The following is a 43,950-nucleotide window of genomic DNA, read 5'->3' as shown; positions in this document are numbered from 1 at the left end:
TCGCCATCGCCAGCAAGCCGGCTCCTACAGGTGTGGCGTGAACCTACAATCCCCAACACGCTCGAATCCGTAGGAGCCAGGCTTGCCGGCGATGGCGTCCGTGAAATCGCCATCGCCAGCAAGCCGGCTCCTACAGGTTTTGGGTGAACCCGTCATCCCGAACACCCCGCGACCGTAGGCGCCAGGTTTGCCGTGGAGGGCGGACTGATACTAATTGGCCATCATTTTCGGTAGAGTGTGCGCCGCCCGAGAGACGGATCCCGGGCGTTTACCCAAGGAGTCATTCAGTGAATCACCTCAGCAAAGTTGTTGCCGTTACCCTGTTCGGCCTGGTTCTGGCGGGTTGCACCGGCGCCCCGATGAAGACTCAGCAATACGATGCAAGCCAATACACGGTGGTTGGCCACAGTGAAGCGAGCGCCACGGGGCTGATGCTGTTCGGCGTCATCCCGATTCGCCAGAACAGCCGTTTTGTTCGCGCGCAAGACGCGGCGATCAAGGCCAAGGGCGGCGATGCACTGATCAACACCCAAGTGCAGGAAAACTGGTTCTGGGCCTGGGTCCTGAGCGGTTACACCACCAAGGTTTCCGGTGATGTGATCAAGCTGAAAAACGTTCAGTAAGCGATCGCCAGTGCAGCCTGCCGCAATGGCAGGCCGCGCTTGTCGTCCCGGTCAGATCAGGTTGATCACGACATCGATGTTGCCACGGGTCGCCTTCGAATACGGGCAGGTCTGGTGCGCGGCATCCACCACCGACCGTGCAACTGCCGGGTCCAGGCCGGGAAGGCTGACGTTGAGGCGCGCCTGCAGGAAAAAGGCGTTTTCGGTCTTGCCCAGGTCTATTTCGGTATCGACAGACACGTCAGTCGGCAAGGTCACTTTCAACGCGATGGCTGCCTTGCCAATGGCGCCGATGAAGCAGGCCGACCAACCAGCGCCCAGCAGTTGTTCAGGGTTGGTACCGCTGCCGGAAGAGCCAGGGGCGCTAAGCTTGACGTCCAGACGGCCATCGTCGCTGCGCGACTCGCCATTGCGGCCTCCGGTTGTGTGGGTCTTGCCGGTGTAAAGCACGGTGTCGATTTGATTGATCATGGCGGTTCCTGCTGAGGTTGGTGGGCGCTTCTAAATCGCTGTTCATCGGAAAACATCTGAATTTCCGATGTGGCCCACTTTTCCACTTCCATGTAATGCGGATGTGTCTTGAACCGGCGCTTGTGTATCGCCGTGTAAGATCACCCCGCAAAAATACACACTGATACAAATCGAACACCAGGAACCCCTTTAGGAGCGAGACCGGCTCGCTCCTGCAGGTAAAGCCTTCACGCCTGCTTGTTCAGCGCCGCCTCCGCCGCCGCGATTTCCGCCTGGCGCTTGATGATCAAATCACCCATCGGCGGCCCCTGAAAGCGCCGCGCTTCAAAACCGAACCAGACGATGGCCGTCAGCACCAGGAAGCCGATGGTGATGTACAGCGCCCAATCGTTCGGTGGCTGGATGCCGATGATGAAGATCACCACCATCGAGAGCACCGAGAGCACGGCGAACAAGGAGTAAAAAGCGTGCCCCATGTTCCACGGCCCCATGGTTGGCCACTTCGAGGTTCCGTAGGCGAACAGGCCCAGCACGATGGGAATGATGAAAGAGAAAAACAGGAAGATCACCGTGCAGGAGACCACGATGGTGTAGACCGGCGTTGCCCCGATCGAGATCACCGACGAGCCCCAGTCGAACAAGACCGCCAGGGTCGCGCCGGTCCAGATGGCTGCCACCGGGCTGCGATATTTCGGCGAGACCGAGGCCAGTGCTTTCGAGCAGGGCAGGCCACCGTCGCGGGAGAACGCGAAGATCATGCGCGACACCGAGGTCACGGTCGCCAGCCCGCAGAGAAACTGCGAGATGAAAATCGCCACGTACAGCGCGAATTTCACGTTAGGGCTCACCTGGGCGTTCATGCCCCAGAAGAACACGTTCCAGCCTTGTTTCGCCGCTTCGTCCATGTTCGGCAGCATCAGCACGAACGAACAGAGCATCACCCAACCGAACAGCAACGACCAGATCACGGACATGACCATGCCGCGTGGCACCGACATCGCGGCATTGCGGGTCTCTTCGGAGGTGTGCGCCGAGGCGTCATAACCGGTGATGGTGTAGATCGGCAACAGCAGGCCGAGCATGAACACCCAGCTGTTCGACACCTGTGGCCAGACACTGCCGCCGGCTTCACCGGAATAGTTGCCGAAAGTCCACAACCGGGCGAACTCATAGCTGGGTGCGGAGATCAGGCAGACGATGGTCAGCGCGAGCGCCGTGGCGAAAATCAGGTAGCCCGAGAAGTCGGTGAGTTTCGCGGTCAGGCCGATGCCAAGATGGTTGCACAAGGCCTGGATGCCGGTCAGGATCGCCAGGAAAATCACCCTCACGGTGGTGGTGTCTTCCATTCCCAGCGCCGGTCCGAAGGCCCCGAAAAAGAAGTAATAGGTGCCGACGTTGATCGCGCCGAGCACCGTGACCAGTCCCAGCAGATTGAACCAGGCCGTCAGCCAGCCAGTGAAGCGGTTGCCGAGTATCGAGCCCCAGTGATAGAGACCGCCAGCGGTGGGGTAGGCCGAAGAAATCTGCGCCATGGCCAGCGCAAACACCCCGGAGATCAGGCAACCGATGGGCCAGCCGATGCCAATCGCCGCACCCCCTGCGCCCGAGGTGCCCTGGGCCAGTGAGTTGATGCCGCCTGAAAGGATGCAGATGATCGAAAAGGAAATCGCGAAGTTGGAGAAAACGCCCATTCGTCGCGAGAGTTGCTGGGCGTAGCCCATGCTGTGCAGCACCTTGACGTCCTCGTCGTGCGCGTCGGTGCCGGGCTGGCTTGCTGGGTTCATGCTGTGTACCCCATCAGGTTTTGATTCAATCCATTGGCGTGTGCGCAATGGGCTGGCCTTCAACACCTTGTCGTACTGCTCCTTTTTCCAACCGATACTGCTCTGGATCTAAACGCGGCCGTGATAAGCCGCGTCGAAAATGCTGGCCACACCGATCTTGGTCAATGGCAGGGGATTGCCGCTGGCCGAGGGATCGACAATCGCCATGTCCGCGATCAGGTCGGCCTGCCGGTCATCCACGCCCAACTCAACCAGCGTATGCGGCACGCCGATGTCTTTGCGCAGCTTGAGCACGAAGGCCAGAAAACTGTCGAAGCCGGGGGAGGGCAGGCGCAGATAAGCCGCGAGGCGGATGATGCGTTCCTCGATGGCCGGACGATTGAACTGCAACACATACGGCATGAACGTGGCATTGGTCATGCCGTGATGGGTGTCGTACAGCGCGCCCACCGGATGCGAGAGCGCGTGCATTCCACCGAGGCCTTTCTGGAACGCGGTGGCGCCCATCGCGGCGGCGGCGAGCATGTGTGCGCGCGCTTCAAGGTCCGAAGGTGTATGGACGGCGCGCACCAGCGCGTTGGCCACCAGGCGCATGCCTTCCACCGCAATGCCGTCGGCCAGCGGGTGAAATCCGGGAGCGCAGTACGCCTCCAGGCAATGGGCGAACGCATCCATGCCGGTGCCGGCGGTGACTTTTGCCGGCATGCCCACGGTGAGTGCCGGATCGCTGATGACCACGCGCGGCATCATTTTCGGGTGGAAGATGATGCGTTTGGTGTGCGTGCGCTCGTCGATGATCACTGCCGCACGGCCAACTTCAGAGCCAGTGCCTGCGGTAGTTGGCACGGCAATCACCGGGGCGATGTGGCTGTCGTCGGCTCGGGTCCAATAGTCGCCGATGTCTTCAAAATCCCACACCGGTCGGGTCTGGCCGCTCATGAACGCGATGAGCTTGCCCATGTCCAGGCCGCTGCCACCGCCGAAGGCGACCACGCCATCGTGCTGGCCGGTGCGCCAGGCTTCGAGCCCTCCGGCCAGGTTGGCCTCGACCGGATTGGGCTTGAGGTCACAAAACAGCGCGACGCCAAGGCCGGCGGCGCGCAACGCATCCACCGCCGCCGTGGTGATCGCCGCACGCCCCAGGCCGCTGTCGGTGACCAGCAACGGGCGTTGGATACCCTGGCTGCGGCAGATCTCGGCCAGCTCGGCGATGCGCCCGACACCGAAGCGAATGCTGGTGGGGTAGTTCCAGTTTCCAGTCAGGTTCATGGCCTACACCTCGTGGCGCAGATGAAAGGATTTGGCGCGGGTCAGGTGCTCGTAGCCCAGGCGCGACAGGGTGACGCCGCGTCCGCTGTTCTTGACTCCGGTCCAGGCCAGCGCCGGGTCGAGGTAATCGCAGCGGTTCATGAATACGGTGCCGGTGGCGATCTCGTTGCCGAGGCGTTCGGCGGCGGCGAGGTCCTCGGTCCAGATCGACGCGCTGAGTCCGAACTCACTGTCGTTCATCAAGGCGATGGCTTCTTCGTCGCCAGTCACCGGCATGATGCCGACCACAGGGCCGAAGCTTTCGTCGCGCATCACCGACATTTCATGAGTGACGTCCACCAGTACCTGCGGCGCCATATAGGCGCTGCCTGGTGCGTCGGCGGGAAACGCCTTCGGATCGATCAGTGCCTTGGCGCCCTCGGCCAGCGCGTCGGCAATCTGTCCGCGAACAAAGTCTGCGGCGGCCGGCGAGACCATCGGACCCAGCGTGGTGGCTTCGTCCAGCGGGTTGCCCAACACGTACTGGCGAGTCAGATCGGCGAAGCGCTCGACGAAGGCGGGATAGATTTTCTGGTCCACATAGATGCGCTCGACCGCGCAGCAGCTTTGCCCGGAGTTGAAGAAGCTGCCGTCCACCAGGTTTTCCACGGCGTATTCGAGATTGGCGTCGGCGCGAACGTAGGCCGGGTCTTTGCCGCCGAGCTCCAGGCCCATGCCGATGAAATCCGTGATGGCTGCTTGTTGGACTTGCAGGCCAGCGTCCACCGAACCCGTGAAGTTCACCTGTTGTACGTCGCCGGTGACGATGGCTACTGCGGTACTGGCATGACTGAGCAGCAGGTTCTGGAACAACCCTTCAGGCAGATTGGCCCGGCGAAAAGCTTCAGCGAAACGCTCGCCGACCAGCAGGGTTTGCGAGGCGTGTTTGAGGATCACGCTGTTGCCCGCCATCAACGCCGGAATAATCGTGTTGACGGCGGTCAGATAGGGGTAATTCCACGGGGCGATCACGAGCACCGTACCTAGCGGCTCGCGTTTGATGTAACGCCGAAAACCCGCGACTGGTGCGGGCTCAACGGCTGCAAGCGCTTCGGGCGCAATAGCGATCATGTGCCGGGCCCGCTCTTCGAAACCGCGCAGCTCGCCAGCGCCATAACGCACCGGTCGACCCATTTGCCAGGCCAGCTCCGGCACGATTTCATCTTTCATGGCGAGCATCGCGTCCACAGCGGCACTGCAAAAAGTTGCGCGCTCGCTCAGTGGTCGGCGCTTCCATTGCGCCTGGGCAGTTGCAGCCGCCTCAAGCGCCTGAAGGAGCCGGGCCGTATCTATTTGTTGGCGCTCGACGTACACCCGGCCATCGACCGGAGAAATAAGCTGAATCTTCGCAGTCATGGTGTGCTCAATAGCGCTCGAAGCCGCGCTGCAGTTCCCAGTCGGTGATCCGCCGGTCGTACTCTTTCTGCTCCCACTCGGCGGTGTGCACGTAGTGATCGACCACCTCATCGCCGAACGCCTCGCGCAACATGCTCGACCCCTTGAGGGCGGAGCAGGCATCGCGCAGGGTTTTCGAGACTTCCGGCAAATGCTCATCGAGGTAGGCATCGCCCTCGAACGGCGCGGCGAGTTCGAGCTTCTCGTCGATCCCGGCCAGGCCCGCCGCGATCAGCGCGGCGAAGGCCAGATAAGGGTTGAGGTCGGCGCCGCCGATGCGGCATTCGATGCGGATGGATTTGCTGCCTTCGGCACACAAGCGAAAGCCGGCGGTGCGATTGTCGCGGCTCCACACCGCCCGTGTCGGCGCGAAAGTGCCGGCCTGGAAGCGCTTGTACGAGTTGATGTAGGGCGCCAGAAAGCAGGTGATGTCGTTGGCGTATTTGAGCTGCCCGGCTACCCACTGACGCATCAGTTTCGACATGCCGAATTCTGCCTTGGCGTCGAAGAACATCGGTTTTTTAGCGTTCTTGTCCCACAGCGAATTATGGATATGGCTGCTGGACCCGGCGGCGTCATAACGCCACTTGGCCATGAACGTGATCGCCTTGCCTTGCAGCTGCGCGATCTCTTTGCAGGCGTGCTTGATGATGACGTGGTGGTCGGCCATGGTCAGGGCATCGGCGTAACGAATGTTGATTTCTTCCTGGCCGGGGCCCCATTCACCCTTGGAGTTCTCCACGGGAATGCCCGACGCTTGCAGATGCTTGCGAATCGCCCGCAGCACCGGTTCCTCGCGGGTGGTCTGGAGGATGTTGTAATCCTCGATGTAATGCCCGGCGGTTTTCGGTTGGTGATAGTTGCGCTGGTGGATCGCCTCGTAGCTCTCATCGAACAGGTAGAACTCCAGTTCCGAAGCGAACATGCCGGTGTAGCCCCGTTCACGCAGGCGTTCGACCTGTTTTTTCAGAATTGCCCGCGGGCTGTGGGGCAAGTCCTTGCGATGGTGATGATCGAGCACATCGCAGAGCACCAGCGCCGTGCATTCCAGCCAGGGCACGCGCCGCAGCGTGGACATGTCCGGTTTCAGGACGAAGTCGCCATAGCCTTTGCTCCAACTGGCTGCGGCGTAACCCGGCACCGGTTCCATGTCGATGTCGTCGGCCAGCAGGTAATTGCAGCAGTGGGTTTCTTCGTGGCCGCTGTCGATAAAAAACTCGACCTGGAAGCGCTTGCCGACCAGGCGTCCCTGCATGTCGACCATGCAGACCAATACGGTATCGATTTCGCCAGCGGCAGCCGCGCGCTTGAGTGCATCAAAGCTGAGGAGGGGCTCGGTCATCACGTCAATCCTGCGTGAAAGGGTTGGGCCTGTCTGAGATAGCTGTTGCAGACGCTCTCCAGAACAACCAAAACCCTGCAGAATCGAGCATCGTGAGCAATAAGCTGATCCAAGCTTAGCCTACTGTTGAAAACTGCAAGTCCTTATGAGCCGCTAAATTCACAGCTTGTAGCCAATCTGCCGCAACAGGTTTTTGCGCCACAGAATGTCTTCGTCACCTTCAATTTCCTTGGCGCAGAAGCCATCGACTACACCCAGAATCGCGCGTCCCTGTGCTGTCTCGGCGAGCACCACTTCAGTGGGGTTGGCGGTTGCGCAAAAGATCCGGCACACCTCTGGAACCGTCTTGACCGTGTTCAATATGTTCAGCGGGTAGAAGCCGTCACCCAGGAAGATGATGAAGCTGTGCCCGGCGCCGATGGCTTGGGCATTGCTCTGGGCCAGTTCGATCATGGCGGGATCGGTGCCGGACCAGCGCACCAGGCATTTGCCCGAGGCTTCGCAAAAAGCCACGCCGAAACGGATGCCCGGCACTGCGTTGATCAACGCTTCGTGAATGTCCTCGACGGATTTGATGAAGTGGGTCTGGCCCAGAATGAAATTCGTGTCTTGCGGCTTGTCGATTTTCTGCGTGATGAGTTGCATCTCGAACACCTCCTTTCACGACGGTGTTGCCAGGGGCTGGCAACCGTTCAAGTCTCACGATTCATTTTAGGAGATTCGCGCCCAGGCCGACGCTTGAGCGACCGGCGCACGTCGGGTGGCGGTAATCGGGTAAGGTAGGCGCGAAAATGCACCGGGTGCGCCGATGGACTTCACTGGAACCGAACATGATGAAAGCTGTAACCCTCACCTTCGTCCTTTCACTGACCGCAGGGGCATTTTGCACGCCGGCGGCAGCGGCGGGGGATGCTGAGGCCGGGGCGAAACTGTTCACGCGGATCTGCGGCGGCTGCCATCAAGTGGGCGAGTCGGCGCGGGGCGGCTTCGGCCCGCAACTCAACGGCATTTTCGGCCGTCCCTCGGGAAGCGTGACGGACTACCAGTACTCCGACGCGATGAAATCCGCCGGCATTGTCTGGACGCGCGAGACACTGACGGCTTACCTCGAAGCGCCGAAGAAAGTGGTGCCCGGCACCCGGATGATTTTCTGGGGGCTCAGCGATCCGCAGAAGATCGAGGATGTGCTGGCGTACTTGCAGACGTTTCAGCCGAAGTAATCGAATGCGTCGTTGAAATGTACGTCGATGTACATTTTGTGTACGCACGAGGGCGTGCAGCGTAGAGTGGAGCGACATTTTCAGAACACGGTGGTACCCGAGGATGTCGCAGACAGGAAAGACACGGACCAAGGCACAGGACGCCGGCTGGCGCGGCTCGGTCAATGGCTGGCTGGACGCCGCCTACGATGCCCTCAAGGAATCCGGCGTGGACGCGGTGCGCGTGATGCCGCTGGCCAAGCGGCTGAACTTGTCGCGCACCAGTTTCTATTGGTTCTATGAGGATCGCGAGCAACTGCTGGCGGCGCTCCTGACCCGCTGGCGCGACAAGAACACCGGCGGGCTGATCAGCCAGTGCGAGAGTTACGCCGAAAGCATTTCCGAAGCCATCCTCAACGTTTTCGAATGCTGGGTGAACCCCGAGCTGTTCGACTCGCAGTTCGAGTTTGCCGTGCGCAGTTGGGCGTTGCAGTCCGCCGAGGTGGCCGACGAAATCGCCGCGGCTGACGAGGCGCGGATCAATGCCCTGGCCGGCATGTTTCGCCGATTCGGCTACGAGACCGACGCCGCCGATGCGCGGGCCAGGACGATCTACCTGACGCAGATCGGCTACATCTCGATGAAAACCACTGAGGACATCGTCGTGCGTTTCCGGCGCATTCCGCAGTACGTCACGGTGTTTACCGGCAAGGCACCGAAGCGTCGCGAGCTCGACCGTTTTTTTGGCAAGTTCGGCTACGCGGAAAAAGAGCCGGGTGTTTTCGTGTCGCTGGTCGACACCTTCGAGGAGGCGACGCCCGATGCCGAATAGAACCCTGGGCATCATCGGCGGCACCGGCTGGTTGGGCCGTGCAATCGCTGATGCGGTGCTGGAAAGCGGCTTCATCGCTGCCGATTGCCTGCTGATTTCGAACCGTTCCGGCAGCAGCACGTTCGGGCCAGACGTGCGGGTACTGGCGGATAACCAGGCGTTGGTTGAGCTTAGCGACGTCGTGGTGTTGTCGATCCGCCCGGAGCAATTTCGTGAACTGCAGATCGACGCCCGGGGCAAACGGGTGATTTCACTGATGGCCGGTGTTCCGGCGGCGACCATCAGCGCCGCCACCGGTGCGCAGGTCGTGGTGCGGGCCATGCCGAATGCGGCCGTGGAAATCCGTCAGTCATTCACCCCTTGGTACAACGCCGGTGAGTTGAGCGAACAGGACCGCGAGTGGGTGCAACGATTTTTTGAATGCGTCGGTTCGGCGGACGAAGTGCCCAATGAGGATTGCATCGATTACCTCAGTGCACTGTCCGGCACCGGACCCGCTTTCCCGGCCATGCTTTACAGGGCGCTGGTTGAATCGGCGGTGGTCGCGGGGATTCCCGAGGCGATCGCACAACGTGCCGCGCACGGCGTGGTGGTGGGTGGCGGTCAGCTACTGGCCAGCCGCGATCCCCTGCAAATGATCGACGCCCTCATGGCTTATCGCGGTGTGACGGCAGCGGCGTTGCAGTCGATGGCTGATCAACATATCGACGCCATCGTGGGCCAGGCTGTACAGGCCGGTGCGGCTGTCGCCCGACGCGGGATGTAAAAAAAGAGGGAGCAAAAGCTCCCTCGATTGATGTTTGGCGGGGCTCAGATTTCCTTCACCAACCGCAAGGCATCGTAGATCGCCGCATGCGTGTTGCGGGCCGCCACGGCGTCACCGATCCTGAACAGCTGGAAACGCCCTTGAGGGTTGGTGACGATGTGCTGCGCGTGACCGGCAATCAGGTCGTGCTGTTCCACCGCGCCGCCATTGCTGGAGTGAGGGCGAAGATCGAAATACAGGTCGTCCAGCGGCAGCGTGCCGTGGTTGACCACGACCTGATCGACGACACGTTGCTTGTTGACCTTGCCGTAGTCGCTGCCGAAGGTCGCGACCAGCTTGCCATCGCGCTTTTCCACCGACTCGACGCGGTACGTGACGGTAAAAGTGACGTCGAGGTCTTGCAGGCTGCGCATGTAGGGCACCAGGTTCATCGCCATCACTTCCGGCGCAAATGCACGGTCGGGCGTGACGATCTCCACGGTCGCGCCGCTTTGTGCGATGACTTCGGCAGCCTGCAAGGCGGCATGGTCGCCTGCATCATCGAAAATCAGCACGTTGCGGCCAGGTTTGATGTCGCCGGAAATAATGTCCCAGGTCGACACCACCAGTTCGTTGCCTCGGGCAAGCACCTCGGTGTCGGGCAGGCCTCCGGTCGCGACGATGACCACGTCCGGCTCGTGGGCCAACACGGTGTCGGCTTCCGCCCAGGTGTTGAAGTGAAACTTCACGCCAAGGCGCTCGCACTGCGCCATTCGCCAGTCGATGATGCCGATCATTTCGCGGCGGCGTTCGTTCAGGGACGTCAGCCGGATCTGCCCGCCGGGCCGGTCCGCCGCCTCCAGCACGGTGACGTCATGGCCACGTTCGCCCGCGACACGCGCCGCTTCCAGCCCGGCGGGGCCGGTGCCGATGATCAGCACTTTGCGTTGGTGCGCCGCCTTGGGAATCTCGTGGGGCATGGTGGTTTCGCGACCGGTCGCCGCGTTGTGAATGCAGTAGGCGGCGCCGCCCTGGTAGATCCGGTCCAGGCAATAGTTCGCGCCCACGCAAGGGCGGATGTCTTCTTCGCGCTTCTCGATGATCTTGCGCACGATATGCGGATCGGTCATGTGCGCACGGGTCATGCCCACCATGTCGACCTTGCCCGAGGCAATCGCGTAGCGCGCCGTGGCGACGTCGGGAATCTTCGCCGCGTGGAAGGTCGGGAAACCCGTCGAGGCGCGGATCTCACCGGCGAAATCAAGGTGCGGTGAGTTGCGCATGCCCTGGATCGGGATGACATCAGTCAGGCCCGCGTCGGTGTCGATATGGCCGCGCACCACGTTGAGGAAATCGACCAGCCCGCTGTCCTTGAGCATGTGGGACACCTGCATCCCTTCACTGGCGTTGAAGCCGCCCGGCAGCGTTTCGTCGCCGGTGTAGCGCACACCCAGCAGGAAATCTTCGCCGACGCGCTGGCGAATCCCGCGCAGGATGTCGAAGGTAAAGCGCATGCGGTTTTCCAGCGAGCCGCCATAAGGGCCGTCGAGATCGTTGGTCAGCGGCGACCAGAACTGATCCATCAAATGCCCGTAGGCCTGCAATTCGAGGCCGTCCATGCCGGCGGCCTGCATGCGTTCGGCCGCGTCCACGTAGTCCTTGATGATCCGCTCGATGTCCCAGTCTTCCATCTTCTTGGGGAACGAGCGGTGCGACGCTTCGCGACGGTGCGAAGGCGAGACCACGGGCAGCCAGTCGGCCTTGTCCCAGCGAGTGCGCCGGCCCAGGTGGGTCAACTGGATCATGACGGCGGCGCCATGTTCGTGGCATTCATCGGTCAGGTCCTTGAGCCAACCGACCACTTCGTCCTTGTAGGCCAGCACGTTGTTGAACACTGGCGGGCTGTCCCGGGAGACCGCCGCCGAGCCCGCCGTCATGGTCAGGGCAACCCCGGCCTTGGCGCGCTCGACGTGGTAGGCGCGATAGAGCGCCTGGGGCATGCCGTCGATAGGGTAGGCCGGCTCGTGCGCCGTGGTCATGATCCGGTTTCTGAGGGTCAGGTGCTTGATCTTGTAGGGTTGCAGCAAGGGATCGCTGGACATCGTGGTGCGCTCCAAAGTGGGCTTCATCAGGCTCGGCGACTTGAAATTAGGATAAATGTACATAGGTGTCAATTGTTCATGACACACGTGTACATTTTTCTTGCGCAACATAAAAGTCACCGATAAGATCAGGCTCGAAAGGGTGCAGCGGAGCGACAGTCGTGCCCGGCACGATGTGAAAAGGGATTGCGAGGGATTCGGTGGAGAAGGGCTGTGCTGCCCGAATTCGAAGCAGCGAAGACTGCACTGTTCACGACCGTAAGGCCGTTCAAATGAAGACAACCTGCCTATCACCGTAAAATAGGAAGACGCCTGATGAACGCTCATTCGTATCGAAAAACAGCCTGTGCCTGCCTGTTCGGACTGGCGCTTGGAACCCACGCGGCACTGACTCAGGCGGCGGAACAGCAACCCGTGCGCATTGGCTGGGTCAACTGGTCCGACACCGAAATCACCGTCAAGCTCGCCACCACCGCGTTGCAGGAACATTTAAAACAACCGGTGAAACTGGTGATGGCCGACATCGGCATTCAGTTCCAGGCCTTGGCCAACGGCAATATCGACCTCATCCCGATGGTCTGGCTGCCGAGTACCCACAAGGCGTTCTACGACAAATACAAGGATCGGCTCGAAGACCTCGGCGTGCTCTATGAAGGACGTATCGGCATGACGGTGCCGACCTCGGTGCCGATCAGCGAAGTGGCGAGCGTAGAGGACCTGAACAAACCGCAGGTCAGGGAAAAGCTCGACGGCAAGATCCTCACGTCCGAGGTCGGCAACGGCCAGTACAAGCTCACGGTCAAGGCCATCGAGGAGTACAAGCTCGACGGTTACAAACTGGTGGCCTCATCGGAGTCCGGCATGCTCAACGAGTTGGACCGTAACCTCAAACGCGGCAAATGGTCCTTGGTGAATGCCTGGAGTCCACACTGGATGTTCTCCAAATATCCGCTGCGCTATCTGGATGATCCCAAGAAGATCTTTGGCGGCGCCGAGCAGATTCACGCCATGGCGCGCAAGGGCTTCAGCCAGGAGTATCCGGAAGTGGCGTACTTCTTCGCCCACTATTCGATCCCTCAGGCTGATCTCGAAGCGTTGATGATGCAGGCGCGCCAAAGCTCTTCCGACCAGGCCGTCGCCGCTTATTACGCCGCCAACAAGCCTCGTTTCGAAGCGATGTTCGAGAAGGGCGCGCAGAGTGTCAGCAGTCGCCAGCCTTGAGTGCACTGGCAGACGGCAGGTGACTCATTGACCGATGATGCACAAATCCCCGGTGGCGCGGATCAATGCCTGGCCATGCAGGCCATCCTTGATCAGCGCCGACCGCTCTTTGGCCAGCCACTGGGCGCAGTTCGGGTCTTTGCGATAGGGCGCGAAATCGGCGTAGTGCTGCAACAGGCGGTTTTGCAGCTCATCCAGCTGTGGCCGGATTTGATTGGCAAGGTCCGGCCGCGGCACATCAGGCGCGTTGCCTGCCGCTTGCCATTGCGCGAGCAGTCCGTATTGCACCAGCTTGTTGGCTTCGATCTGTGCGGCGATCAACTCGGCGATTTCGTCCGGGTTGAGTTTGCGGGTAACCGCTTGATTCCTGGCGTTGGCGATGACTTGTGCTTCCCGGGCGCTGTCCTGGATCGGTTTGTTGCTGTCCCATTTGGTCAGCGCCACCTGATCAGCAATGTTCAGGCGTTCGTTTATCGTCACCAGCAGCGGTTGCAAACTGGCGGGCACCGGAGAGGGCGTGCCGGCTTGTGCGCCGCAAGCGAGTAAACCGGACAGGGCGCAGGTCAGCAGCAGGCGTGGGGAGCAAAACATGGGCAACCTCATTGGATACGGGACTCGCAATCAGGAGCTATGTATCACAGGTGTGCCAGTGGCATTAAGGGGGAGCTGATTTTATTTGTGCACGAAAAAGCCCGGCGGGTCAGGCCGGGCTTCTTTTTGAGTACCGCGGTAGGGTTATTCATTCATACGGCGCGGCTTTCGATCAGACGGTCGGAACCACCTTCGGCAACGCGGTTTTCGATCAGACGGTCGGAACCACCTTCGGCAACGCGGTTTTCGATCAGACGGTCGGAACCACCTTCGGCAACGCGGTTTTCGATCAGACGGTCGGAGCCACCTTCGGCAACGCGATTCTCGATCAGACGGTCGGAACCACCTTCGGCGACGCGGTTTTCGATCAGACGGTCGGAGCCACCTTCGGCCACACGATTCTCGATCAGACGATCCGAGCCGCCTTCAGCGACAACCGGGTGAGCAGAAGAAGCGGCGAAAGCGTTAACTGCAAAAACCGAGAAAGCGATGCTGAGGAAGAGTTGGCGTTTCATGGTGGTGTGCTCCGGGGTGTAGTTGTTTGGTATGGAGCTGATGGTACGCCGCACAATTTTTAAGAGAACTTCATTGAGTTGATGGTGACTATCGACGCCGGCAATGGTTTGCCAATGATGCGAAAGGGCGTCTGAGCGCATGCCTGCTCAAGGGCAGACCGGCCAGACACCACACCCAACTGTAGGAGCCGGCTTGCTGGCGATGGAGTGTCAGCTAAAGAATTGTCGACTGACACACCATCGCCAGCAAGCCGGCTCCTACAGGGGGGACAGGTGAGTAATGTCCTAAAAATTCCATGGCGCCAGCCTGTCGTCGGCTGCACCGCCCGGCCGGAACAGCCGGGGTATGCTGGATCTCCCGAACTATCGACGGTCTCCGGCAAGTCAGGCCGTGAGGCATTTTCTGCGAGGTTCCAGGCTCTGATCGAGAGGGTAAACCGATGCACGACTATTACGATTTGGGCATTTACAGCCGCCCCGTAACGACTCATTCGCCACAGGCTCAGCTTTGGTTCGACCGCGGATTATTGTGGTGCTACGGCTACAACCACGATGAGTCCATCCGCTGTTTCCGCAAGGCGATCGAACACGACCACGATTGCGCGATGGCCTACTGGGGAATCGCCTATGCCAGCGGCCCCAACTACAACAAGCGCTGGGACGCGTTTATCGAACAGGAGTTGAAAGACGCCGTCGCCCAGGCCCGACTGGCGACGCGTACTGCGCTGGCGCATTGCGACAGTGCCAAACCGGTGGAACAAGCGCTGATCCGGGCGCTTGAGCAACGCTATCAGGCCGACGCTGCCGACAGTGTTGAACAACTATTCACCTGGAACGATGCCTATGCGGCGTCGATGCGCGATGTCTATAAAGCCTTTCCCGACGATCCCGATGTGGCGGCGCTGTTTGCCGAAGCCTTGATTGACCGCACACCCTGGCTGTTGTGGGATCTGACAACCGGTGAGCCCGCGCCGGGCGCCGACACCCTGGAAGCGCTGGCTGTGCTGGAGCAGGCACTGGGCGGTACGCCGCACCCCGGCGTGCTGCACATGTACGTCCACACCCTGGAAATGTCACCGCATCCCGAACGAGCGTTGCGCGCCGCCGATATCCTGCGCGACCTGGTGCCGGACGCCGGGCACCTGCGCCACATGCCGTCGCACATCGACGTGCTCTGCGGCGATTACCGTGGGGCCATGAACACCAATAGCCAAGCGATCCTGGCCGACCGAAAATTCCTGGAGCGGGAAGGGCCGCTCAACTTCTACACCCTGTATCGATGCCACAACTACCACTTCACACTCTACTCGGCGATGTTCCTCGGGCAATACCAACCGGCGCTGGACGCCGCCGAAGAGCTGATGTCGACCATCAAGGAAGAACTGCTGCGCGTCGAGCAACCACCCATGGCCGACTGGCTGGAAAGCTTCGTGTCAATGAAGGTGCATGTGCAGATCCGCTTCGGCAAATGGCAGGACATCCTCGCCACTCCATTGCCCAATGACCAGGAACTGTACTGCGTGACCACCGCGATGCTGCATTACGCCAGAGGCGTGGCGCACGCAGCCAGCGGACATATCGCCGGCGCGGAAGCCGAACAACGGCTGTTCATCAATGCGCTGACCCGCGTGCCGCCAACGCGTTACCTCTTCAACAACAAATGCACCGACATCCTGGCGGTGGCCGGCGCCATGCTGCATGGGGAAATCGAGTACCGAAAAGGTAACTACGACAGCGCGTTCGCTCACCTGCGCGAGGCGCAGTCACTGGACGACAACCTGCCGTACGACGAGCCTTGGGGCTGGATGCAACCGGTGCGACACGCGCTGGGTGCGCTGCTGCTGGAGCAGGGTCGGGTGGAAGAAGCCTTGCAGGCCTACCGGGCCGATCTGGGGCTGGACGACACGCTCAGCCGTGCGTCCTGGCATCTGGACAATGTCTGGAGCCTCCACGGTTATGTGGAATGCCTGAAACGCTTGGGACGGGACGCCGAAGCCGCGGCTGCTCGGACTCGTCTCGACCTGGCCATGGCGCGGGCCGATGTGGAAATCACCGCCTCCTGTTTTTGTCGTGTCGGGGCGCGCTGCTGTCAGGGCTGAGCCCTCTGAAAACGGGCATCACGACGCCCGTTTTCAGGCATCGAGAAACGCGTCGATCATCGGCACCAGCCATTCGGTGCGCGTGGTCACCTGCATGTGATCGGTGCCGGGGAGCACGGCAAGCTGCGCGTGTGCCAGGCGCCGGAACATCTGCACGGCATGTTCGGGACGGATGACGTCGGCATCGCCGACCACTACCAACGTCGGCGCGGTGATGCGGCGGATATCGTCGTCGGGGATGTCCTTGAAATCGCGCATGCGCCGGGCTGCCTTGTCATGCATCAGCCGCAGATTGCCGGGCTGCGGCGCGACCTTGAGGTACGCCTGCTGCAACTCTGGCGGCATGTTCTCCAGCGTGGCGTTGGCCATCGCTTTCCAAAGCCACGGATAGGCGCCGTCGCGATTGACCAGCGCTGACGCCGCCACGATCTTGCGCACGACGTCCGGATGCCTGATCGCCACCTGCAAGGCGATGGTGCCGCCATTGCTGAAACCGAACAGGTCCGCTTGCCCGAAGTGCAGATACGCGAGCAAGGCCGCCGTGTCGTCCGCGGATTGCTCGAAGCTGAATGGACGGTCGACGATGTCCGCTGTGTGCCCATAACCCTGTTGTTCAATGGCAATGACCTGACGCTCAACCGCCAGCACCGGCAGGATCTGACCGAATGAGGTTTCAAGGGTGTCGCCGCCGCCATGCAGCAGGACGAGGGGCGGTCGCGTGGGGTGCGCTGCGCCGTGAATCTCGAAATAGATCTGCAGGCCATTGACGGGGGCGTAGCCGGTTTTGCGCTGAATCATGGCGGGTTCTCCGCGTATTTGAAGGTTTGCAGGCTGGCGAGTGGATATCTGCACGAAGGTGATTATGCTTCATGAAACCTTGCAGTGATGTGAGGCGGTCAGCCTGTTGCCAGGCTTTGTGCATTCCGTAGTCCGATGACTTCAGCCCCAGGGCCTGGGTGCGACGATGGTAGTGAGGTGCTCCGGCCTACAACAAGAGCAAGACGGAGAAGACTCATGGCCGCAATCGACAACTCCACCACGGGCAACGTGCCCAACCACGGGATCACCAGGGAGGAGCGCAAGGTCATCTTCGCCTCGTCCCTGGGCACCGTGTTCGAATGGTACGACTTCTACCTTTACGGCTCCCTCGCCGCGATCATCGCCAAGCACTTCTTTGCCGGTGTCAACGAGACAACTGCCTTCATCTTCGCGCTGCTTGCGTTCGCCGCGGGGTTTGCCGTGCGGCCTTTTGGCGCGATTGTGTTCGGGCGACTGGGCGACATGATCGGACGCAAGCACACCTTCCTGATCACCATTGTCATTATGGGTATCTCCACCGCCATCGTCGGGTTTCTGCCCGGCTACGCGACCATCGGCGTCGCGGCGCCGATCATCCTGATCACCTTGCGACTGCTGCAAGGCCTGGCGTTGGGCGGTGAGTACGGCGGGGCGGCGACCTACGTCGCGGAGCATGCGCCGAAGGGCAAGCGTGGTTATTTCACTTCGTGGATTCAAACCACTGCGACCCTCGGTCTGTTCCTGTCGCTGTTGGTGATCCTCGCTTGCCGCACCGTTCTCGGTACGGAAGCGTTCGAGGCCTGGGGCTGGCGGATTCCGTTCCTGCTGTCGATCCTGTTGCTGATCATCTCGGTGTACATCCGCCTGCAACTCAGCGAATCGCCGGTGTTCCTGAAAATGAAGGCCGAAGGCAAGTCGTCCAAAGCGCCGTTGACCGAATCCTTCGCCCGTTGGGAAAACCTCAAAATTGTGATCATGGCGCTGCTCGGCGGTACTGCCGGCCAGGCTGTTGTCTGGTACACCGGGCAGTTCTATGCGCTGTTCTTCCTCCTGCAAATGCTCAAGATCGACCCGCAGACCGCCAACCTGCTGATCGCCGGTTCGCTGCTGATTGGCACGCCGTTCTTCGTGATATTCGGCAGCCTGTCCGACCGCATTGGCCGCAAGGGCATCATCATGGCCGGTTGTATTCTCGCGGCGGTGACTTACTTCCCGATCTTCCATGCGTTGACCCAGTACGGTAACCCCGACGTGTTCGCGGCACAGGCGAAAAACCCGGTCACGGTGGTTGCTGATCCAGACCAGTGTTCGTTCCAGTTCGACCCGGTGGGCAAAGCCAAATTCACCAGTTCCTGTGACCTTGCCAAGACGGTACTGGCGAAGAAAGCCATCCCCTACATCAACGAAAAAGCCGAGCCGGGCACCGTTGCGCAGGTTCGCATTGGCGGCAAAGTGGTCGAGAGCTTCGAGGGCACCGGCATGCCGGCCGCCGACTTCAAGACCCGCAACGATGCCTTCGTCGCCACCCTTGGCACCGCGCTCAAGGACGCCGGTTACCCTGAGAAGGCTGATCCGGCGAAGACCAATTACCCGATGGTGTTGTTGCTGCTGACCATCCTGGTGATCTACGTGACCATGGTCTATGGCCCGATCGCGGCGTGGCTGGTGGAACTGTTCCCGGCGCGTATCCGCTATACCTCAATGTCGTTGCCGTACCACATTGGCAATGGCTGGTTTGGCGGCTTTCTGCCGACGGTTGCGTTTGCCATGGTCGCGGCCACGGGGGATATCTACTACGGGCTTTGGTATCCGATCGTGATTGCGGTGATGACGGCTATTCTTGGGACGTTCTTTTTGCCGGAAACCAAGGATCGGGAGATTCATCACACCTAGGGTTGGGAGGGTTTTTGGGATTGGGTGGGGGTATATCCGTTGCTGCGGTGATGGCGGCTGGCGGTTTCGCCCTTACGGCGAGTCACTTGGAAGAGCCCCAAGTAACCAAGGGCTCTTGCCCCTTTCGTTCGGTGCCTCGCCTAGGCTCGGCATGCCCTCGCTCCGGTCCTGCTCCGTGGGCCCGCCGCCATCGGCCATCCATGGCCGGGGGCGGCTAACCCGGCATCCATGCCGGGTTGCCCACTGCGCAGAACCTGCGCTCGGCCTCTCGAGGGGGCGTGTACCTCAAAATCAAAAGCTGAAGGCGAGCTAACGCTCGGCCTGATGAGTGGTGAAAGTCAAAAGCGTATGGGATTCCCTGTAGGAGCCGGCTTGCCGGCGAAAAACGTCGGGGCAACGCGTTCATTCAGACAGCCCGCGTTATCGTTGACGTCCATCGCCAGCAAGCTGGCTCCTACAGGGGAAATGCAGATGTGTCTGGATAAATACGATCAACCGTAGGAGCCGGCTTGCTGGCGATAGCGTCCGTCCAGTCAATAAATGCGCCGACTGACCCACCGCCATCGCCAGCAAGCCGGCTCCTACAGGGGATCGGTGTACATATTCGGAATGAGTGACCGCAGCAGTGAAGGCGAGCGCGTACGGTTATAGAGACAGGTCGGCTGGCAGGCCGCCTCGCTTTGGCTTTTGCTTGGCTTTTGATCTTGATCTGCCCCGTCGGAAGGCCGAGTGGAGGTTCTGCGCAGTGGGCAACCCGGCATGGATGCCGGGTTAGCCGCCCCCGTCCATGGATGGCCGATGGCGGTGGGCCCACGGAGCAGGACCGGAGCGAGGGCATGGCGAGCCTTGGCGAGCCACCGTACGTCAGGGGCGCAGGCGCTTGGTTACTTGGCGCTTCTCCAAGTGACCCGCCGTAAGGGCGGAACCAATAGCCGCCGTTACCCCAGGAATGGATATACACCCAGTCAAAGACCCCCGGTCTATACCACGTCAAGAGAATGCCCATGGATCGCCTGTCTACGTTGTTTTCGCAGTTCGGCGTACGCGCACACCTGTTTTACAACGGCAGACTGTGCGGTATGGCGTCGTACGATGGCGCCGACCAGCGTGGTTATATTCACCTGCTGCAGGCCGGTACCGTCACTTTGCGGGGAGGCGAGCGCAAGGACGTGCTACTGACGCAACCCAGTCTGATTTTTCTGCCACGCCCAAGCCGGCATCAACTGTTCGCCGGTGAACCCGAGGGCGCTCAACTCCTGTGTGCGTCGATGGAGTTTGAGGGAGGGATCGATAACCCATTGTCTGCTTCGTTACCCGATTGCCTGGTACTGTCCCTGGAAGAGTTGCCGCAGCTGGCCGATACGCTGCGATGGATGTTCGTTGAAGCAGCAGCCGGACATTGCGGAAGGGAAGCGGCGCTGGATCGCTTGTTCGAATTACTGATCATCCTGCTCTTTCGACATCTGCTCGATCATCACCAACTGCGGACCGGCATGATGGCCGGGCTCGCGGATTCGCGACTGGCGCGCTCGCTGGTGCAAATGCACAACGCACCTCACCGTGCCTGGTCGGTGGCGGAACTGGCGAGCGAGTCGAACATGTCGCGTGCGGCCTATGCCGTGCATTTTCGGGCCGTTATAGGGCAGACACCGGCGGACTATCTGTTGAGCTGGCGTATCAGCCTGGCGCAGAAGCGTTTGCGTGAAGGGCGGCCGATTACGCTGATCGCCGCGGAAGTCGGTTATGAAAGTCCTTCGGCACTTGCTCGCGCGTTTCGTCGCAAGACGGGCTACAGCCCTCGGGACTGGCTGAAAGATTTGGCGGGAGAGGGGGACGGACTTTCTTGATGGGGCATGGCCTGAAAACATCGAATTGCTTCAGGCCATCCCAAGAGAAGGATCATCGATTCAGCGGTTTTCCAGCGCGGTTAATGAATGGCCGGCCACGAAGATGGACGCGGCAAGCAAACCGATGTCTTTCAGGAGAAACTGGCCCGGTGCAACCGAAATGGCCGGGAAACCGAGGCTGGGTTCGATCACTCCTGGTGTCGACAACATAAAGCTCAACGTCGTGAAAAACAGCCCGGCTGACAACGCGCCACCGATTAATGAAAGTTTGGGTGACAGCAGTCGACCTGCAATAAGAGCACCGATCGAGACTTCCAGGACGCCGAGTAAACTGGAGAAGGTATCGACGCTGAAAATGTTGTAGACCCAACCCAGGAAAGGGCTGTTGCTCACCAACGGAACCAGGCCTTGCGCTTCGTAGTGAGTGAATTTCATGCCACCGAACCAGAAGTAGATCACGGCTAGGGCAAAGTACGCTCCGTAAGTTCCAATCGCCGTGGTTTTGATCCCGAGCGATGATTTTCCAGAGGCGGTGTTGGTTTTGTAGTTCTCGATGCTTAAGGTTTTCATGAGTCAGGCTTCCAATAGTGGGGTGGCGGTACCTTTCACACCCCAACGCGGTGTGCGTTGGGAGTGGAGACAGTGTTGCCTTTGATGTCGCGCTATTGGGTTCTGAACGTATTGAGTCCGATGCAGATCGTCTTGACTCATTGTTGGTGCTGAACGAGAAGGGCCTCGACGCTAATCCTCACGCGATGGAGGCCGGGCTTGTTTTACCATTCGGGCCACCTGCTCAAGTGGCACGCGACCCGATGGTTGCGCGCCGTATTCAAATGGAAGGATCCCAGCGTCAAGTCCAAGGCCATTGAAGCTTTCACCGACATCTGCCTGAAGACTGCGCCATCGTTCGCTGGTTCGGCCGAAGCAGCCAAGCGTTACGGTATCGACGATTTGCAGGATATGGGCTTTACCCGTATCGGCTTCACGGCTGACAAAAACCTTGCGGTGCAGTTGTCTGCGAAAGAGTGCGTGGTCACGACCCCGAGCCAGTCCGACGACAGCCTGACCCGGCAATTGCTGAGCGCTGTGCAGCCTTATTCGCAGACAGCGGTGGCGGATCGTGTGCCGTCGAAGGTTAGCCTCCAGGGCGCAAACTTCATTCTTCAGCATGACCGTGATGGTGGTGAGGCTTACGTGCTGTTGCGCAATAACTGAGCCGCGGTTTTTTAGCCTGTAGCGGATTTGGATTTGGATTTGGATTTGGGAATGGTGTACATATCCGTTGCAGCGGTAACGGCTACTAATGGTTTCGCCCTTACGGCGAGTCACTTGGAGAAGCGCCAAGTAACCAAGCGCTCTTGCCCCTTTCGTTCGGTGCCTCGCCTAGGCTCGGCATGCCCTCGCTCCGGTCCTGCTCCGTGGGCCCGCCGCCATCGGCCATCCATGGCCGGGGGCGGCTACCGCGGCATCCTTGCCGCGGTGCCCACTACGCAGAACCTGCACTCGGCCTCTCGAGGGGGCGACTACCGCCACAGCCGCCGAGGCGGCCTGAAAGCCGACCTGGCTCTTTGGTGCGCGCGTTCCCTCATTCCGGATGTGGACACCGATCCTCTGTAGGAGCCGGCTTGCTGGCGATGGCGTCTGTTCAGGCGATACATGTGTCGCTGACCCACCGCTATCGCCAGCAAGCCGGCTCCTACAGTTGATCGTATTTATCCAAACACATCTGCATTTCCCTTGTAGGAGCCTGCTTGCTGGCGATGGCGTCCGCCCAGTCAAAAAGGAGGGTGACTGATCCACCGCTATCGCCGGCAAGCCAGCTCCTACAGTTGATCGTGTATGTTCCGAACACACATGCATTTCCTTTGTAGGAGCCGGCTTGCTTGCGATGGACGTCAACGATAACGCGGGCTGTCTGAATGAACGCGTTGTCCGGACGTTTTTCGCGGGCAAGCCTCGCTCCTACAGAGAATCGAGTTTGCTTTTGCTTCTCACCACTCATCAGGCCGAGCGTTAGCTCGCCTTCAGCTTTTGATCTTGAGGTACACACCCCCTCGAGAGGCCGAGCGCAGGTTCTGCGCAGTGGGCAACCCGGCATGGATGCCGGGTTAGCCGCCCCCGGCCATGGATGGCCGATGGCGGCGGGCCCACGGAGCAGGACCGGAGCGAGGGCATGCCGAGCCTAGGCGAGGCACCGAACGAAAGGGGCAAGAGCCCTTTGGTTACTTTGGGGCTTTTCCAAAGTGACTCGCCGTAAGGGCGAAACCAATAGCCGCCATGACCGCAAAAACGGATATACACCCAAGCGAAGTGACCCGCACCACACTCACTCAGGCAACCCAGCCATCCGCAACCCCTGCGCAAAACGAGCAAGATCCTCTGGCCGCTGAATAGGCAGCCATTCTTTCAAATTGGAAACACGCAATGCCGGATCCAGCTCGCGCAAGCGCTGCATCGCCTGTTTCGCATTATCCATTTGTCCCCTCAGCGCATGACTGGCCGCCAGCAGCGCGACCGGAGGCAGCAGGGTGGGCAGGTTGCGTAATGCCTTATCCGACCAGTCCATCGCACAGTCGTAACGCTCGGCAAAGAAGTGCGCGAGCGCCATGCCCACCTGCATCCTGAACATCTCCGGGTCCAGCGGGCTCAAGCGAACCGCGTGGGTCAAAAACTCGATGGCGGCGTCTGTTTCACCGCGCAGTGCACGCAAGATACCGCCCAAAAACCAGGCGGGAGCGAGGTTCGGATTGAGCAGGCGCGCCCTGTCGAGCAGGGCAATGCCGCCATCGACATCACCAGTGAGATGGGCCAGCGCATGCCCGCTTCGCGTCAACGCCACCGCATCGTCCCGACCAAGCGCCATGGCCAGGCGCGCCAGCCGCGCACCTTCGGCGATCTCTCGAGGTCGATCCGTCATCCAGCCATTCAACTTGCGCCAGAAATGACACCACGCCGCCATGCCATAGGCCGATGCAAACTCCGGGTCGAGTTCGATGGCCTTGTAGAACAGCAGCAGCGCCTCCTCGATGGCTTCCCGTGTGCCGTTGTGCAGTTTCGCCATTCCCCGCAGGTAATAGTCGTAGGCGCAGAGGCTTTCCGTCGGCTTGCGCTTTGCCCGTTCGATTTCCGCCCGTTCGAGCTGCGGCGCGATGGCGCCGACGACGCTTTCAGTGATTTGATCCTGCAACTCGAAGATGTCGTCGAGCGTGCCTTCGAAGCGCTCCGCCCAGAGATGGGTTCCGGTCGTCGCATCAATCAGTTGCCCGGTGATGCGCACCCTGTCACCGGACCTGCGCACGCTGCCTTCCAGCACGTAACGCACGCCGAGCTCCTGGCTGACACCTTTGACGTCCACGGCGCGGCCTTTGTAGGTGAAGCTCGAATTGCGCGCGATCACGAACAGCCAACGGATCCGCGACAGGGCGGCGATGATGTCTTCAACCACGCCGTCGGCGAAATAATCCTGCTCCGGGTCGCCGCTCAGGTTCTGGAAGGGCAGGACAGTGATCGAGGGTTTGTCCGGTAACACGAGGGGTTCATTCCAGTCGGCGGGCACGCCTGCGTCGATACCGTGTCCGTCAGGTTGCCGGGCCTCGGCGGTCTCGCCTGCCTCGACCTGGCCAATGAAGCGGTAACCCTTGCGCGGCACCGTGCGAACCAGGCGCTGTTCCTCACCGGTATCGCCGATGGCCTTGCGCACTGCATTGATGTGGCTGGTGATCGTCGATTCCGAAACCACCCGGCCGCTCCACACCGCCTTGAGCAAGTCATCCTTGCTGACGACGCGATCGCGCTGGCTGACGAGCTCCAGCAATAAATCGAAGACCTGTGGCCCGATGGGCACGACTTGCCCGCGCAAGGTGAGTTCCCGGCGCTCTTGATCGAGCACGTAGTCTTCAAACACGAATGGCAAGGTGAATATCCCCTGGTCGAGCGGGTAATGGGTACGAGCAGTCGATAATACGGCAGCGCGTAACCGGCTGCACCGTCGAGTCAGGATGACATTCAAACGGCGGTTTTTTTGGACGAAAAACCAAGCGTGAGCGAAGGTAAATCCAAGGCCTGCGCAAGGACTTCGCTTACGCACCCGGGCACTCTTTGCTCACACCGACAGCAATGGTTGCCGTCGTGAAGCGGAGAGAACCCATGAAGATCGTCGTCATTGGAGGCACTGGCCTCATCGGATCGAAACTTGTGAACAACCTCCGCGAGCGCGGCCATGACGTGCTCGCAGCCGCCCCTAGTACGGGCATAAACAGCATCACCCGCGAAGGCCTCGCCGAAGCGATGGATGGCGCTGATATCGTCGTCGACGTGGCGAACGCACCGTCGTGGGAAGACCAGGCTGTCCTCGACTTCTTTGAAACTTCGAGCCGCAACCTGCTGGCGGCTGAAGCGGCTGCCGGCGTTCGTCATCACGTGGCCCTGTCAATCGTCGGTAGCGAACGGCTTCCCGAGAATGGCTATTTCCGGGCCAAGGTCGCCCAGGAAAACCTGATCAAGGCGTCCGGCATTCCTTACACCATTCTGCGGGCTACGCAGTTCTTCGAATTTGTCGGCGGTATCGCGCAATCGGCCGCCGTCGGTGAGGAGATTTGCCTTTCGCCTGCGCTGATCCAGCCACTGGCGTCCGACGACGTAGTGGCGGCACTGACGGAGGTCACGCTGCAAACACCGGTCAACGGCACGCTCGAAGTCGCGGGGCCCGAGGCCATGCCGCTGGACGAACTGGTCAGGCGCTTTCTGCGGGCAACCGGGGACTCCCGCAAAGTCGTACCGGACGTGCACGCACGCTACTTCGGCGCGGTGCTCGACGATCAATCGCTGACCCCCGGCAAGCACCCGCGCCTGGGCGCGATTCGCTTCGAGGACTGGCTCGCCCGGTCCTGACGCCGGGTTGCGCCCTCATCAAACAGACGCATAAGGAGATTTGCCATGTTCACCCGATATCTTCTGGCCGCTGCTTTCGCAGCGCTCTCGATTACCGCATCGGCCGGCGACAAACCCGCTGGCAAGGTGACGGTCGTGTTCGACCGGCCCATTCCCAATATCCCCGGCAAGAGCATGAAAGGCGTGGTTGTCGAATATGGGCCTGGTGCCGCGTCGCCGGCCCACACCCATCCGAAAACGGCCTTCATTTATGCAACGGTCCTGGAAGGCTCGTTTCGCATCAAAATCAAAGACAAGCCGGAAAAGATCTACAACGTCGGCGAAAACTTCGTAGAGGAGCCGGGCTCCGTGCACGAAGTCAGCGCCAACGCCAGCGATACCCAACCTGCGCGTTTGCTGGCGGTGTTCGTCCTCGATTCCGATGAAAAGGTGCTCGTCACGCCCATTGGCAAGTGACCTCACACACGCGCTGATCGACGCGCGATTAGCCGGGCGGCAGACCACTGCCGCCCTTTGGCTGCTGTAGGTTTTTGGCATTGAACAGGTAATGAGAACAATGAACTCGCTCCAGGACAAGGCCGCCATTGCCGCCGGCGCAAGCGCCGAAATCCCTGTCGTCGTGACGCGCCGCAGCAAGAAAAAAATCATCGGCCGATTGCTGTGCGTCGCCGCCGTTCTGGTCCTGGCTGCCGGAGGGGCCTTGGCTGTTTTCAGCGGCGCGACCTCCACCGATAACGCTTATGTGCGCGGCGACGTGACCTCGCTCGCCGCCAAAGTGGCCGGTTACATCACGTCAGTAGAGGTCGAGGATAACCAGACCGTCCGGGCGGGTGATGTCCTGTTTCGCATTGATGATCGAGACTACCGCGCACGGCTGGCGCAAGCCGTGGCGAATGTCAGTGCGGCTCAGGCTCGCCTGAGTCATGTCGATGCCCAGACCCAGCTTCAACGGGCCCTGATCCGCCAGGCCGAAGCCCAGCGACGTTCAGCTTCCGCCGAGATGAATCTGGCGACCAAGACCCATGATCGCAACCGCAAACTGATCGTCAGCAACGCGGTCAGCCACGCCCTGGTCGATGAAACCGCCGCCGCACGGTCCAGAGCCGAGGCGACGGTATCGGCCGCCTCGGCATCGGTCGAGGCGCAACAGCAACACATCGCCGTGCTGGTCACCGAGCGTGAAGCAGCCGTTGCGGCGGTGAATCAGGCGCAGGCGGCGCGGGATCTCGCCCAGATCGATTTTGACAGCACCGTGGTCCGCGCGCCTGTCGATGGCGTTATCGGTAACCGCCAGGTCCGCGTCGGTCGGTATGTGACGACGGGCGTGTCGTTGCTCGATATCGTGCCGGTCCATGATGTGTGGGTCGTGGCAAACTTCAAGGAAACCCAACTCGAGCATATTCGCCCCGGTCAACGGGTGCGCATCACGGTTGACGGCTATCCGAACGAGGCACTTGAAGGCGTGGTCGACAGTTTTGCACCGGGCAGTGGTTCGGCATTCAGCCTGCTGCCCACGGATAACGCGACCGGCAACTTTGTTCGTGTCGTCCAGCGAGTGCCGGTGAAAATCCTGTTGGCCCACAACCCGTTGCCGGGCCGCATCGTGCCGGGCCTGTCAGCGCGGGTCGAGGTTGCGCAAGGAAGTGGCTCATGAGTACGGTGGCCACCGCCACGCCGGGCAATGCCAGCGTGACGAATGGCCTCCTGCTCATGGCGGGCATCCTGCTTGCCGCGTTGACGGAAGCGCTCGCCGGCACCGTCCTGTCGCTTGGGCGCAGCGACATCATCGGCGATACCTATGCAACGCCCGATGAGTTCGCCTGGCTGGATATCGGCTACACCGCGTTCAAGCTGATCGGGTTCATGACGGCTCCTTGGTTGGTGAGCCGTTTCGGTCCGCGTCAGGCCCTCATCATCGCCACTTTGGTCATGGGCCTGGCGTGCGCCGTTGCCGCCATGACGGCTCGGCTGGATCTGCTGGTAGCGCTTCGAGTTATCCAGGGCTTCGCCGGCGGCACGCTGCTGGTCGGAGGGCAGGTGATCATCTTTCGCGCCTGGCCGCGATCACATCAACCCATCCTTCAGGCGCTGTTCGCCATGGGCGCGGTTGTCGCGCCCGCCACCCTCGCGCCGGCCCTTCAAGGATGGTTGATCGATAGCCAGTCCTGGGCCTGGATTTTCTTCAGCGTTGTTCCGCTCGCCCTGGCGGCCAGTGGACTTTTGTTGACCACCGACGCCCCTATGCCGACCAAGACACGGCATCGTCCGTTTGACGGGGTCGGCTTGTTCCTGATTTCAGTGACCTTGTTGTGTTTTACCTATGTGCTCAGCCAGGGCAGCCGATGGGACTGGTTCGAGGAGCCGCGCATCCTGTGGCTGACCGTGATGGGTGCCGCCGCGCTGCTGGCTTTTCTAGGCCAGCAACTGTTGAGCAAAGGCCAGGGTGTGCTCGATTTCACCCTGTTCAAATCGAGCGATTTTACCTTCGCCTTTATCGTCAGTTTTGTCGCTGGTGCGGCCTTGTTCGGCAGTGCGTTCCTGATTCCGGCGTTTGCACTGTCAGTCCTCGCGTTCACACCCACCGATGCCGGCCAGCTGCTGTTGCCCAGTGGCGCCTTTTTTATCGGGGCGTTGCTGATTTCGGCCTGGCTCATGCAGGCTCGCCGCGTTCCGCCGTTCGCCACCGTGCCCTTCGGCATCCTGATGATCATGGTTGCGATGTGGATGCTGTCCGGTTCCACCCGTGAAAGCGGCGCCGACGACATGATGGCGGCCATCCTGTTGCGCGGGTTGGGTCTTGGTTTTCTGTTTCTGTCGATCACCCTGATCGCGTTCAGTGACCTCAACAGGCGCAACCTCGCCAGCGGCATAGGGCTTTTCAATACGGGGCGCCAGTTGGGTGGCCTGATGGGCGTCGCAGGGCTTCAGACGCTGATCGAGCATAACGTTGTCGCCAACTCGGTGGTCCTTGGCGCCAGCGTCACTCCGGGCGGGGGCGCGGTCATCGAACGGCTGACTGCCACGACAGCGATGTTGTCGGCCAAAGGAATGGATGCAGTGGCTGCGGGTCGGGCGGCGATGAGCCTTCTGGGTCGTACCGTTACAGGTCAGTCCACCGTGATTGCGTTCGACAGCGCATTTGTTGCAGTGACGCTGCTTTTCGCAGTCGCCGCGCCCATGCTGGTCGGCATCAAAATCGGGTTGGGGCGATACGCGAAGCGGCGTGCTGCGGTGTCACCTCAATGAAGGCCACTCATTTGTTTGACGCAAGAAAAAGCCCGGCTGATTAGGCCGGGCTTCTTGTTGAGTACCGCGATAGAGCCATTCATTCATACAGCGCGGCTTTCGATCAGGCGGTCAGAACCACCTTCGGCAACGCGGTTTTCGATCAGGCGGTCAGAACCACCTTCGGCAACGCGGTTTTCGATCAGGCGGTCGGAACCACCTTCGGCAACGCGGTTTTCGATCAGGCGATCGGAGCCACCTTCGGCGACGCGGTTTTCGATCAGGCGGTCAGAACCACCTTCGGCCACACGATTTTCGATCAACCGATCCGAACCACCCTCAGCCACACGACTTTCAATCAGACGATCCGAGCCGCCTTCAGCGACAACCGGGTGAGCGGACGAAGCGGCGAAAGCGTTAACTGCAAAAACCGAGAAAGCGATGCTGAGGAAGAGTTGGCGTTTCATGGTGGTGTGCTCCGGGGTGTAGTTGTTTGGTATGGAGCTGATGGTACGCCGCACAATTTTTAAGAGAACTTCATTGAATTAATGGTGACCATTGACGAAACCAATACATGGAAGAAGGTCCATGTTGTCCCAGTGATGGCATCTGGCTACGCGTTGCTTGATTGGATCCACAGTGGCACCCTCAGCGCCCGTTGCACCAAGGAGCCAGGTGATCAAGGAATGAGTGGATACGTACCCAACCCCCCGAAAAACTTCCGATACGACGAAGCCAAACCCGTCGACATCCACGCCAGACGCTGGGCCGAGTACGAGAAATACGGCAAGGCACCGGCAGCAGCGAAGGAGAAAGTCCGCGTCGCATTGCGCATTGGCGTGTTCTTCGACGGGACGCTGAACAATGCGAGCAACTCGGCTTCAGGATTGCTGTGTGGTGCCCATCATCCGATTTTGCCTGCGGATGTAGATGCGAGCTGCAAGCCGTATATGGCGGATCCGGAGGGGAGTTATGGGAATGATGTGAGTAATGTATTCAAACTATACGAGCTCTACCCGACATCGGAAGTAGCCGGAAGCGATGCGTCGTCCAAACTCGTACAGCGCAGCCTCTACGTTGATGGGATCGGTACCGATGCGGCCGCCGAAGACAGCTTGGGGGCTGCGGCGACCGGGCGAGGAGATGCAGGTGTAGCAGGGAAGGTACAAAAAGCGTTTATCGCCATGAAAGCACTGATCAAGGAAGCGATTGATCGTAACCCTGACGGCGAGATTACATCGCTCACATTCGACACCTTTGGGTTCAGTCGAGGCGCCGCCGCTGCCCGACATTTCGCCAACGAAATCGTACGTTGCAAACTGGGACCTTTAGGTGAAGTGCTTCGCAGCAACCCCAAGGGTTTCAGCTCCAGTTTCGATGCCCAGTACAACAGCGAAATCATCATGGGCTTCATTGGCCTGTTTGATACCGTGCCCTCGGTCGCAGGGGTCACAAACTTAGGTAACATTCAAAGTCCCGTGGCGCCGGGGATCAAGCTCTACCTTGACCGTAAGTACTTTACCGATGTCATTCAATTGACTGCACGGGACGAGCGTCGGGCCAACTTTGCGTTAAGCACAGTCATTCCTGCGCACACCGAAATACCCGTTCCCGGCGTGCATTCGGATGTCGGTGGGGGGTACCGGGAAGAAGTGGAAGAGTGCGTGTTGGTCAGCCCCATGCAGGCCCTTACGATGCACCAGGGAACCGATATTCAAACCACTTCGATTTATCGTGATGCTCAGCAGCAGAAAGCGAGTTGGATAGCCAATGGCTGGCCAGAAGCAATGCTGGAAATCGTGACTCCAAAACCGACCCCACTTCTGAGAGAAGATCAGGCATCGGGGGGCAAACAGGTGCGCGCGTATGCAGGGTTGCAGCTCAAGCGCCCGGTCAGTGGCAAGCTGTCGGTGGTGTATCTGCACCTGATGCATAAGTTGGCGAGGGAGAAGGGTGTGCAGTTTGGTGTGATCGACGAAAACGATCCCGCTAACAGCTTGCCTTCTGAACTACAGCCTTTTTGCGACAGGGTTCTTTCCGGAAACTACGAGCCAACGGCTGAAGAAGAAAAAATATTGAAGCTCAAATACGTTCACATGTCTGCCAACTGGAGTAATCCTGTAGGCGCGAGTCGGGAGCGGGGTGTGACCATTCGCTATACCAACGCGCCGACTGAAAGTGGAGTACGTGTGCGCCATCCTCATGTGCCGGACTCTAGCTGGAGAGTGTTTTGATGCGTGCTTTGGTTTTATTACTTGGCCTGTGGTTGGTGGCTGGGTGTCAGGCGTCAGACACTCTCCCAAAAAGCGAGCTCACCAGAAAATGGTGGAGTCTTAGCTTCAACCAGCCGAATTACATGAAGGTTTGGGTCGAAGACAGTCAGGTCGAAGACATCAACGGCAAATTGTTGCGCCGAACAGGTGGCGGAACGGCGGCGGGAAACGAGCCGGAAGACGGTATGGAGTCCGCTCGGGGTTGGGGGCAAATTACCGGAGGAATTCGGGAAGTCGTAGGGGCCGATTTGCCAAAGCGTATCTATGTTCGCTGGCAGTCTGTGGTGGAGTCAAAAACCTACCGGGTCTGGATCGATATACCTGAAGAAGCCCGGCAAATCATGCGGGCGACAGTGAACGAGCCTTGCCCGACGACACCAGACGAACCTGCCGGTACGATTGCGTTGGTCTACGTCGGCCTGGCGCCAGGAGGGATCGCACAGGTTTGGGTCTCGGACAAATGCATGAAGGCCGTAAAAGTTGCACGCGCCCAAGCCGAGATTGAACCTCTGGGGCCGCATCTTGGAAAATCCGGCGGCAATTACTATCCCCAGTCCGAGGCGTCCAAACGCTATGTCGAAAAATACGGCATCCCGTACGGCAGTTGGTAACCCCCCCACACAAATAAAAACGGGCGCCTATCAACGCGCCCGTTTTCATTTCGGCATAACGCAATCAAGCCTCACTAATCTGACTGACACTCGTCACCTGCCCATTCCAGACCATCTCGTAATGCGCCGCCTGAATCACCGATAAAACCGGTTTCGGCGTCATCAGCGCCCAGCAATCACTGCCGTGCATTCGCACCGAGTGGTAACGAAGCCCAGGGCAACCCGCCTCTTTGACTGACTTCCCTAAACGACGGGAGTGCGTGTAATCGTCCGGATCGTAAACAGGGTCCGTCATCGAAAGGGAGGTCGCATCTTTCATCCCGGCCTCCACAAAAGAGCAGGACAACCCGCGGAAAACAAACCGCTCGTAGTTGAGGCTCGGGACATTCGACCAATACAGGCTCTGATGATGCTTCACTTCTGCCAGTGCCGTTTCCAGGGTATCCGCCAGATACAACACCCCAAAACTGCCATCGCTGAACCGCGAGCCTGCCGGGTTGACGTGGGTAAAGGGGGCCGTCGCATAAGAGCAGCCGGGAATGCCGAACGGGATTTCACTGCGGCGAATCAGCTCAAGGCGGCCCACTTCGTTTTTCAGTCTCGGGTTGGTGAGCTCCTGGATCTGATACAGCACTTCAAACTCGTCCGCGTCCGCCACGTCATCAAACAAGGCCACCGGGGGGAACTTGGAATTGACCAGTCGATAGGCCTGCAATGGCTCGCCGGCAAGTGCTGCCAGTTCGCTCAGCCTCACCATTGCGCGCCCCGCAGCACGTCGATGCGCCGGAAGGTCTCATACAAGGAAATCATATCGCCCTGAGCCATGATTTCGAGCGGGGAGCGGCCGTTGAAGAATTCGTTGTCGTTAGCCATCGACGGGAAGCCGTAGACGTTTTCCGGGTTGTCGAACACCAGACGCAGCGCCGCGTGGATGTTGAGCACGAAACTGATGCGCTGCATCTGGTCCGCGTCCAGTGCCACGGCCCAGTCGGGATCGCGTTGGCGGGCGCGGGTGTAGGTGCTGCGGGAGATGCGCAGGATACGGCAGGCCTGATCGCTGGAGGCGCGCCATTTATCGAGAATGCCGACAGCGGCGCGCAGGCCGGTTACGCACTGGCTTTTGGTGAAGGCTTGTTGCTGGAGGGCAACGGCCATGTTCATGACCTCAAATAGAATCTATAGATTCAAAATTAGGTAAAAAGCATCTGTAGAGCAAGTTCGTTGCGACCAGTGGTGGCTGCTATCGTAATAAGCCTTCCGGTCACACGAATTCAGAGGAGGCGCACCATGGACTCTTTTACCGGCGGTTGCCTGTGCGGCAACGTGCGAATTGTGGCATCCGGGCGGCCATACCGGGTCGGCCTCTGTCACTGTCTCGACTGCCGCAAGCATCATGGCGCGCTGTTTCACGCCTCCGCGATATTCCCCGAGCGTGCGGTGACGATCACCGGCGAAACCCGCGACTATGCCGGGCGTTTTTTTTGTCCGCGCTGTGGCTCCTCGGTTTTCGCCCGCACCGACGACGAAGTCGAAGTGAACCTGGGATCGCTGGATGCCTCGGACCAACTGACGCCCACCTATGAAAGCTGGATCACCCGTCGCGAGCGTTGGCTGCCGCCGTTTCCGCTGACCCGACAATACATGCACGACCGCGAAGGCACGGGACGTTTTGAAGGGTAGCCCCCAAACCTGTAGGAGCCGGCTTGCTGGCGATGGCGGCCTCAAGGGCTGCGCAAAAGTCCGGATTGCTTCGCCAGCAAGCCGGCTCCTACAGGGTCTGTGTTCTTCCAGCGGCATCAGTGTTGTGAATGCCTCCGACGAGACATCCCGAAACCTGTGGGAGCTGGCTTGCCAGCGATGAGGCCCATGAAATCAACGCAATATTCAAGGCCCAATCGCCAGCAAGCCGGCTCCTACAGGGGTTGTGTGCTTCGACAGGCATCAGCGTTGTGAATGCCACCGACCAGGCACCCCGGAACCTGTGGGAGCTGGCTTGCCAGCGATGAGACCCACGCAATCAACGCAATATTCAAGGCCCAATCGCCAGCAAGCTGGCTCCTACAGGGGCTGTGTTCTTCGACAGGCATCAGCGTTGTGAATGCCACCGACCAGACACCTCAGAACCTGTAGGAGCTGGCTTGCCAGCGATGAGGCCCACGCAATCAACGCAATATCCAAGGCCCAATCGCCAGCAAGCCGGCTCCTACAGGGTCGGCGGTGTCACGAAACCAGGGATTGCAGCTTTTTCATGATCCCGACGCTCGGATCTGTGTTTTTGGCTGAGCCGGATTGTTCGTTGTCAGATCCATCTGTCACCACACCCGCGAGGATTTCAGCCAGGTTGTGGAAATGCCCGGTCTTCTTCTCGGCGGGGTCCAGGCTCGAGCTCTGATTCAGCGCCGCTTCCAGCGACAAATGCTGGGACAGCCACTCAGGCTTGGCTTTCTCTTCGGGGCTCATGTTGTCCATGAAATCCAGGGCGGCGCGGGCCCGACCGTAAGGGTCGTTGATAAACGGGTCTTTCCAGTTTTTTTGCTGGTCCGCCGGGCCACTGTAGTAACCGGTGGCGAGGCGCGCCTGTTGGCGCATCAAGGCTTGTGCCGAGGCTTGTTCCTCTGCGGTGAAGGTCCCGCCCTGATTGGTGGCGACGGCGTTCAGCGAGCGTCGATCCAGATCGCCCATCAGTGCATTCCGGTCTTCATCGCTGCTGGTGTACGGTTTGCCGCTGGCTTTCATCAGCGCGTATTTTTCATCCATGCGCTTGCGGGCATCCACGGCCACTTCGGCAAACGTCTTGTCCTTGGAGCTGGAGACCGCGCCAGGCTTGGAGGCACCGAGGACGAGGGCGTCAGCGTTCATGCCCGAACGCACCGGAAAGAACGGCGCGTTGCCGGTGATCGAATTGCTGTAAGCGGTGGAGCTGCTGGACAGGCTCACCGAATCGTCGTTCGGTGTCTTGGCCGGTTCATCCTGAGCCACGCGTTGCTGTTGCGCAGCCGCCGCAGCCTTCGCCTCGGCGGCAGAGGTGTAGGCCGACATCGCCGCATTCGTTGAAGTCGAAGTTGAAGCAGTGATCATTGTTCTTCCTTGACGAGAGCGGCTCGCAAATGGCCGCATTGGATCGCTTTGTATCGGACAAGATACGCAGTATTTGTGAACCTATCACTCATACAGGCGTATCAACACAACTGGCGAGTCAGCGGGTAGGTGACAGCTCGTCGCTCAGGGTCCGATCCACCAGGCGCAGGCTGTTGCGTCCGCCACGCTTGGATTCGTAAAGCGCGGCGTCGCCTTGCTCGATCAGGGCGGCCAGGCTCGCCGGCGGCTGGTCGAACAGGTTGGCGCCGATGCTCAAGGTGACCGGTTCAGGCGTGGTAAATGCCTGTGCGGCGGCCTGGTGAAACCGGTCCCGCAGCGCGTTGCCCAACCCGACGACTCGCTCACTCGATGCGTCATTCAGCAGGATCACAAACTCGTCACCGCCCAGCCGGGCCGCCAGTGCACCGCCGGGCAAAACCGCGCGAATCATCTCGCTCAGCGAAACCAGCAGTCGATCGCCGGCCGTGTGGCCGTAGAGGTCGTTGACCAGTTTGAAGTTGTCGATGTCGATCAGCAGCAGCGCGCCCGGTCGCGTGCCCGAGACGTCCTCCAGCAGGCGCGGTGCCCGCACTTCGAGGGCGCGGCGGTTGTACAGGGCGGTCAACGGATCGCGTGCCGCCAGTCGTTCAATCCGTTTCTCCCGCCGGTAGCGCTCGGTACCGGTCATCGAGAGCGCGATCAGCATGATCGCCATCGCGCCCTCAACCAGCGAAATCTGGATGATCTCGCCACGAAAGGCCGCCAGATCGATCAGCGTGCCTGGCACGACCACCGATATCGCCTTGGCCAGATAGAACAGCCCGTGGGTCAGCAGCACATAACGCAGTTGCACCGCGCCCACGCTCAAAGATTTGCCATGAGGACGCAAGAGGAAGCTGGCCCTGAGCGTCGGCAGGGCGACCAGCAGCGAATTGGCCACCAGCATGAGCTTCGACCACGACGCTTCGTCCGGCAGCAACAGCATGGCAAACCAGGCTGCAAAAATCAGGTACCAGGCGCGAGACAGGCGCACCTGCGTAAAACGCGCGACGCCCAACAGGAACAGGAAGTGCGCCGTCACCAACAGGCCGTTGGCGAACCAGATACCGATCAGCAACAGGCCGCTGATGCGCAGCAAGGCGAGGGTCGAACCCACGGTGATCGTGGCAAATCCTGCGCTCCAGAACAGCAGCGAGGGTTCGCGAATGCTGCGCCACTCGATCGCCAGATACAGCGCGGCGGCTGCTGCGAGGGCGATAGAGAGTGTCAACATCGTTGGAGGGTCGAGCGCCATAGCCGGACGGGTCTGCCTGATCTGCGGGAGAGGGCTGTGATTGTAGCGTTCAAGACTGTTTTTCGCAGGGCTCGTCATCCGTATATCGCACTGTCGATTTCCCGGCGTCTCGTTCGACTACGGTTAAGGAATGCGCCTGATCGTCGGTGTTTCCTGCAAGAGCGCTGTCACGAAGACCAACCGGGAGAAGACCATGCGCACGCTCACTGTTGCCGCTTTCATCAGTCTTGATGGCGTTATTCAAGCACCCGGCGGACCCGAAGAGGATCCCGACGGCGATTTCCGTTTCGGTGGCTGGATCGTGCCTTACGCCGACGAAGCCTCCGGCCAAGCCATCAACGAACTGTTCTCGCAGCCGTTCGAGTTACTGCTGGGGCGCCGAACCTACGACATTTTCGCGGCGTATTGGCCCGACAAAAACGATCATCCCATCGGCGACCTGTTCAACCGCGTGGCCAAGCACGTCGCCACGCATCGACCCGATACGCTCGACTGGCAGAACAGCCATGCACTGAAAGGCAACCTTGCCGACGCGATACGCGTGCTCAAGCAGCAGGACGGCCCACGTTTGTTGACCCAGGGCAGCAGTGATCTGGTGCGCCAATTGCTGGCCACCGGGTTGGTCGACGAGCTGCGGCTGATGACGTTTCCCGTGGTCCTGGGGCGCGGCAAGCGCTTGTTTGGCGACGATGCACTGGCGTCGGCGTTCACCCTGGTGCACTCGATCACCACGCCAGCGGGTGTATTGATCAGCCGCTACGAACGCAGCGGCGAAGTACGTACGGGAACGTTCGAAGACGTTGACTAGGAAAACCGCCACATTCTTTTGGAGAACAAAAATGCTCAGCAAAAACACGATTTGCCTGTGGTATGACGGCGCCGCGCTGGACGCCGCGACTTTCTACGCCGAAACATTTCCGGACAGCGCGGTGAATGCTGTCCACCGCGCGCCCGGCGACTATCCGGCGGGCAAGAAGGGCGACGTCCTGACGGTGGAGTTCACGGTGATGGGCATCCCGTGTCTCGGGCTGAATGGCGGGCCGTCGATCAAGCACAACGAGGCCTTCTCGTTCCAGGTGGCGACCGACGATCAGGCCGAGACGGACCGCTTGTGGAACGCGATAGTGGGGAACGGCGGGGAAGAAAATGTCTGCGGTTGGTGCCGGGACAAGTGGGGTTTGTTCTGGCAGATCACCCCTCGGGTGCTGACGGCGGCGATCACTGATCCCGATCCCGCCGCGGCCAAGCGTGCATTTGAGGCGATGATGCAGATGGGCAAGATCGACGTCGCGGCGATTGAAGCGGCGCTCAGGGGTTAGCCGGGTTAAACAAACCACGAGGGTGAGTTTCACCCTCGTGCCACCGCCGGCACCTCTGTTTGCTTCTCACCCGATGAAACATCGTGCAGGGAGATCTTCGAAGTTTCCGGCAACGCCAGGCCGCCAACCAATGCCAACACTGCAATCGCAATCAGATAGAACGCCGGCGAGAGATTGCTGCCGGTGGTACTGATCAGCCAGGTCGCCATCAGCGGCGCGGTGCCGCCGAACAGGGTGTAGGCCATGTTGTAGGTGATCGCCGATGCGGTGTAGCGAGTGCGCGTCGGGAAGGTTTCCGAGAGCAGGGCGGCGGTCACCACGTTACACAACACGGCGCCAATCGCCAGGAGCATGACGCCAACGATGGAGGCTGCGAACGAGCCGGAACTGGCCATCATGAACGATGGATACACCGCCACGATTAACAGCGCGCAGGCCGTCATCACCGTCATGCGTCGCCCGACCCGGTCCGAAAACAAACCGGCCAACGGGCACATCAGTGCGGCGAAGATCAGTGCAATCAGCGACACCAGCAACGCCGTTGCGCGACTCAGGCCGCCCGCGACCTGCAAGTAAGTCGCGAAGTAGGTGGTGAACATGTAGAACGACAGGGCCGTCAACGAGATGAACGCACCCAGGCAGCAGATGGCCGAGCCATGGTTGCGCAGGGTCTCCTTGAGCGGGGAATGCGCGACAGCATGTTGTTGGGTGACGGCCTGGAACGCCGGGGTTTCATCCATCTTCCAGCGCAGGTAAAGACCGACCAGGCCCAGTGGCGCGGCAATCAGGAACGGCAGGCGCCAGCCCCAACTGCCCATGGCTTCGGCCGACAGTGACGCCTCGAGTGCGTAAGCCACCACGGCTGCCGATGCAAACGCGGCAAAGGTCGACACCGGAATGAAACTGCCATACCACGCTCTTTTATCGCTGGGCGCGTGCTCCATCAGGTACGCGCAGGCACCGGCATATTCGCCGCCTGCGGAAAAACCCTGGGCGCAGCGGATCAGACTCAGCAGCACCGGTGCCGTGACACCGATAGCGGCGTAGGTCGGCAACAAACCGATCAGGGTCGTCGCCCCCGCCATCAGCAGGATGGTCATCGCCAGGGTACGCTTGCGACCGATCCGGTCACCGAGCATGCCGAAGAAAATCCCGCCCAGAGGCCGAAACGCAAAAGCCACGGCGAATACCGCAAAGGTTTTCAGCAGCGCAACGCTGGCATCGCCGCTGGGGAAAAATTGCTGGGCGATGGTCGTCGCCAGAAAGCCGTACACGGCAAAGTCAAACCACTCGACGAAATTGCCGATGCCGGCGGCGACAATCACTTTTCTCAGGGTTTGCGGGCTGACCTGCTCTGTCGCGGCGCTTGTCATGCTGAACCTCGATGTCTCATGGGTTTAGCGTTCGATTATCGCGGCAGTCGCTGAAACGTCTCAGCTCAAAAGTGTCGTCGGCATAGTCAGGACCGACTCAAGAACGCGCCCGGGCCTCAGCGCAAACTCCACGACACCCCGACATACGCCGCCATACCTTCGCCCGGCGTCGACCGTGCCGCGTCCAGACCTTTGTCGTCGTAGCCCGGCGTGACGGTGGCGGCGTAGTGCTTGTTGGTCAAGTTGCGCAGGTCCAGCCAGGTCTGCCAGTCGCCCTTGGGGTCGTTGTAACCCACAGTCGCGCCGAACAGTGCGTAAGGGTCGGCGTAGTAGCTGTTGGCGTAATCGACCGCAGTTTTCGACACCCACTGCGTATTGAGCCCGGCGAAGAAACCCTGGGGCCAGTCGTAGCGCAGTTCGCCCTGGTAGTAGTGCATCGGCAAGCCCGGCAGGCGGTTGTCGCCGAAGCGGTCGTCGTCGCGGTAGTGGAAGTCGCTGAAGGTGTAGCTCTGGCGCAAGCTCAGTTGACCGCCATCGCCGGACGACCACAGGTTGCTTTGCAGACTGGCTTCCACGCCTTGGTGCACGGTCGGGCTGGCGTTGAGTTCGTAAGGCGTCACGGCATTGGCATCCGGCAATACCGAGAGCAATTCGTGCTGCACCTGAGCGTAGTACCAGGCCAGGCTCCATTGACCGATTCTGCTGTCGCCGCGGCCGCCGAGTTCCAGGGTGGTCGCGGTCTGGTTCTGCAGTTTGATCGGGTCGCGCTGGGCGCCTGTGGCGACGCCGCTGCCTGCCGGGAAGCGAATGTTGGAGCTGTAGATCAGCGACCACGGGTGCGGCGCTTCGACCGAGCGGCTGAGATTGCCGAACAGCTGCAAGTCCGGTGTGAGTTGGTAGCGCAGGCCCACGCGTGGTGCGTAGTCCCAGTCGTTGAGGCTGGTTTTGCCGCCACCTTCCGGGAAGGTCACGGCGCTTTCGCGGCGGGTGTAAATGGCCGCGAGGCCGGTGGTCAGCCACAGGTCGTCGGCGATTTCCAGGTCATTGCCCATATGCAAGACCGTGTCCGAACCCTGGTAGGTGAAGTTGCGAATGGGCGTGCCCGGCGCATAGCCGGCGGTGTTGCCGGTGGGGATGCGCACTGATTCGCTGGCGCCGGCATTGGGCAGGTGCTTCGTCACGCGCAGGCCCAGCGTGCTACGGCTTTCCAGGCCCCAGAGGGTGTCGCGACGCTTATAGTCGAAGGTGCCGCTGACGTCCGTGTACGCCACCTTCAAGCGGTTGGGGCCCTCACGCAAATCCATCGGGTAGTCGTGGTAGACAAGGCCGGTCTGGATACTCGAATCGTCATCGATGTAGTAGGTGGTCTTGTTGCCGAAGAAGGTGCTTCCCGGTTGTTCGCGACGGTCATCCCGCGTCACGTAAGCGGGGTTGGCCGCCCGTGGGTCGTGCTCGATGGAGTGCTTGGTCACCCGCCCGGCGAGGTCGTTGTCGGTCTGGCGATAGCGCAGGTAGAAACGCGTTTCCAGCTTCGAGTTGAAGCGATAGCCGAAGTTGGCGATGACGCCCTGGCTCTCGCTGGCCGTATGATCCTGATAACCGTCGGCGCGCGCATCGGTCGTGGACACGTAGTAGTCGAAATCCCCCAGCACTTGCCCGGAACTGACCTGGCGCTGCTGATAACCGTGGCTGCCCATGGCGTAGCGCACCTGCAACAGCGGTGCGTCGTAGCCGGTGTGGCTGATGTAATCGATGGCTCCGCCCAAGGCCAGGGCGCCCCTGTCGAAACCGTTGGCGCCGCGCAGCACTTCCACATGATCGAGCCACAGCGGCTCCAGCAACTCGTAGGGCGTGCCGCCCGGGCCAGTCAGCGGCAGGCCGTCGAGCATGGCGTACAGCCCCGAAGCATGGGCGCCCGGTGCACGGTTGATCCCCGAGCCACGGATCGAAATCTTCACCCCTTCATTGCCCGCAGACTGGGCATAGACCCCCGGCTGATAGGCCAGCACATCCTGGTTGCTGGCCACGCGGCCCTGAAGGGGGCGGCGCATATCGACCACATTGGTGCCGCCGGGCACTTGGGCAAGCCGGGCCTCGGCATCCTCGATCGTCTGGTCTTCGCCGCGCTGCTCCTCAGCCTGAATCAGCACCTGTCCCAGCTCCAGGCCTTGGGCTTCCTCGGCCATGGCCGGACAGGCAAGCGCCAGCCCCAGCAGCGCAGCGGGCACGGATTTGGGCGAGGGCATTGAGAGAACTCCAGACAGATAGAAACGGGCAGTGAGAACTGCGACGTATGAACTAACGAGTGGAACACATGGCAATTTTGCTTTTTTGCCAGCTCAACGTTCATCCGCTTCGGTGCAGCCATCCTGGCCAACGAGAAGAACCTGGCGCATGGTCTGGACTCTCCATTCGGCGCGCTACATTATCACCCCGTGCACTCGGCGCCAGTGCACAGCAGGTGTCTGATTGACAGGACTGCTACTCATATCAAGGAGACACCAAGATGGTCGAAGAGATTTTGAAATCGAAGCTAGTCAATTTTCTGGTGCCTGACGCCCGAGTGGACTACGACACCGTGAGCGATCTGTACGACGAGGCGGGGAGTGGCGATGTGGACGCGCTGGTCGATGTGCTTGAGGTCTTCAGGCACGCATACGGTGGACTTTGGGTTGGCGGGAAGGTGGAGGTGACTCACTCCGTGGTTCGCTTGAGCGCCAATGCCCTGAACCGTGCCATTCAGGATGGAACGATGGATATTGAACTCCCGCTGGCATTGGTCCGCAAGGTCAGCGTGGAAGGTGGGTTTGTCACGAAGATCGTCCGACTGGACACCGACGTTGGCAGCGTTAAATTCCGCTGTTTTGGTGCGAAGGACGTCGCCTCGCTGATCGAGAGAATGACCCACTCGACAGCTTCGATCCTCGCTCGGTAAGCAGGCGTTGCGGAAGGTGCCAGCGCCGATGGAGAGTGGCGGCAATGCCACTCTCGTTCGCCAACCTGTGCAGTGTTGGCGTGGGGCAAAAGCGCTGTGCAATGCTGGCCTTGTCACTGGCTTAACCCAGCAGCTGCTCGCCGAGCAAAACGACCGCAATGATGATCATGGCCGTTCCGGAGAAACGACTGACACACCGGGCCGCGGCGGGGCGTGCTTGCAGTACGGCCTGTGAGCCGAATCTCACGAAAGCCGAACGCAAGCGCCTGACCGTATTTGCCAATTGCGAAGGGCAGCTATCGATCCGGGACGAGCCTCACCCCGCATCGATACGCTGCCGAAAAACGGCTGACCTCAAGACGCGCGCGATTCACGTGTTGCGCTGCTCAGACCCATAGCCGTTACACCGATGCGCGAAAACACCAGCCACACAAACAGCAGCACACTGCAACCAACAAGAATGGAGGCGACGCCAATCAACGGCTCGATGGCCGCGACGCCCTTGAGCCGCAGCGTCAGTGCGCCAAGCATTACCGGGACGCCAATGTTGTACATCCAGAACTGTGCGGCAGCCGCGCGCCCTTCGGTGATTGACGGGTGCGCTGTGCCGATGATGCCGAACAGGGCCATCGACACCCATCCCAACAGATTGACATGAGCATGTACCGCGAAAAGCGAGTGGTCGCCGGAAGCGCCCATCGCCACGCCCAGCATCACGCCAATGGCGAAGTAGAGGGCAGCGAGCCGAAACCAGGTCCGTGAACGGGGGTTGTGATTCATGGCATTCACCTCATGCGCCCAGAGGCGCGCTCAGTTGCTGAAATATAACGGGCGACCTCTTGTCGGTTGATTGTCACGTGCCTATTATGAGACTCAAGTCTCATGAATAGACAGAGTCTCATATATTCCATGTCGATCCCGAAGTCAACCCCGTCTGAACCCGGCGGCGATCCGCAAGGCCGCGCCAACCAGAAGCTGCGAACGCGTCAGGCGCTGATCGATGCCGCCATCGCCTTGCGCGACGAGGGCCAAAACCCGACGGTGGCGCAAGTGGCAGAGCGCGCGATGGTCTCGCGCGCCACGGCCTATCGCTACTTTCCCTCGACCGAGGCATTGATCAGCGAGACGGCGGCGGATCGTGAAATGAAGCCGCTGGAGAGCTTCTGGCGACCGGGAGACGACCCGGTCAAGGGCATTGGCCTGGCCGCGAACGCGTTGAACAAACTCTTGATCGACGACGAGATCGGCCTGCACGTGATGGAGCGTTCGTTCATGTCGGTGTGGCTCGACAGCGAGACCCACGAGCCCCTGCGACCAGGCCGCCGGATGAGCTACATCGAACCGATCGTCGACTCGCTGAAGGACGTGCTCTCGCCCCGCGCACGCAAGCGACTGAGGCAGGCGCTGTCGATCGTTATCGGCACCGAGGCGTTGATCGCCGTGCGCGATATCAGTGGCGCGAGCATCGAAGAATCACTCGACACCGCCGCGTGGGCGGCGAGGGCGCTTGTTCGACAGGCGTTGGCGGAGAATGAAGAAGCGCGGCGAAAGCGCAATTCCGTGTAGGTTGGGTTGCGGCTTTCTTCTGCGCGAAGCTGAATTGCCTGTGTTTGCTCAGGTAATGTGGGTGGCGGTTTTTGGCCGATAGCGGGCAAGAGTCATACCGCAGAATAGCGATGTCAGATCTTTTTATAGTTGAACAAAAAACGGGCGCCTTCAGCGCCCGTTTTCATTCACTCCTTCGTCTGCGCCCGCAATCACCGACCAATCACATCCATCAAGTCACAGCCGTCGCGCAACGGAATGGCCAGCAGTTTGGAGAAGTCCGACAACACCACCGTGTCGCAACCAATCTCGGCACGAAAGGCGATGTTCTCCAGTACCTGAGTAACTGCGCGAATTCGGTAGTCAGCGGCGGCTTGCAATACGTCGAGTGGAGCTTCGGTGTCGATGAGCAGGGAAGCCGGAACCAGGTCGATTCCAGTGAGGGGAATGTATCGATTCATTTGAAGATCTCTGTTTGATTGGCTCAAAGGCCGTCACTCAGTCGTCGCCAAACGATTTGTATGGTCAGCCCATCTCCTGCAACCACGAGCGATGAGCGGTAAAGCGTGCTTGCGCTAATGTATCCGGGCTCATGGTCGGCAGTGTTGCCGCCTGGCCCTTGATGAGTAGTCGCTCCTGCCT

Annotated in this window: 42 protein-coding genes; 20 read left to right on the top strand and 22 right to left on the bottom strand. The window is 60.4% G+C overall.

Features of this window, described 5'->3' with window-relative positions:
* The first annotated feature begins 287 nt into the window (after positions 1-287).
* The gene (locus IB254_RS28540) at positions 288-623 is read left to right on the top strand and encodes a hypothetical protein (protein WP_008033343.1); all 336 of its coding nucleotides are present in this window, start codon (positions 288-290) and stop codon (positions 621-623) included.
* A gap of 51 nt (positions 624-674) precedes the next feature.
* Here the strand turns inward: IB254_RS28540 and IB254_RS28535 are convergent, their stop codons facing one another.
* The 6 genes from IB254_RS28535 to IB254_RS28510 form a co-directional block, all read right to left on the bottom strand.
* The gene (locus tag IB254_RS28535) at positions 675-1,094 is read right to left on the bottom strand and encodes an organic hydroperoxide resistance protein (protein WP_192420760.1); all 420 of its coding nucleotides are present in this window, start codon (positions 1,092-1,094) and stop codon (positions 675-677) included.
* A 227-nt stretch (positions 1,095-1,321) separates the two neighbouring features.
* On the bottom strand, positions 1,322-2,878 hold the full coding sequence (locus tag IB254_RS28530; protein WP_192420758.1) for an amino acid permease: 1,557 nt from the start codon (positions 2,876-2,878) through the stop codon (positions 1,322-1,324).
* Positions 2,879-2,986: 108 nt separating this feature from the next.
* Positions 2,987-4,147, bottom strand: a complete 1,161-nt coding sequence (locus IB254_RS28525) for an iron-containing alcohol dehydrogenase (protein WP_192228780.1) — start codon at positions 4,145-4,147, stop codon at positions 2,987-2,989.
* A gap of 3 nt (positions 4,148-4,150) precedes the next feature.
* Complete coding sequence (locus IB254_RS28520; RefSeq protein ID WP_192420756.1) at positions 4,151-5,542, bottom strand: aldehyde dehydrogenase family protein; 1,392 nt, start codon at positions 5,540-5,542, stop codon at positions 4,151-4,153.
* A 7-nt stretch (positions 5,543-5,549) separates the two neighbouring features.
* Positions 5,550-6,923 carry a glutamine synthetase family protein gene (locus tag IB254_RS28515; RefSeq protein ID WP_192420754.1) on the bottom strand — a complete coding sequence of 458 codons (1,374 nt, stop codon included), beginning with the start codon at positions 6,921-6,923 and terminating at the stop codon, positions 5,550-5,552.
* 159 nt (positions 6,924-7,082) lie between these two features.
* Positions 7,083-7,568, bottom strand: coding sequence for an adenosine-specific kinase (locus tag IB254_RS28510; protein WP_008033334.1), 486 nt, complete (start codon positions 7,566-7,568; stop codon positions 7,083-7,085).
* 185 nt (positions 7,569-7,753) lie between these two features.
* Between IB254_RS28510 and IB254_RS28505 the strand changes: the two genes are divergently transcribed.
* From IB254_RS28505 to IB254_RS28495, 3 genes are all read left to right on the top strand, one after another.
* Positions 7,754-8,143, top strand: coding sequence for a c-type cytochrome (locus IB254_RS28505; protein WP_192420752.1), 390 nt, complete (start codon positions 7,754-7,756; stop codon positions 8,141-8,143).
* Positions 8,144-8,246: 103 nt separating this feature from the next.
* On the top strand, positions 8,247-8,954 hold the full coding sequence (locus IB254_RS28500; protein WP_008033332.1) for a TetR/AcrR family transcriptional regulator: 708 nt from the start codon (positions 8,247-8,249) through the stop codon (positions 8,952-8,954).
* Positions 8,944-9,720 carry a pyrroline-5-carboxylate reductase family protein gene (locus IB254_RS28495; protein ID WP_192420750.1) on the top strand — a complete coding sequence of 259 codons (777 nt, stop codon included), beginning with the start codon at positions 8,944-8,946 and terminating at the stop codon, positions 9,718-9,720. Before IB254_RS28500 ends, IB254_RS28495 begins: the two co-directional genes overlap by 11 nt.
* 44 nt (positions 9,721-9,764) lie before the next feature.
* On the opposite strand, the gene IB254_RS28490 is transcribed toward IB254_RS28495, so the two are convergent.
* Positions 9,765-11,801: an NADH:flavin oxidoreductase gene (locus IB254_RS28490; RefSeq protein ID WP_192420764.1), complete on the bottom strand. Its 2,037-nt coding sequence runs from the start codon at positions 11,799-11,801 to the stop codon at positions 9,765-9,767.
* Between the two features lie 315 nt (positions 11,802-12,116).
* On the opposite strand from IB254_RS28490, the gene IB254_RS28485 reads away from it, so the two are divergent.
* Positions 12,117-13,022, top strand: a complete 906-nt coding sequence (locus tag IB254_RS28485) for a glycine betaine ABC transporter substrate-binding protein (protein ID WP_008033329.1) — start codon at positions 12,117-12,119, stop codon at positions 13,020-13,022.
* Positions 13,023-13,046: 24 nt separating this feature from the next.
* Here the strand turns inward: IB254_RS28485 and IB254_RS28480 are convergent, their stop codons facing one another.
* Positions 13,047-13,613 carry a chorismate mutase gene (locus IB254_RS28480; protein WP_192420748.1) on the bottom strand — a complete coding sequence of 189 codons (567 nt, stop codon included), beginning with the start codon at positions 13,611-13,613 and terminating at the stop codon, positions 13,047-13,049.
* 152 nt (positions 13,614-13,765) lie between these two features.
* Positions 13,766-14,128 (bottom strand): hypothetical protein, encoded by a 363-nt coding sequence (locus IB254_RS28475; RefSeq protein ID WP_192420746.1) that lies wholly within the window; start codon positions 14,126-14,128, stop codon positions 13,766-13,768.
* A gap of 440 nt (positions 14,129-14,568) precedes the next feature.
* Between IB254_RS28475 and IB254_RS28470 the strand changes: the two genes are divergently transcribed.
* Positions 14,569-16,227, top strand: a complete 1,659-nt coding sequence (locus IB254_RS28470) for a tetratricopeptide repeat protein (RefSeq protein WP_192420744.1) — start codon at positions 14,569-14,571, stop codon at positions 16,225-16,227.
* A 33-nt stretch (positions 16,228-16,260) separates the two neighbouring features.
* On the opposite strand, the gene IB254_RS28465 is transcribed toward IB254_RS28470, so the two are convergent.
* Positions 16,261-17,025 (bottom strand): alpha/beta fold hydrolase, encoded by a 765-nt coding sequence (locus IB254_RS28465; protein WP_192420742.1) that lies wholly within the window; start codon positions 17,023-17,025, stop codon positions 16,261-16,263.
* Positions 17,026-17,241: 216 nt separating this feature from the next.
* On the opposite strand from IB254_RS28465, the gene IB254_RS28460 reads away from it, so the two are divergent.
* Together IB254_RS28460 and IB254_RS28455 are read left to right on the top strand one after the other, a co-directional pair.
* Positions 17,242-18,918: an MFS transporter gene (locus IB254_RS28460; protein ID WP_192420740.1), complete on the top strand. Its 1,677-nt coding sequence runs from the start codon at positions 17,242-17,244 to the stop codon at positions 18,916-18,918.
* A 1,004-nt stretch (positions 18,919-19,922) separates the two neighbouring features.
* Entirely contained in the window at positions 19,923-20,765 is an 843-nt protein-coding gene (locus tag IB254_RS28455) for a helix-turn-helix transcriptional regulator (protein WP_192420738.1), read from the top strand.
* Between the two features lie 60 nt (positions 20,766-20,825).
* Here IB254_RS28455 and IB254_RS28450 read toward each other — a convergent pair whose 3' ends face one another.
* On the bottom strand, positions 20,826-21,335 hold the full coding sequence (locus IB254_RS28450) for a YkgB family protein (protein WP_192420736.1): 510 nt from the start codon (positions 21,333-21,335) through the stop codon (positions 20,826-20,828).
* Positions 21,336-21,533: 198 nt separating this feature from the next.
* Here IB254_RS28450 and IB254_RS28445 point away from each other — a divergent pair, with 198 nt between their 5' ends.
* Positions 21,534-21,980 (top strand): hypothetical protein, encoded by a 447-nt coding sequence (locus IB254_RS28445; RefSeq protein WP_225602534.1) that lies wholly within the window; start codon positions 21,534-21,536, stop codon positions 21,978-21,980.
* Between the two features lie 481 nt (positions 21,981-22,461).
* Here IB254_RS28445 and IB254_RS28440 read toward each other — a convergent pair whose 3' ends face one another.
* Together IB254_RS28440 and IB254_RS28435 are read right to left on the bottom strand one after the other, a co-directional pair.
* Complete coding sequence (locus IB254_RS28440; protein WP_192420734.1) at positions 22,462-22,767, bottom strand: hypothetical protein; 306 nt, start codon at positions 22,765-22,767, stop codon at positions 22,462-22,464.
* A gap of 324 nt (positions 22,768-23,091) precedes the next feature.
* Positions 23,092-24,678, bottom strand: a complete 1,587-nt coding sequence (locus IB254_RS28435; protein WP_192420732.1) for a winged helix-turn-helix domain-containing protein — start codon at positions 24,676-24,678, stop codon at positions 23,092-23,094.
* Between the two features lie 233 nt (positions 24,679-24,911).
* On the opposite strand from IB254_RS28435, the gene IB254_RS28430 reads away from it, so the two are divergent.
* The 4 genes from IB254_RS28430 (at position 24,912) to IB254_RS28415 (ending at position 28,901) form a co-directional block, all read left to right on the top strand.
* Positions 24,912-25,655 (top strand): SDR family oxidoreductase, encoded by a 744-nt coding sequence (locus IB254_RS28430; protein WP_008034596.1) that lies wholly within the window; start codon positions 24,912-24,914, stop codon positions 25,653-25,655.
* Between the two features lie 45 nt (positions 25,656-25,700).
* Positions 25,701-26,111 carry a cupin domain-containing protein gene (locus IB254_RS28425; RefSeq protein WP_192420730.1) on the top strand — a complete coding sequence of 137 codons (411 nt, stop codon included), beginning with the start codon at positions 25,701-25,703 and terminating at the stop codon, positions 26,109-26,111.
* A gap of 100 nt (positions 26,112-26,211) precedes the next feature.
* Entirely contained in the window at positions 26,212-27,309 is a 1,098-nt protein-coding gene (locus tag IB254_RS28420; protein ID WP_192420728.1) for an HlyD family secretion protein, read from the top strand.
* The gene (locus IB254_RS28415) at positions 27,306-28,901 is read left to right on the top strand and encodes a DHA2 family efflux MFS transporter permease subunit (protein WP_192420726.1); all 1,596 of its coding nucleotides are present in this window, start codon (positions 27,306-27,308) and stop codon (positions 28,899-28,901) included. Before IB254_RS28420 ends, IB254_RS28415 begins: the two co-directional genes overlap by 4 nt.
* Before the next feature lie 83 nt (positions 28,902-28,984).
* On the opposite strand, the gene IB254_RS28410 is transcribed toward IB254_RS28415, so the two are convergent.
* Positions 28,985-29,347, bottom strand: coding sequence for a hypothetical protein (locus IB254_RS28410; protein WP_008040440.1), 363 nt, complete (start codon positions 29,345-29,347; stop codon positions 28,985-28,987).
* A gap of 219 nt (positions 29,348-29,566) precedes the next feature.
* Between IB254_RS28410 and IB254_RS28405 the strand changes: the two genes are divergently transcribed.
* Both IB254_RS28405 and IB254_RS28400 read left to right on the top strand, forming a co-directional pair.
* Positions 29,567-31,114, top strand: a complete 1,548-nt coding sequence (locus IB254_RS28405) for a T6SS phospholipase effector Tle1-like catalytic domain-containing protein (protein ID WP_192420762.1) — start codon at positions 29,567-29,569, stop codon at positions 31,112-31,114.
* Positions 31,114-31,764: a DUF2931 family protein gene (locus IB254_RS28400; protein WP_192420724.1), complete on the top strand. Its 651-nt coding sequence runs from the start codon at positions 31,114-31,116 to the stop codon at positions 31,762-31,764. Before IB254_RS28405 ends, IB254_RS28400 begins: the two co-directional genes overlap by 1 nt.
* A 64-nt stretch (positions 31,765-31,828) precedes the next feature.
* Here the strand turns inward: IB254_RS28400 and IB254_RS28395 are convergent, their stop codons facing one another.
* Both IB254_RS28395 and IB254_RS28390 read right to left on the bottom strand, forming a co-directional pair.
* On the bottom strand, positions 31,829-32,521 hold the full coding sequence (locus IB254_RS28395) for an RES family NAD+ phosphorylase (protein ID WP_192228799.1): 693 nt from the start codon (positions 32,519-32,521) through the stop codon (positions 31,829-31,831).
* Positions 32,515-32,919: an antitoxin Xre-like helix-turn-helix domain-containing protein gene (locus IB254_RS28390; protein ID WP_008037849.1), complete on the bottom strand. Its 405-nt coding sequence runs from the start codon at positions 32,917-32,919 to the stop codon at positions 32,515-32,517. The genes IB254_RS28395 and IB254_RS28390 overlap by 7 nt, the downstream gene beginning before the upstream one ends.
* Positions 32,920-33,051: 132 nt before the next feature.
* Here IB254_RS28390 and IB254_RS28385 point away from each other — a divergent pair, with 132 nt between their 5' ends.
* Complete coding sequence (locus IB254_RS28385; protein WP_192420722.1) at positions 33,052-33,444, top strand: GFA family protein; 393 nt, start codon at positions 33,052-33,054, stop codon at positions 33,442-33,444.
* 540 nt (positions 33,445-33,984) lie between these two features.
* Here IB254_RS28385 and IB254_RS28380 read toward each other — a convergent pair.
* Complete coding sequence (locus tag IB254_RS28380) at positions 33,985-34,842, bottom strand: hypothetical protein (protein ID WP_192420720.1); 858 nt, start codon at positions 34,840-34,842, stop codon at positions 33,985-33,987.
* Positions 34,843-34,960: 118 nt separating this feature from the next.
* Positions 34,961-36,136, bottom strand: a complete 1,176-nt coding sequence (locus tag IB254_RS28375) for a GGDEF domain-containing protein (protein ID WP_192420718.1) — start codon at positions 36,134-36,136, stop codon at positions 34,961-34,963.
* A 193-nt stretch (positions 36,137-36,329) separates the two neighbouring features.
* On the opposite strand from IB254_RS28375, the gene IB254_RS28370 reads away from it, so the two are divergent.
* Positions 36,330-36,944 (top strand): dihydrofolate reductase family protein, encoded by a 615-nt coding sequence (locus tag IB254_RS28370; protein WP_192420716.1) that lies wholly within the window; start codon positions 36,330-36,332, stop codon positions 36,942-36,944.
* A 31-nt stretch (positions 36,945-36,975) separates the two neighbouring features.
* Positions 36,976-37,455 (top strand): VOC family protein, encoded by a 480-nt coding sequence (locus tag IB254_RS28365; protein ID WP_192420714.1) that lies wholly within the window; start codon positions 36,976-36,978, stop codon positions 37,453-37,455.
* 29 nt (positions 37,456-37,484) lie between these two features.
* On the opposite strand, the gene IB254_RS28360 is transcribed toward IB254_RS28365, so the two are convergent.
* The gene (locus tag IB254_RS28360) at positions 37,485-38,828 is read right to left on the bottom strand and encodes an MFS transporter (protein WP_192228806.1); all 1,344 of its coding nucleotides are present in this window, start codon (positions 38,826-38,828) and stop codon (positions 37,485-37,487) included.
* A 116-nt stretch (positions 38,829-38,944) separates the two neighbouring features.
* A complete protein-coding gene (locus IB254_RS28355) occupies positions 38,945-41,074 on the bottom strand; it encodes a TonB-dependent receptor family protein (RefSeq protein WP_192420712.1) in 2,130 nt (709 codons plus the stop codon).
* A 260-nt stretch (positions 41,075-41,334) separates the two neighbouring features.
* Between IB254_RS28355 and IB254_RS28350 the strand changes: the two genes are divergently transcribed.
* Positions 41,335-41,763: a hypothetical protein gene (locus tag IB254_RS28350; RefSeq protein WP_192420710.1), complete on the top strand. Its 429-nt coding sequence runs from the start codon at positions 41,335-41,337 to the stop codon at positions 41,761-41,763.
* A 354-nt stretch (positions 41,764-42,117) separates the two neighbouring features.
* Here IB254_RS28350 and IB254_RS28345 read toward each other — a convergent pair whose 3' ends face one another.
* Positions 42,118-42,543 carry a hypothetical protein gene (locus IB254_RS28345; protein ID WP_192420709.1) on the bottom strand — a complete coding sequence of 142 codons (426 nt, stop codon included), beginning with the start codon at positions 42,541-42,543 and terminating at the stop codon, positions 42,118-42,120.
* Positions 42,544-42,672: 129 nt separating this feature from the next.
* Here IB254_RS28345 and IB254_RS28340 point away from each other — a divergent pair, with 129 nt between their 5' ends.
* Entirely contained in the window at positions 42,673-43,329 is a 657-nt protein-coding gene (locus IB254_RS28340; protein WP_192420707.1) for a TetR/AcrR family transcriptional regulator, read from the top strand.
* A 191-nt stretch (positions 43,330-43,520) separates the two neighbouring features.
* Here IB254_RS28340 and IB254_RS28335 read toward each other — a convergent pair whose 3' ends face one another.
* The gene (locus IB254_RS28335) at positions 43,521-43,769 is read right to left on the bottom strand and encodes a hypothetical protein (protein WP_192420705.1); all 249 of its coding nucleotides are present in this window, start codon (positions 43,767-43,769) and stop codon (positions 43,521-43,523) included.
* Positions 43,770-43,950: the final 181 nt, after the last annotated feature.

It is taken from the genome of Pseudomonas sp. PDM03 (genome assembly GCF_014852385.1).
In the GTDB taxonomy this organism is placed as follows: Bacteria; Pseudomonadota; Gammaproteobacteria; order Pseudomonadales; family Pseudomonadaceae; genus Aquipseudomonas; species Aquipseudomonas migulae.
Note: the sequence above shows the minus strand (reverse complement) of the source record. Positions and strands in the feature narration are given on the sequence as shown.

Excerpts from the sequence above, each read along its gene's own strand:
- IB254_RS28400 (WP_192420724.1), top strand. The coding sequence starts at position 31,114 with ATGCGTGCTTTGGTTTTATTACTTGGCCTGTGGTTGGTGGCTGGGTGT.
- IB254_RS28480 (WP_192420748.1), bottom strand. The coding sequence starts at position 13,613 with ATGTTTTGCTCCCCACGCCTGCTGCTGACCTGCGCCCTGTCCGGTTTA.
- IB254_RS28340 (WP_192420707.1), top strand. The coding sequence starts at position 42,673 with ATGTCGATCCCGAAGTCAACCCCGTCTGAACCCGGCGGCGATCCGCAA.
- IB254_RS28335 (WP_192420705.1), bottom strand. The coding sequence starts at position 43,769 with ATGAATCGATACATTCCCCTCACTGGAATCGACCTGGTTCCGGCTTCC.
- IB254_RS28370 (WP_192420716.1), top strand. The coding sequence starts at position 36,330 with ATGCGCACGCTCACTGTTGCCGCTTTCATCAGTCTTGATGGCGTTATT.
- IB254_RS28535 (WP_192420760.1), bottom strand. The coding sequence starts at position 1,094 with ATGATCAATCAAATCGACACCGTGCTTTACACCGGCAAGACCCACACA.
- IB254_RS28380 (WP_192420720.1), bottom strand. The coding sequence starts at position 34,842 with ATGATCACTGCTTCAACTTCGACTTCAACGAATGCGGCGATGTCGGCC.
- IB254_RS28425 (WP_192420730.1), top strand. The coding sequence starts at position 25,701 with ATGTTCACCCGATATCTTCTGGCCGCTGCTTTCGCAGCGCTCTCGATT.
- IB254_RS28505 (WP_192420752.1), top strand. The coding sequence starts at position 7,754 with ATGATGAAAGCTGTAACCCTCACCTTCGTCCTTTCACTGACCGCAGGG.
- IB254_RS28495 (WP_192420750.1), top strand. The coding sequence starts at position 8,944 with ATGCCGAATAGAACCCTGGGCATCATCGGCGGCACCGGCTGGTTGGGC.
- IB254_RS28490 (WP_192420764.1), bottom strand. The coding sequence starts at position 11,801 with ATGTCCAGCGATCCCTTGCTGCAACCCTACAAGATCAAGCACCTGACC.
- IB254_RS28440 (WP_192420734.1), bottom strand. The coding sequence starts at position 22,767 with ATGAGTGGTGAGAAGCAAAAGCAAACTCGATTCTCTGTAGGAGCGAGG.
- IB254_RS28510 (WP_008033334.1), bottom strand. The coding sequence starts at position 7,568 with ATGCAACTCATCACGCAGAAAATCGACAAGCCGCAAGACACGAATTTC.
- IB254_RS28455 (WP_192420738.1), top strand. The coding sequence starts at position 19,923 with ATGGATCGCCTGTCTACGTTGTTTTCGCAGTTCGGCGTACGCGCACAC.
- IB254_RS28415 (WP_192420726.1), top strand. The coding sequence starts at position 27,306 with ATGAGTACGGTGGCCACCGCCACGCCGGGCAATGCCAGCGTGACGAAT.
- IB254_RS28420 (WP_192420728.1), top strand. The coding sequence starts at position 26,212 with ATGAACTCGCTCCAGGACAAGGCCGCCATTGCCGCCGGCGCAAGCGCC.
- IB254_RS28355 (WP_192420712.1), bottom strand. The coding sequence starts at position 41,074 with ATGCCCTCGCCCAAATCCGTGCCCGCTGCGCTGCTGGGGCTGGCGCTT.
- IB254_RS28515 (WP_192420754.1), bottom strand. The coding sequence starts at position 6,923 with ATGACCGAGCCCCTCCTCAGCTTTGATGCACTCAAGCGCGCGGCTGCC.
- IB254_RS28525 (WP_192228780.1), bottom strand. The coding sequence starts at position 4,147 with ATGAACCTGACTGGAAACTGGAACTACCCCACCAGCATTCGCTTCGGT.
- IB254_RS28500 (WP_008033332.1), top strand. The coding sequence starts at position 8,247 with ATGTCGCAGACAGGAAAGACACGGACCAAGGCACAGGACGCCGGCTGG.
- IB254_RS28485 (WP_008033329.1), top strand. The coding sequence starts at position 12,117 with ATGAACGCTCATTCGTATCGAAAAACAGCCTGTGCCTGCCTGTTCGGA.
- IB254_RS28385 (WP_192420722.1), top strand. The coding sequence starts at position 33,052 with ATGGACTCTTTTACCGGCGGTTGCCTGTGCGGCAACGTGCGAATTGTG.
- IB254_RS28410 (WP_008040440.1), bottom strand. The coding sequence starts at position 29,347 with ATGAAACGCCAACTCTTCCTCAGCATCGCTTTCTCGGTTTTTGCAGTT.
- IB254_RS28365 (WP_192420714.1), top strand. The coding sequence starts at position 36,976 with ATGCTCAGCAAAAACACGATTTGCCTGTGGTATGACGGCGCCGCGCTG.
- IB254_RS28475 (WP_192420746.1), bottom strand. The coding sequence starts at position 14,128 with ATGAAACGCCAACTCTTCCTCAGCATCGCTTTCTCGGTTTTTGCAGTT.
- IB254_RS28390 (WP_008037849.1), bottom strand. The coding sequence starts at position 32,919 with ATGGCCGTTGCCCTCCAGCAACAAGCCTTCACCAAAAGCCAGTGCGTA.
- IB254_RS28465 (WP_192420742.1), bottom strand. The coding sequence starts at position 17,025 with ATGATTCAGCGCAAAACCGGCTACGCCCCCGTCAATGGCCTGCAGATC.
- IB254_RS28430 (WP_008034596.1), top strand. The coding sequence starts at position 24,912 with ATGAAGATCGTCGTCATTGGAGGCACTGGCCTCATCGGATCGAAACTT.
- IB254_RS28405 (WP_192420762.1), top strand. The coding sequence starts at position 29,567 with ATGAGTGGATACGTACCCAACCCCCCGAAAAACTTCCGATACGACGAA.
- IB254_RS28520 (WP_192420756.1), bottom strand. The coding sequence starts at position 5,542 with ATGACTGCGAAGATTCAGCTTATTTCTCCGGTCGATGGCCGGGTGTAC.
- IB254_RS28450 (WP_192420736.1), bottom strand. The coding sequence starts at position 21,335 with ATGAAAACCTTAAGCATCGAGAACTACAAAACCAACACCGCCTCTGGA.
- IB254_RS28470 (WP_192420744.1), top strand. The coding sequence starts at position 14,569 with ATGCACGACTATTACGATTTGGGCATTTACAGCCGCCCCGTAACGACT.
- IB254_RS28530 (WP_192420758.1), bottom strand. The coding sequence starts at position 2,878 with ATGAACCCAGCAAGCCAGCCCGGCACCGACGCGCACGACGAGGACGTC.
- IB254_RS28395 (WP_192228799.1), bottom strand. The coding sequence starts at position 32,521 with ATGGTGAGGCTGAGCGAACTGGCAGCACTTGCCGGCGAGCCATTGCAG.
- IB254_RS28460 (WP_192420740.1), top strand. The coding sequence starts at position 17,242 with ATGGCCGCAATCGACAACTCCACCACGGGCAACGTGCCCAACCACGGG.
- IB254_RS28375 (WP_192420718.1), bottom strand. The coding sequence starts at position 36,136 with ATGGCGCTCGACCCTCCAACGATGTTGACACTCTCTATCGCCCTCGCA.
- IB254_RS28350 (WP_192420710.1), top strand. The coding sequence starts at position 41,335 with ATGGTCGAAGAGATTTTGAAATCGAAGCTAGTCAATTTTCTGGTGCCT.
- IB254_RS28345 (WP_192420709.1), bottom strand. The coding sequence starts at position 42,543 with ATGAATCACAACCCCCGTTCACGGACCTGGTTTCGGCTCGCTGCCCTC.
- IB254_RS28360 (WP_192228806.1), bottom strand. The coding sequence starts at position 38,828 with ATGACAAGCGCCGCGACAGAGCAGGTCAGCCCGCAAACCCTGAGAAAA.